The organism is Thermus tenuipuniceus, from assembly GCF_002964845.1.
Classification (GTDB): domain Bacteria; phylum Deinococcota; class Deinococci; order Deinococcales; family Thermaceae; genus Thermus; species Thermus tenuipuniceus.
The window spans coordinates 1-56,045 of sequence record NZ_KZ672959.1 but is presented as its reverse complement, the minus strand read 5'-3'; the positions used below and the strand labels follow the sequence as shown (position 1 = coordinate 56,045).

General features: G+C 65.4%; 51 protein-coding genes, 1 tRNA gene, 1 rRNA gene, 1 pseudogene and 1 CRISPR repeat array (1 of these 55 running past the window's edge). Of the genes and pseudogenes, 34 read left to right on the top strand and 20 right to left on the bottom strand.

Going from position 1 to position 56,045, the window contains the following annotated elements; translation table 11 throughout:
- Window positions 1-78: the end of an SMC-Scp complex subunit ScpB gene (gene scpB / locus C2847_RS01940; protein ID WP_105316807.1), read on the top strand. Its footprint begins 444 nt before the window's first position; only the last 78 of its 522 coding nucleotides appear in the window; its start codon lies off the left edge, out of view; the stop codon is at window positions 76-78.
- Here the strand turns inward: scpB and C2847_RS01935 are convergent.
- Window positions 25-1,104: a PIG-L deacetylase family protein gene (locus tag C2847_RS01935; RefSeq protein WP_105316823.1), complete on the bottom strand. Its 1,080-nt coding sequence runs from the start codon at window positions 1,102-1,104 to the stop codon at window positions 25-27. The genes scpB and C2847_RS01935 overlap by 54 nt on opposite strands.
- Before the next feature lie 36 nt (window positions 1,105-1,140).
- Here C2847_RS01935 and C2847_RS01930 point away from each other — a divergent pair, with 36 nt between their 5' ends.
- The 6 genes from C2847_RS01930 to C2847_RS01905 are packed head-to-tail and all read left to right on the top strand — an operon-like array spanning window position 1,141 to window position 9,880.
- Window positions 1,141-1,755, top strand: a complete 615-nt coding sequence (locus C2847_RS01930; RefSeq protein WP_208619922.1) for a GNAT family N-acetyltransferase — start codon at window positions 1,141-1,143, stop codon at window positions 1,753-1,755.
- A 19-nt stretch (window positions 1,756-1,774) separates the two neighbouring features.
- The gene (locus C2847_RS01925; protein WP_105316805.1) at window positions 1,775-3,976 is read left to right on the top strand and encodes a DEAD/DEAH box helicase; all 2,202 of its coding nucleotides are present in this window, start codon (window positions 1,775-1,777) and stop codon (window positions 3,974-3,976) included.
- 9 nt (window positions 3,977-3,985) lie between these two features.
- A complete protein-coding gene (locus tag C2847_RS01920) occupies window positions 3,986-4,438 on the top strand; it encodes a hypothetical protein (protein ID WP_105316804.1) in 453 nt (150 codons plus the stop codon).
- A gap of 1 nt (window position 4,439) precedes the next feature.
- Window positions 4,440-7,136: an AAA family ATPase gene (locus C2847_RS01915; RefSeq protein ID WP_105316803.1), complete on the top strand. Its 2,697-nt coding sequence runs from the start codon at window positions 4,440-4,442 to the stop codon at window positions 7,134-7,136.
- Window positions 7,106-8,857, top strand: a complete 1,752-nt coding sequence (dnaG, locus tag C2847_RS01910) for a DNA primase (RefSeq protein ID WP_105316802.1) — start codon at window positions 7,106-7,108, stop codon at window positions 8,855-8,857. Before C2847_RS01915 ends, dnaG begins: the two co-directional genes overlap by 31 nt.
- A gap of 39 nt (window positions 8,858-8,896) precedes the next feature.
- The gene (locus C2847_RS01905) at window positions 8,897-9,880 is read left to right on the top strand and encodes a malate dehydrogenase (protein ID WP_105316801.1); all 984 of its coding nucleotides are present in this window, start codon (window positions 8,897-8,899) and stop codon (window positions 9,878-9,880) included.
- 12 nt (window positions 9,881-9,892) lie between these two features.
- Here the strand turns inward: C2847_RS01905 and C2847_RS01900 are convergent, their stop codons facing one another.
- Window positions 9,893-10,357, bottom strand: a complete 465-nt coding sequence (locus C2847_RS01900; RefSeq protein ID WP_105316800.1) for a phosphoribosyltransferase — start codon at window positions 10,355-10,357, stop codon at window positions 9,893-9,895.
- Entirely contained in the window at window positions 10,357-11,574 is a 1,218-nt protein-coding gene (locus C2847_RS01895; protein ID WP_105316799.1) for an aspartate kinase, read from the bottom strand. Before C2847_RS01895 ends, C2847_RS01900 begins: the two co-directional genes overlap by 1 nt.
- A gap of 92 nt (window positions 11,575-11,666) precedes the next feature.
- Between C2847_RS01895 and C2847_RS01890 the strand changes: the two genes are divergently transcribed.
- Both C2847_RS01890 and rpoD read left to right on the top strand, forming a co-directional pair.
- The gene (locus C2847_RS01890; RefSeq protein ID WP_425275071.1) at window positions 11,667-12,788 is read left to right on the top strand and encodes a class I SAM-dependent methyltransferase; all 1,122 of its coding nucleotides are present in this window, start codon (window positions 11,667-11,669) and stop codon (window positions 12,786-12,788) included.
- Between the two features lie 24 nt (window positions 12,789-12,812).
- Window positions 12,813-14,315: an RNA polymerase sigma factor RpoD gene (rpoD, locus tag C2847_RS01885; protein WP_105316797.1), complete on the top strand. Its 1,503-nt coding sequence runs from the start codon at window positions 12,813-12,815 to the stop codon at window positions 14,313-14,315.
- Here rpoD and C2847_RS01880 read toward each other — a convergent pair.
- Window positions 14,312-14,824: a 2'-5' RNA ligase family protein gene (locus tag C2847_RS01880; protein WP_105316796.1), complete on the bottom strand. Its 513-nt coding sequence runs from the start codon at window positions 14,822-14,824 to the stop codon at window positions 14,312-14,314. The genes rpoD and C2847_RS01880 overlap by 4 nt on opposite strands.
- A 145-nt stretch (window positions 14,825-14,969) precedes the next feature.
- On the opposite strand from C2847_RS01880, the gene C2847_RS01875 reads away from it, so the two are divergent.
- The 10 genes from C2847_RS01875 to C2847_RS01830 all read left to right on the top strand — a co-directional run bounded on the left by C2847_RS01875 (window position 14,970) and on the right by C2847_RS01830 (window position 23,896).
- A complete protein-coding gene (locus tag C2847_RS01875) occupies window positions 14,970-16,085 on the top strand; it encodes a hypothetical protein (protein WP_105316795.1) in 1,116 nt (371 codons plus the stop codon).
- Window positions 16,086-16,142: 57 nt separating this feature from the next.
- Window positions 16,143-16,631, top strand: coding sequence for an NUDIX domain-containing protein (locus C2847_RS01870; RefSeq protein WP_105316794.1), 489 nt, complete (start codon window positions 16,143-16,145; stop codon window positions 16,629-16,631).
- Window positions 16,609-17,493, top strand: coding sequence for a riboflavin biosynthesis protein RibF (ribF, locus tag C2847_RS01865; protein ID WP_105316793.1), 885 nt, complete (start codon window positions 16,609-16,611; stop codon window positions 17,491-17,493). Before C2847_RS01870 ends, ribF begins: the two co-directional genes overlap by 23 nt.
- Before the next feature lie 61 nt (window positions 17,494-17,554).
- The gene (locus C2847_RS01860) at window positions 17,555-18,520 is read left to right on the top strand and encodes a sensor histidine kinase (RefSeq protein WP_105316792.1); all 966 of its coding nucleotides are present in this window, start codon (window positions 17,555-17,557) and stop codon (window positions 18,518-18,520) included.
- The gene (locus C2847_RS01855) at window positions 18,517-19,113 is read left to right on the top strand and encodes a response regulator (RefSeq protein ID WP_105316791.1); all 597 of its coding nucleotides are present in this window, start codon (window positions 18,517-18,519) and stop codon (window positions 19,111-19,113) included. The genes C2847_RS01860 and C2847_RS01855 overlap by 4 nt, the downstream gene beginning before the upstream one ends.
- 165 nt (window positions 19,114-19,278) lie before the next feature.
- A complete protein-coding gene (locus C2847_RS01850) occupies window positions 19,279-19,806 on the top strand; it encodes a TorD/DmsD family molecular chaperone (protein WP_105316790.1) in 528 nt (175 codons plus the stop codon).
- Window positions 19,778-22,075 (top strand): molybdopterin-dependent oxidoreductase, encoded by a 2,298-nt coding sequence (locus C2847_RS01845; protein ID WP_105316789.1) that lies wholly within the window; start codon window positions 19,778-19,780, stop codon window positions 22,073-22,075. The genes C2847_RS01850 and C2847_RS01845 overlap by 29 nt, the downstream gene beginning before the upstream one ends.
- Window positions 22,075-22,662, top strand: a complete 588-nt coding sequence (locus tag C2847_RS01840) for a 4Fe-4S dicluster domain-containing protein (protein WP_105316788.1) — start codon at window positions 22,075-22,077, stop codon at window positions 22,660-22,662. The genes C2847_RS01845 and C2847_RS01840 overlap by 1 nt, the downstream gene beginning before the upstream one ends.
- A complete protein-coding gene (locus C2847_RS01835; RefSeq protein WP_105316787.1) occupies window positions 22,655-23,416 on the top strand; it encodes a polysulfide reductase NrfD family protein in 762 nt (253 codons plus the stop codon). The genes C2847_RS01840 and C2847_RS01835 overlap by 8 nt, the downstream gene beginning before the upstream one ends.
- A gap of 36 nt (window positions 23,417-23,452) precedes the next feature.
- On the top strand, window positions 23,453-23,896 hold the full coding sequence (locus tag C2847_RS01830) for a rhodanese-like domain-containing protein (protein WP_105316786.1): 444 nt from the start codon (window positions 23,453-23,455) through the stop codon (window positions 23,894-23,896).
- Between the two features lie 153 nt (window positions 23,897-24,049).
- On the opposite strand, the gene gcvPB is transcribed toward C2847_RS01830, so the two are convergent.
- The 7 genes from gcvPB to C2847_RS01795 form a co-directional block, all read right to left on the bottom strand.
- Entirely contained in the window at window positions 24,050-25,483 is a 1,434-nt protein-coding gene (gene gcvPB / locus C2847_RS01825; protein ID WP_105316785.1) for an aminomethyl-transferring glycine dehydrogenase subunit GcvPB, read from the bottom strand.
- Complete coding sequence (gene gcvPA / locus C2847_RS01820) at window positions 25,480-26,796, bottom strand: aminomethyl-transferring glycine dehydrogenase subunit GcvPA (protein WP_105316784.1); 1,317 nt, start codon at window positions 26,794-26,796, stop codon at window positions 25,480-25,482. The genes gcvPB and gcvPA overlap by 4 nt, the downstream gene beginning before the upstream one ends.
- A gap of 117 nt (window positions 26,797-26,913) precedes the next feature.
- Window positions 26,914-27,300, bottom strand: a complete 387-nt coding sequence (gene gcvH / locus C2847_RS01815; RefSeq protein WP_105316783.1) for a glycine cleavage system protein GcvH — start codon at window positions 27,298-27,300, stop codon at window positions 26,914-26,916.
- 18 nt (window positions 27,301-27,318) lie between these two features.
- On the bottom strand, window positions 27,319-28,368 hold the full coding sequence (gene gcvT / locus C2847_RS01810; RefSeq protein WP_105316782.1) for a glycine cleavage system aminomethyltransferase GcvT: 1,050 nt from the start codon (window positions 28,366-28,368) through the stop codon (window positions 27,319-27,321).
- Between the two features lie 15 nt (window positions 28,369-28,383).
- Window positions 28,384-30,117 (bottom strand): ATP-binding protein, encoded by a 1,734-nt coding sequence (locus C2847_RS01805; RefSeq protein ID WP_105316781.1) that lies wholly within the window; start codon window positions 30,115-30,117, stop codon window positions 28,384-28,386.
- Window positions 30,117-31,055, bottom strand: coding sequence for a DNA double-strand break repair nuclease NurA (locus C2847_RS01800; protein WP_105316780.1), 939 nt, complete (start codon window positions 31,053-31,055; stop codon window positions 30,117-30,119). Before C2847_RS01800 ends, C2847_RS01805 begins: the two co-directional genes overlap by 1 nt.
- A gap of 4 nt (window positions 31,056-31,059) precedes the next feature.
- Window positions 31,060-32,790 carry an NAD-dependent malic enzyme gene (locus C2847_RS01795; RefSeq protein ID WP_105316779.1) on the bottom strand — a complete coding sequence of 577 codons (1,731 nt, stop codon included), beginning with the start codon at window positions 32,788-32,790 and terminating at the stop codon, window positions 31,060-31,062.
- A gap of 334 nt (window positions 32,791-33,124) precedes the next feature.
- Here C2847_RS01795 and cas10 point away from each other — a divergent pair, with 334 nt between their 5' ends.
- From cas10 to C2847_RS01765, 6 genes are read left to right on the top strand one after another with little or no spacing between them, the layout of a single operon-like run.
- Complete coding sequence (cas10, locus tag C2847_RS01790; protein ID WP_105316778.1) at window positions 33,125-35,593, top strand: type III-A CRISPR-associated protein Cas10/Csm1; 2,469 nt, start codon at window positions 33,125-33,127, stop codon at window positions 35,591-35,593.
- On the top strand, window positions 35,594-35,998 hold the full coding sequence (gene csm2 / locus C2847_RS01785; protein ID WP_105316777.1) for a type III-A CRISPR-associated protein Csm2: 405 nt from the start codon (window positions 35,594-35,596) through the stop codon (window positions 35,996-35,998).
- Window positions 35,999-36,001: 3 nt separating this feature from the next.
- Window positions 36,002-36,736, top strand: coding sequence for a type III-A CRISPR-associated RAMP protein Csm3 (csm3, locus tag C2847_RS01780; protein ID WP_105316776.1), 735 nt, complete (start codon window positions 36,002-36,004; stop codon window positions 36,734-36,736).
- Entirely contained in the window at window positions 36,733-37,620 is an 888-nt protein-coding gene (gene csm4 / locus C2847_RS01775) for a type III-A CRISPR-associated RAMP protein Csm4 (protein ID WP_105316775.1), read from the top strand. Before csm3 ends, csm4 begins: the two co-directional genes overlap by 4 nt.
- Window positions 37,617-38,756: a type III-A CRISPR-associated RAMP protein Csm5 gene (gene csm5 / locus C2847_RS01770; protein ID WP_105316774.1), complete on the top strand. Its 1,140-nt coding sequence runs from the start codon at window positions 37,617-37,619 to the stop codon at window positions 38,754-38,756. The genes csm4 and csm5 overlap by 4 nt, the downstream gene beginning before the upstream one ends.
- A gap of 3 nt (window positions 38,757-38,759) precedes the next feature.
- The gene (locus C2847_RS01765; RefSeq protein ID WP_105316773.1) at window positions 38,760-39,932 is read left to right on the top strand and encodes a TM1812 family CRISPR-associated protein; all 1,173 of its coding nucleotides are present in this window, start codon (window positions 38,760-38,762) and stop codon (window positions 39,930-39,932) included.
- 157 nt (window positions 39,933-40,089) lie between these two features.
- Here the strand turns inward: C2847_RS01765 and cas2 are convergent, their stop codons facing one another.
- The 5 genes and pseudogenes from cas2 to C2847_RS01740 form a co-directional block, all read right to left on the bottom strand.
- Window positions 40,090-40,359 carry a CRISPR-associated endonuclease Cas2 gene (cas2, locus tag C2847_RS01760; RefSeq protein WP_105316822.1) on the bottom strand — a complete coding sequence of 90 codons (270 nt, stop codon included), beginning with the start codon at window positions 40,357-40,359 and terminating at the stop codon, window positions 40,090-40,092.
- A gap of 30 nt (window positions 40,360-40,389) precedes the next feature.
- Window positions 40,390-42,691: direct repeats of the CRISPR family, unit length 36 nt; unit sequence GTCGCAATCCCCTTACGGGGAAGCATCTCTTGCAAC.
- A 371-nt stretch (window positions 42,692-43,062) separates the two neighbouring features.
- Window positions 43,063-44,009, bottom strand: a pseudogene (gene cas1, locus C2847_RS01755) (CRISPR-associated endonuclease Cas1).
- The gene (locus tag C2847_RS01750; RefSeq protein WP_105316772.1) at window positions 44,009-45,214 is read right to left on the bottom strand and encodes a TIGR02710 family CRISPR-associated CARF protein; all 1,206 of its coding nucleotides are present in this window, start codon (window positions 45,212-45,214) and stop codon (window positions 44,009-44,011) included. Before C2847_RS01750 ends, cas1 begins: the two are co-directional and overlap by 1 nt.
- A 38-nt stretch (window positions 45,215-45,252) precedes the next feature.
- Window positions 45,253-45,987, bottom strand: coding sequence for a CRISPR-associated endoribonuclease Cas6 (cas6, locus tag C2847_RS01745; protein WP_105316771.1), 735 nt, complete (start codon window positions 45,985-45,987; stop codon window positions 45,253-45,255).
- A 123-nt stretch (window positions 45,988-46,110) separates the two neighbouring features.
- A tRNA-Val gene (locus tag C2847_RS01740) sits at window positions 46,111-46,185 on the bottom strand.
- A 91-nt stretch (window positions 46,186-46,276) separates the two neighbouring features.
- Between C2847_RS01740 and C2847_RS01735 the strand changes: the two genes are divergently transcribed.
- The 4 genes from C2847_RS01735 (at window position 46,277) to C2847_RS01720 (ending at window position 48,991) form a co-directional block, all read left to right on the top strand.
- The gene (locus C2847_RS01735; RefSeq protein WP_105316770.1) at window positions 46,277-46,996 is read left to right on the top strand and encodes a response regulator transcription factor; all 720 of its coding nucleotides are present in this window, start codon (window positions 46,277-46,279) and stop codon (window positions 46,994-46,996) included.
- Window positions 46,993-47,886, top strand: coding sequence for a sensor histidine kinase (locus C2847_RS01730; RefSeq protein WP_105316769.1), 894 nt, complete (start codon window positions 46,993-46,995; stop codon window positions 47,884-47,886). The genes C2847_RS01735 and C2847_RS01730 overlap by 4 nt, the downstream gene beginning before the upstream one ends.
- Before the next feature lie 14 nt (window positions 47,887-47,900).
- The gene (gene phoU, locus C2847_RS01725; RefSeq protein WP_105316768.1) at window positions 47,901-48,563 is read left to right on the top strand and encodes a phosphate signaling complex protein PhoU; all 663 of its coding nucleotides are present in this window, start codon (window positions 47,901-47,903) and stop codon (window positions 48,561-48,563) included.
- A 38-nt stretch (window positions 48,564-48,601) separates the two neighbouring features.
- Complete coding sequence (locus C2847_RS01720; RefSeq protein ID WP_105316767.1) at window positions 48,602-48,991, top strand: iron chaperone; 390 nt, start codon at window positions 48,602-48,604, stop codon at window positions 48,989-48,991.
- On the opposite strand, the gene prfB is transcribed toward C2847_RS01720, so the two are convergent.
- Window positions 48,988-50,086 (bottom strand): peptide chain release factor 2 gene (gene prfB / locus C2847_RS01715; RefSeq protein ID WP_208619921.1). Its coding sequence is split into 2 segments (ribosomal slippage): window positions 48,988-50,034 and window positions 50,036-50,086, totalling 1,098 coding nucleotides; the frame shifts between segments, so codons are not numbered across the junction. The two genes, C2847_RS01720 and prfB, sit on opposite strands and share 4 nt — an antisense overlap.
- Window positions 50,087-50,178: 92 nt before the next feature.
- On the opposite strand from prfB, the gene C2847_RS01710 reads away from it, so the two are divergent.
- A complete protein-coding gene (locus C2847_RS01710; RefSeq protein WP_105316765.1) occupies window positions 50,179-50,625 on the top strand; it encodes a hypothetical protein in 447 nt (148 codons plus the stop codon).
- 18 nt (window positions 50,626-50,643) lie between these two features.
- On the opposite strand, the gene murA is transcribed toward C2847_RS01710, so the two are convergent.
- Window positions 50,644-51,939 carry a UDP-N-acetylglucosamine 1-carboxyvinyltransferase gene (murA, locus tag C2847_RS01705; RefSeq protein WP_105316764.1) on the bottom strand — a complete coding sequence of 432 codons (1,296 nt, stop codon included), beginning with the start codon at window positions 51,937-51,939 and terminating at the stop codon, window positions 50,644-50,646.
- A 95-nt stretch (window positions 51,940-52,034) separates the two neighbouring features.
- On the opposite strand from murA, the gene C2847_RS01700 reads away from it, so the two are divergent.
- From C2847_RS01700 to meaB, 4 genes are read left to right on the top strand one after another with little or no spacing between them, the layout of a single operon-like run.
- Window positions 52,035-52,247, top strand: coding sequence for a hypothetical protein (locus C2847_RS01700; protein ID WP_015716565.1), 213 nt, complete (start codon window positions 52,035-52,037; stop codon window positions 52,245-52,247).
- Between the two features lies 1 nt (window position 52,248).
- Window positions 52,249-54,066, top strand: a complete 1,818-nt coding sequence (locus C2847_RS01695) for a protein kinase domain-containing protein (RefSeq protein ID WP_105316763.1) — start codon at window positions 52,249-52,251, stop codon at window positions 54,064-54,066.
- Window positions 54,067-54,070: 4 nt separating this feature from the next.
- Window positions 54,071-54,445 carry a RidA family protein gene (locus C2847_RS01690; RefSeq protein WP_105316762.1) on the top strand — a complete coding sequence of 125 codons (375 nt, stop codon included), beginning with the start codon at window positions 54,071-54,073 and terminating at the stop codon, window positions 54,443-54,445.
- A gap of 32 nt (window positions 54,446-54,477) precedes the next feature.
- Window positions 54,478-55,422, top strand: coding sequence for a methylmalonyl Co-A mutase-associated GTPase MeaB (meaB, locus tag C2847_RS01685; protein ID WP_105316761.1), 945 nt, complete (start codon window positions 54,478-54,480; stop codon window positions 55,420-55,422).
- On the opposite strand, the gene C2847_RS01680 is transcribed toward meaB, so the two are convergent.
- Window positions 55,419-55,901 carry an NUDIX hydrolase gene (locus C2847_RS01680; protein WP_105316760.1) on the bottom strand — a complete coding sequence of 161 codons (483 nt, stop codon included), beginning with the start codon at window positions 55,899-55,901 and terminating at the stop codon, window positions 55,419-55,421. The two genes, meaB and C2847_RS01680, sit on opposite strands and share 4 nt — an antisense overlap.
- Before the next feature lie 91 nt (window positions 55,902-55,992).
- A 16S ribosomal RNA gene (locus C2847_RS01675) occupies window positions 55,993-56,045 on the bottom strand; the annotation flags it as partial.

Genomic DNA, 56,045 nt, shown 5'->3' with positions numbered 1-56,045 from the left:
CTGGAGGTGTTCGGCCTGGAGAGCCTAGAGGACCTCCCGCCCCTCGAGGACGGCCCACCCCTCCTCCTCCGGGGCTAAGGCCTCCCGGGTGGGGATGGGAAGGGGGCTATAGAGCTCGTTCTGCCGCACGAAGGCCAAAAGAAACCGGCCGAGAAGGCGCATCTGGCTTTTATGGGCCCGAATGGCCTTTTCCTTTAGCCTAACCTCCTCCTCGGTCAGGGGAAAGCGCCGCCAGGGAAGCCCTCTACCCCGGGGGGGTGGGTACAGGGGAAGCCGGGGATGGAGGCCTTTGGGCAAGGGGTACTGGTAGCCTCCGTGGATGAGGTAGTACTCCAGCCTGTCCTCCATGCCCAAGGAGGCCGCCGCCTGCATGCCGAAATACCCCGTGGCCTGGTGGTCCCGGTGGGCGTCCAAGGGGCTCGGCAGGAGGATGCGGCTTGGCCTTAAGGCCTGGAGAAGCTCCACCAGGGTGGCCTCCAAAGCCTTGCCCGTGTAGGGAAGCCCCAGGCGGTGGCAGCCTGGGTAGGCCACCGCCTTAAGCCCCGTGTAGGGGCTTTCGTAGGGCAGGTAGTAGTGGGTGGTGAAGAGAGCGAAAAGCCCCTGGTCGGGGAAACCGAGGAAATAGGCGCTATCCCGGGGAAGGCCCAGGGCCTCAAGGCCCCGCCAAGCCTCCACCATGCGCCTTAAGGCCAGGCGGCGCATGGCCTCCTTGGAGGGCAGGGGGCTTCCCGCGGCCAGGTCAAAGGCATCCCCCGAGGTAAGGTAGACCACGCTCACCCGCCCACCCCGGGCCAGGGTGCGGCGCATCAGGCCCGCCGCCGCCAGCACCTCGTCATCGGGATGGGGGGCCAGGACCAAAAGGTGTTCCCCTGGCCCCGGCCCCGGGGCCAAGGGTAGCCTTCGCACCCGCAAGGAAGTGGCGAGGGCGTGGTAGTAGGCGAAGATGAAGCGCCCGTTGACGAAGGCCCAGATCCCCAAGGCCGCCAGGATAAGCCCCACCCGCTCCGCCCAGAGGAGGCCCAGCCAAAGCCTAAGGGCCTCCGCCAGAAGCAGGTAGAGAGCCAAAAGGAGGAGAAGCCACTGCCAGGGGGCCAGGCGGCGCACAAGGGGCATTGTACGGTCTAAAGTGGTTCCGTGGTCCTGCGCCCCGCCGAGGAAAAGGACCTCTCCGCCATCACCCGGCTTTCCCACGGCACCCTCCTCCTAGGCCGGGCAGGGCCCTTGGTCTTTCCCAGCCGGGAGCTTTGGGGGGAACTCTTCGTGGCCCCCTACCTGCGGCGGGGGTGCTGCAACAGGGTAGCCGAGGAGGAAGGAGAGATCCTGGGCTACATCCTGGGGGCCTGCTCGGACCTTCCCCTTACCCTCTACCTCCTTCCCCAAGTGCCCTTCCTCCTCCTGAAACTCCTCCTCGGCCGCTATGGCCCGCCCTTACCCCACCTCCGGTACCTCCTCAGGCTCCTCCTGTACCGGAGCCCCAAGGCCCCGAAGAGGCTTTACCCCGCCCACCTGCACATCGCCGTGGACCCCAAAGCCCAGGGCAAGGGAATAGGTAAAGCCCTGCTGGCCGAATTCCTGGAATGCCTCAAAGAAAAAGGGGTATGGGGCGTGCAGCTTTCCACCACCCGGGCCAACGCCGCCGCCAGGAAGCTTTACCAGAGCCTGGGCTTCCGCCTCTACGCCAAGCGGGCCAGCCCCTTCTGGGCTCCCTACCACGGCCACCCCGTGGTCCACGAGGTCTGGGTCAAGGAACTTTAGAGAAGGCCATAATGAAAGGGTGCTGCCCGAGGCCCTAAGGGGATGGGAAAGCTACCGGGACTGGCTGGAGGCCAACCCGGAGTTCCGGGGGCGGATCGTCTTCGCCCGCCTGCTTCCCCAGATCCCCCCCAAGACCGTTCCCTACCAGGGGGTCTTCGCCGGGGTCCTCGAGGCCTTGGGCCTGAAGCCCTTCGCCCACCAGAAGGAAGCCCTCCTTCGCGTGGAGGAAGGGAACAACGTGGTCATGGCCTACTCCACCGCCGCCGGAAAGAGCCTGGTCTTCCAGGCGCCGGTGCTCAAGGCGGCCCTGGAGGGGGAAACCAGCCTCCTCCTCTTCCCCACCAAGGCCCTGGCCCACGACCAACTACGGCGCCTTAAGGCCATGGCCGAGGCCCTAGGGGTCAAGGGGGTCTACCCCTACGACGGGGACACCCAGGGAGAGGTCCGGCGGAAGGCGAAACAAGAGGGCCTGATCCTTCTCAGCAACCCCGACATGCTCCACTTTGGCCTCCTACCCCGGCATGGGGAGTTCGCCTCCTTCCTCTCCCGGCTCCGCTACCTGGTCCTGGACGAGCTCCACGCCTACCGGGGGGTCTTCGGCACCCACGTGGCCCTGATCCTCTTCCGCCTATTGCGCCTGGCCCGCCACTATGGGGCGAACCCCCAGGTGATCGCCGCCAGCGCCACCATCGGCAACGCCAAGGAGCACGCGGAAGGCCTCACCGGCCTTCCCTTTGTGGAGTTAAGGGAGGAGGTAGCCCGCTCGGAGCGGGAGCTTCTGGTGCTTCTTCCCAAGCCCTTAGACGCCAAAGGAGAAAGGCGGCGAAGCCCCCTCCTGGAGGCCGCCTACCTGGCCCGGGCCTTGGCGGAGGGGGGCCTGAGGGGCCTCATCTTTACCAACGCCCGGAAAAGCGCCGAGCTCATCGCCCGCTACGCCGCCCACCCCGGGGTGCGCCCGTATCGGGCGGGCTACACCGCCAAAGAAAGGCGCCGACTGGAAGAGGCCCTGAAGTCCGGAGAGGTGCGGGTCCTGGTCTCCACCAGCGCCCTGGAGCTAGGGGTGGACATCGGGGAGCTGGACGCGGTGGCCCTGGTGGGCTACCCGGGCTCCGTGTCCGCCTTCTGGCAGCGGGCAGGCCGGGCAGGCAGGGGAAGGCGAAGGGCCCTGGTGGTCTACATCCCCAGGGAGGATCCCTTGGACGAATACTTCCTCCATCGGCCCGAGCTTCTCCTGAGAACTCCCCCGGAGGCGGCGGTGGCCGACCCCAAGAACCCCGTCCTCTGCCCTTTGCACCTGCATGCCGCCGCCTGGGAAAAACCCCTTTCACGGGAGGAGGTGATCTGCCCGGAGGCCCTGGCCGAGCTCAAGGAAAAGGACGGCCGCTACTACACCCCGAAGCGCCGCCCCCACCGGGAGCTAAGCCTCCGGGGCCTGGGGACCACCTTCACCCTGCGGGGGCCGGAGGGGGAGGTCCTGGGCTACTTGGACGAGCGCCAGGCCTACTGGGAGGCCCACCCCGGGGCAGTCTACCTGCACGGGGGGGAAAGCTACCTGGTGCGGAACATCGACCACGGAAAGCGCGAGATCTGGCTTCTTCCGGCCCTCGAGGACTACTACACCGAGCCCCGGGTGGAAACCGATCTGGAGGTTCTCTCGGGGGAGAGCCTGGGCCATGGGGTCTGGGTGGGCAAGGTGGTGCTGAGGGAAAGGGTGGTGGCCTACGCCAAGAAGCGCTTCTACACAGGCAGCGTCCTGGAGGAAATCCCCTTAGAGCTTCCCGGGATCTCCTTCCCCACCGAGGCCCTTTGGTTCCATCCTCCCCTGGTGGTCCCCCCCCACCGGATCCCCGGGGGCATCCATGCCCTGGAGCACGCCATGATCGGCCTCCTCCCCCTCTTCGTCCTGGCCGAAAGGCAGGACATCGGAGGCCTCTCCTACCCCTTCTACCCAAGGCCCCTGCCCTCGGGAAGCGGGCCCACCATCTTCATCTACGACGGCTACCCGGGGGGTGTGGGCTACGTCCGGCAGGCGGCCCGTCGCTTCCCCGAGTGGGTCCGGTCCGCCCTGGAACTCCTCAAGGGTTGCCCCTGCGAGGAGGGTTGCCCCCGTTGCGTCCTCTCCCCCAAGTGCGGGAACGGCAACCAGCACCTGGATAAAGGGGCGGCCCTTATCCTGGCGGCAAACCTCACCCTCTCCCTTCCCCAAAGAACTCTGCATTAAACTCTTCCCATGGTCCCCAAGGACCCCCCGACTCCGGTGCCGCATTCCCTGGGCCAGCCGAAAGGCCCCGTTATCGAGGAAAGCCCCGAAACCTTCTTCGCCCGTTTCCGGGCCTATGCCGTGGAGGCCCACCTTTTCCCGGAGCCTTGGGGAAGCCCGGTGCTGGAGGCCATGGTCCAGGGCCAGATCCTCTACGCCTTCGACCGCGGGGCACCCCCGGCGCCCACAGGGATGGTGACCGTGCTGTTACACGGGGTGGTGCGCCAGGCTAAGCCCCTGGAGGGAGCGGCCTTCCTGGAACGGGAAGGGGCCAGCTACCGCCTGGGAGGCAGAACCACCCCCTTGGGGGAAGGATTCTACCTTCTCCAGTCCATCGTGCCCGTGGTGGTCTATGCGGAAATCCCCTTGCCCGAGGAGGCGGAGGTCCTCCTCTGGCCCCCCCTGATGCTCTTCCGGGAGTGAGATGCGCTGCGAGTGCGGGCAGAAGAACCCCCCTGAGGCCCGATTCTGCATGGCCTGCGGCCGGGCCCTGTGGGCCCTCCTGCCCGAGGAAAGGCGGTATGTGAGCGTCCTCTTCTACGATTTGGTGGATTCCAGCCAGCACTTTCAGGCCGGCCTGGAAACCGCCTACCATCACCTGCAGAGGGCCTTGGAGGAAGCCGCCCGCGTGGCTCGGGCCAAGGGAGGGTTTGTCCACCGCTTCCTGGGGGACGGGATCCTGGTCCTCTTCGGGGCCCCAAGGGCTCGAGGCAAAGAGCCCTGGCGGGCCCTGGAGGCCGCCTTGGAGATGGTGCGCACCTCCCGCCTACCCGCCCGCGCCGGGGTGTCCAGCGGGGAGGTGCTTTGGGCTCCCTTGGGAAATGGCCAGGCGGGGGAGCCTACCGCGGTGGGCCCCCCGGTGGTCTTGGCCGAGCGGCTTAGCAAGATGGCCCCCCCTGGGGAGGTGCTCACCGAGCCCCAAACCCTGGCCCTGGCCCCAGGGGTGGAAGCGGAACGCCTGGGCTTCCGGGAGGCCAAGGGGCTAGGGGCGGTGGAAGTCTTTCGGGTTAGGACGGTCCGGGTGGACCTCGGCCCGGAAGGCCAGAACCTCCTTCGCCTTCTCCAGGAAACCTTTTCCCACCCTCCCGCCCGCCTGAACCTGGTGGGCCCGCCGGGAAGCGGCAAGACCCTTCTTCTGGATAAGTTTTTGGAAGCGTCCCCTCACCCCGTGGTGGTCCTGGAACGCATGGGGCCGGAAACCCCCCTGCGCACCACCCTGCGCCAGGCGGTGGAGCAAGCCTTCGGCCACCCGGAAGCCCTGCTGGGCCTGGTGGACCTTTCCCCCGAACTTTCCCTGGCCCTCCGCTACAGCCTGGGCCTCGAGGAAAAGGGCCCCGCAGGGGCTAGGTTGGCTAGGGTGGCCCGCCCCCCCTGGGACAGGGAAGCCCTGGAGGCGGCCATCCAGGAAGCCTGGAAAAGGGTTTTGGAAAACCTGCCCCACCCCCTCCTCCTGGTGGCCAAAAACCTCCACGCCCCGGACCGCATCCTGCGGGCCCTTCTTCGGCATTCCTTCCCCAACCTCTCGGTCCTGGTGGAAAGCCGGAGGCCCCTATTTCACCCCATCCTGGAGGTCCAGGGCCTCAAGGCCCCTCCCCTATTGGCCCTGCAACCCGCCTTGGACGCCCTCCCCCCGGGGGAACGGCAGGCCCTTTTGATCCTGGGGGTAATGGAGGAAGCCCTGGCCAGCCTCCCCGGGGAGGAACGGCGCGAGGAGCACCTTAGGGAACTCCTGGGGGAACTGGCGGGGACCTTCTCCGCCAAGCGCCTGGAGGAGGAGGGCCTCACGCAAGGGGGTAGGCCCCTGCCTGAGATGGTCCAGGTGGCCCGGGCCCTGGTGCCTGAGGAGCAGGCCAAGGCCTGGCACCGGACGGCCGCCCGGTTTTACCGGGAAAAGGGAGCCTTCTGGCCCATGGCCCTCCACCTAAGAGAGGCCATGCAGGAGCGGGAAGCCGCCCAGGCCTTCCGGCTTCTCGCCCAGGAAGCCTGGCGGCAAGGCCAGCCGGAACGGGCCATACCCCTTTACCAAAAGGCCCTCGAGGTTGCCCCTCCCCCTTGGCGGGAAGCCCTTGAAAAGGAGCTCCAGGACGCCCAGGCCTCCTTGGGCTTGGCTGGGGAAGCCCCTGGAGGTCCCAGGTCCCAAGACCCTATCCTGCAAGACTTTCGGCAGGCCCGAAACTCCCTCGCCCTCCTCCCCCTGCTCCCGGGCCTCAAGCCCTACCCCTTGGAGGAAGCCCAGGCCCGCCTCCAGGTGGCGGGGGCCTTGTGGCGGGCCTTCCAGCCCCGGCAGGCCCTCGAGGTCCTCAGCGAGTTCCATCCCTTGGTGCCCGCCTCCTTGAGGCTCCACGGGCAAAGCCTGAGGGCGGGCCTTCTCATGGACCTGGGCCGCTATCTGGAGGCGGAATCCCTCCTCCCGGCAGAACCCCATCCCCCGCCCGCCTACCGAGAAGCGGACCTGGAGGCCAGGACCCGCTACCACGCCACCCGGATCCGCCTCCTCCTGGAAACCGGCCGCCTAAAGGAGGCCCTGGAGGAGGGCGAGGCCGCCTACCGCCAGATGCCCCACCCCTGGCTGGCTGCCGCCCTCCTTTCCGCCTGGATCCTCCGGGGGCGTTTCCGGGAGGATCTCTTCCAGATGGCCCTGCACCACCCCGACGGCAAGGCCCTTGGGGTACTGGCCCTGGCCCACCACCGCTGGCAAAAGGGCCAGGATCCCACGCCCCTCCTCAAGGAAGCCCTGCGGGAAGGCCGCAGGCTTTCCAACCCCTACGTCTACCACCTGGCCCTGACCTCCCTGGCCCTCTACCTTTGGCCCAAGGCCCCAAGGAGGGCCCAGACCCTCTCCCAGTACCTCCTCTACCAGACCCACCGCACGGGGTTTGCGGTGCACCTGGAGGTGGCGAGGCTCCTCCGGGCCCAGCTCCTTCTGGAGGAAGGGGAAAGGGTGGAACACCTCCTAAGCTTCACCCCCTCCGTGCCCCTAACCCAAGTCTGGCAGGCCTTTCTGGCGGGGAGCGAGCCGGAAGACCCCCTCCGCGGTTACGGTATCCTGGGAAGGTGGGTCCTAGGGCTTTGGCGTAGGCGGGGGGTAGGATGGAAAGGGCTCAAGCGGTTGAGGCCATAAAGCGCCGCCTCTCCCTAAAGGAGGTGGTTTCCCGGTACGTGGCTTTAAAGCCTGCAGGCCGCGGCCGCTGGAAAGGCCTCTGCCCCTTCCACCAGGAGAAGACCCCCTCCTTTTACGTGGACGAGGAGAATGGGCTTTTCCACTGCTTCGGGTGCAAAGCGGGAGGCGACCTCTTCGCCTTTGTGGAAAGGATAGAGGGCCTGGACTTCATGGGGGCCCTGGAGCGCCTGGCGGAGGAGGCGGGGGTGGAGATCCCCCAAGCGGGCGCCCCCGCCAAGCGCCGGGAGCTTTTGGACGTCCTCAAGCTCTCCCAGGAGTACTTCCTGGAGGGGCTCAAGGCTTCCCTCGAGGCCCAGGAGTACCTGCAAAGGCGGGGGCTTTCCCCGGAAAGCCTCGCCCGCTTCGGCCTGGGCTACGCCCCGGCCAGGGGAGACGGCCTCCTCACCTACCTGAGCCGGCACGGCATCAGCCCGGAGGAGGGCCTTAAGGCCGGGGTCCTGGCGGAAAAGGACGGGCGCTTTTACGACCGCTTTAGGAACCGCATCACCTTCCCCATCAAGGACCACCTGGGCAGGATCGTGGCCTTCACGGGAAGGGCCTTGGGGGAGGAAACCCCCAAGTACCTAAACTCCCCGGAAACCCCCCTCTTCCGCAAACGGGAGGTGCTCTTCGCCTACCCCGAGGCCAAGGCCAAGCTGCGGGAAGGAAGGGCCATCGTGGTGGAGGGGCTTTTTGACGCCATCGCCCTGCACCAGATGGGCTTCGCCGAGGCGGTGGCGGTCTTGGGCTCGGGGCTTTCCGAGGAGCAAGCCCGCCTTCTCGAGATGCAGGAGGTGCGGGAGGTCTACCTGGCCTTTGATGCCGACGAGGCTGGGCAAAAGGCCACCTTGCAGAGCCTGGACTTGGCCCTAGCTCGGAGGTTCCTCTTCTATGCGGTGCGCCTGCCCAGCAAGGACCCGGGCGACCTCCTTCTTCTGCCCGAGGGCCCGGCCCTATTCCAGAAAGCCTTAGAAGAAGCCCTTCCCGAGGTGGAGTTCCGCTTCCAGGAGGCCACCCGGAACCTGGACCTGACCCGCCCCGAGCACAAGCGGAAAGTCCTGGAAGCCCTCACCCCCAGGATGCTCTCCCCTGAGCCCTTTGACCCGGTGGCCGACCGCCTTAAGGCCCTGGTGGTGGAGCGGTTGGGCCTTTCCCCGCGCCAGCTGGAGGACTACCTGGCCAGCCTCAAGCGGGGCCGGCGCCCACCCCCCCAACCCCCTAAGGCCGAGCCCCAAAACCGGGTGCTCCTACTGGAGCTGGACGTGATGGCCCTCCTCCTTTCCCTGCCGGAGGAACGCTTGGCCGAGTGGGTGCACCACACGGCCCTTCACGTCTGGCCCCCGGAAGGCTCCTTGCTTTCCGAGTTCCTGGAGCTGGCCGGCCGCGGTCAGCCACAAGGCTACCTTGGATCCCGCCGCGACTACCTGCGCCAGGTGCTAAGCCGCAAGGAGGCGGGGGGCATCCTTCTGGAAAGGTTGATGCTGGTCCCCTCTGTGGACGAGCCCAGGTTCCCAGAACTCCTGGAAAAAACCCTGGCCCGCTTGCGGGAGGCTTACTACCTGGAGCGCCGGGCCAAACTGAAGGAGGAGCTGAACCGCAACCCCAGCATGGAGATCTTGCGGGAAATCCAGGAACTGGACCAGGCCATAGAGGCGGAACGGCGCATCTACCGGAAGCTTTAAGGTAAAATCCTTTCGGGCTTAGGCCCAAGGAGGTAAAGGATGAAAAGCCCCGTTCGTGTGGCGGTCACCGGCGCTGCCGGCCAGATCGGTTACAGCCTTCTTTTCCGCATCGCCGCAGGCGAGATGCTGGAAAAGGACCAGCCCGTGATCCTCCAGCTCCTGGAGATTCCCCAGGCCCTGAGAGCCCTGGAGGGCGTCATCATGGAGCTCGAGGACTGCGCCTTCCCCCTTTTGGCGGGGATCGTGGCCACGGACGACCCCAGGGTAGCCTTTAAAGATGCAGACTATGCCCTTCTGGTGGGGGCGGCCCCCAGGAAGGCGGGCATGGAGCGCCGCGACCTCCTGGAGATGAACGGCAAGATCTTCACCGAACAGGGCCGGGCCCTGGCCGAGGTGGCCAAGCGGGACGTCAAGGTCCTGGTGGTGGGCAACCCCGCAAACACCAACGCCCTCATCGCCTACAAAAACGCAGAGGGCCTTGACCCCAAAAACTTCACCGCCATGACCCGGCTGGACCACAACCGGGCCAAGGCCCAGCTTTCCAAGAAGACGGGGGTTCCCGTGGACCGGATCCGCCGCATTGCCGTGTGGGGTAACCACTCCTCCACCATGTTCCCCGACCTCTTCCATGCGGAGGTGGACGGGAAATCCGCCCTGGAGCTGGTGGACATGGACTGGTACGAGAAGGAGTTCATCCCCACCGTGGCCCAAAGGGGAGCGGCCATCATCCAGGCCCGGGGCGCCTCCAGCGCCGCCAGCGCCGCCAACGCCGCCATCGAGCACATCCGCGATTGGGCCCTGGGCACCCCCGAGGGGGACTGGGTTTCCATGGCCATTCCTTCGGATGGTTCCTACGGGGTTCCCGAGGGCATCGTCTACTCCTTCCCCGTCACCGCCAGGGACGGGAAGTACGAGATCGTCCAGGGCCTGGAGATCAACGAGTTCGCCAGGAAGCGGATGGAGATCACCGCAAAGGAGCTGCTGGACGAGATGGAACAGGTGAAGGCCCTAGGGCTTATCTAGGGCTTAGTGGGGTTAGGTTTTTAGCCAGGCCTCGGGGGCCCAAGGGTAGACCACCCAGGCCTCCGTGGCCTCGGCGTACACGTCGGGTTCGTCCGGCACCTGGTTCCGGCTGGGCTTAAAGTGCAGGGTGGCCACCAGGGGAAACCCTCCCGCCTGGCGGACCCGGGCCTTCACCGCCAGGGCCGTCCGCCCCGAGTCCCACACGTCATCCACCACCAAAACCCGCTTGCCGAAAAGCAGGGGGTCTGGGGGGAACTGCAAAAAGACGGGCTCAGGAAGGGTTTCCTCCCCCTCGTAGAACATCACCGCCGCCGTGAGGATGTCCCGTGCGCCCAGGGCCTGGGCCAGAAGGGCGGTGGGGATGAGCCCACCCCGGGCGATGCCCAGGATGAGGTCAAACTCCTCCCCCTGAAGCCTGCTGGCCAGGTGGCGCACCAGGCGAAGGAGCCCCTCCCAGGACAGGAAGAGCCTTTCCATCAGGGTTTATCCAGCTCAAAGGCCTGGTGCACCGCCCTTAAGGCGGCCTCCGCGTACTGGGCGGGGATGATGACGGAGATGCGCACCTCGCTGGTGGCGATCATCTCGATGTTGGCCCCGGTGGAGGCCACCGCCTGGAACATCCTGGCGGGGATCTCCGGGGCCGAGGCCAGCCCCACCCCCACGATGGAGACCTTGGCGATGTCAGGGCGGAGAAGGGCCTCTCCCCCGATTTCCGCCAGGACGGGTTCTAGGGCCTCGAGGGCCTCCTGGGCGAAATCCTTCTTCACGGTGAAGGCCATCTGCTGCCGGGAGGGATCGTGCCCGGGAACCCCCTGGATGATCATGTCCACGGCGATGCCCCGCTCGGCCAGGGCCTGGAAGACCTTGGCGGCGATCCCCGGCTGGTCGGGGATCCCGATAAGCCCGATCTGGGCGTGGTCCAGATCCAAGGCCGCACCCGTCACCACCTTGCCCATTTCCATGTTGACCTCCTTCACCAGGGTACCGGGGTTGTAGGAAAAGCTGGAGCGCACGTGGAGCACCACCCCGTAATGCTTGGCATAGTACACCGCCCTGGGGTGGAGGACCCTGGCCCCCAGGGCAGCCATCTCCAGCATCTGGTCGTAGCCGATCACCTCAAGCTTCCGGGCCTCGGGAATTAGGTGGGGGTCCGTGGTGTAAACCCCTTCCGTGTCCGTGTAGATCTCGCACTCCTTAGCCCCCAAGGCGGCGGCGATGGCCACGGCGGTGGTGTCCGACCCCCCCCGGCCCAAGGTGGTGATCTCCCCTTCCCTGGTGGTGCCCATGAAGCCGGCGATCACCGCCACATACCCCTGGTCCAGGGCCTCTTGGATGCGGTTTGGGTTCACCTCCAGGATCCTGGCATCGCCGTAGCGGCCATCCGTGAGGAGGCCAATCTGGTGCTGCACAAAACCCCTGGCCGGGATGCCCATGGCCCAGAGCTGCATGGAAAGGAGGGCCACGGAAACCTGCTCCCCGGTGGTGGTGAGGAGGTCCAGCTCCCGGAAGGGGGGTCTCGGATTCACCCGCTTGGCCAGGGCAATGAGCTCATCGGTGGTGTGGCCCATGGCCGAGACCACCACCGCCAGCCTATGCCCCTTCTCCCGGTAATGGGCGATGCGCTGGGCCACCTTGTGGATGCGCTCCAGGTCGCCCACGGAGGTGCCGCCATATTTTTGCACGACCAGGGACACGCTTGCCTCCTTTCCGCCCAAGGGGCGGCTTGAAAAGGAATGTTATCACATTTGCCCCTTCCCCCCAAGCCCCGTATCCTTGGCGTGTGGGCATGACCCTAGCCGCGTACCACCGCCTCACCCCTCTGCCCCGGCCCGGGGGGATGCTTTACGTGAAGCAGGGGGCCCGGGGGTACCGGGACCCGGTCTACGAACTCCTGCAAAGCACCGTGGCCCCCTTTGGTGAAAGGGCCCTGGACCCCAACCCCGGGGTGGGTCTGGGAAGCCTTCCCCTGGAGGGCCGGATGGAGGTGGAGAGGCTGGAAACCTCCAGGGCCGCCTTCCGTTGCCTCCAGGCCAGCGGCCTGAAAGCCCGCCTGGCCCCTCCTTGGGAAGCGGAGGAAAACGCCTACGACCTGGTGGTCCTGGCCCTGCCCGCAGGCCGGGGCACCGCCTACGTAGAGGCCTCCTTGGTGGCCGCCGCCCGGGCCTTGAGGATGGGGGGCCGGGTCTACCTGGCCGGGGATAAGAACAAGGGCTTTGAGCGCTACTTCAAGGAAGCCCGGGCCCTTCTGGGCTACGGCATGGTCCTCAAGCGGGAAGGCCCGGTGCGGGTGGCCCTTCTGGAAAAGGAAAGGGAAGCCCCACCCCTACCCTCCCTCTGGCACCCCTTCCAGGCAAGGCTTCTGGGGGAGGCCTTCACCTTCGTTCACCTGCCAGGGGTCTTTTCCGCTGGTAAGGTGGACAAGGCCTCGGTGCTTCTCCTCGAGGCCCTGGCAGGGGAGTTAGGGAAGGACCTAACGGGGAAAAGCATCCTGGACCTGGGAGCCGGCTACGGAGCCCCCACCCTGTCCCTGGCCCGCCTGGGGGGGGAGGTGACCGCCCTCGAGGACGACCTGGTCTCGGTCCTTTCCTTGAAAAGGAGCCTGGCGGAAAACCGCCTTACCGCCCGGGTGCTCCACTCCGATGTGGACGAGGCCTTGACAGAAGGCGAGGTATTTGACATCATAGTTACGAATCCCCCCTTTCACGTGGGGGGAGCGGTTATCCTGGATGTGGCCCAGGCCTTCGTGGAAGCGGCGGCGGCCCGGCTAAGGCCGGGCGGTGGGTTTTTTCTGGTGGCAAACCCCTTTCTCAAGTACGAGCCCCTACTGGAAGAGCGCTTTGGCGCTTTTAGGACGCTTCTGGTGAGGGAGTACAAGGTGCTCTTCGCCCAGAAGACCAAAGGGGGATAAAAACCCCAAGGAGGGAGGTCCACGTTGAAGAAGACCAAGACCAAGGCGAAACCGGTTACCGCTGGGGAAGAGGAAAGGATGACCGTCCAAACCCAAGAATCCATAAACGCCATGGAGAAATCCCCTGAGGCCTCCTCGGCCAAAGCCGGCTCCGGAGGAGCCACCTCGAAACACCGGAAGAAGGCCCCACCGGCCCCCCTGGAGGTAAAAGAGGAAATCCCTCACGAGGAGGAAATGGCACCCGAGGCCAAGGATCCCCTCCAAGGAAGCTACCTGGAGGAGGCTCCGGAAGAACCCCACCTCGAGGCGGAGGAGCCCGAACTCGCCCCCGAGATCTTCCTGGACGAGCCCCTGGATCCCATGGCGGACGAGAGCTACCTGGAAGCCGACGACCTCCTTCTTCCCGAGGAAGGCCCTTCCCCGGACTACCTGGGCGAGGAGCTCTTCGAGGAAGAGGAGGAGCTGGCCCTGCCCAAGGTTTCCACCTCCGATCCCGTGCGCCAGTACTTGCACGAGATCGGCCAGGTCCCCCTCCTCACCCTGGAGGAGGAGATCGAGCTGGCCCGCAAGGTGGAGGAGGGCATGGAGGCCATTAAAAAGCTCTCCGAGGCCACGGGGCTGGACCAGGATTTAATCCGCGAGGTGGTGCGGGCCAAGATCCTGGGAACAGCCCGCATCAGCCAGATCCCCGGCCTAAGGGAGAAACTGGACCCCAAGACGGTGGAGGAGATTGACCAAAAGCTCAAAAGCCTTCCCAAGGAGCTTAAGCGCTACCTGCACCTCGCCCGCGAGGGGGAGGCCGCCAGGCAGCACCTCATAGAGGCCAACCTGAGGCTGGTGGTCTCCATCGCCAAGAAATACACCGGCCGCGGGCTTTCCTTCCTGGATCTGATCCAGGAGGGCAACCAGGGCCTCATCCGGGCCGTGGAGAAGTTCGAGTACAAACGGCGCTTCAAGTTCTCCACCTACGCCACCTGGTGGATCCGCCAGGCCATCAACCGGGCCATCGCCGACCAGGCCCGCACCATCCGCATCCCCGTCCACATGGTGGAGACCATCAACAAGCTCTCCCGCACCGCCCGTTCCCTCCAACAGGAGCTGGGCCGCGAGCCCACCTACGAGGAGATCGCTGAGGCCATGGGCCCGGGCTGGGACGCCAAGCGGGTGGAGGAAACCCTCAAGATCGCCCAGGAACCGGTTTCCCTGGAGACCCCCATCGGGGACGAAAAGGACAGCTTCTACGGGGATTTCATCCCCGACGAGAACCTTCCCTCCCCTGTAGACGCCGCCGCCCAGAGCCTCCTGGCCGAGGAACTGGAAAAGGCCCTCTCCAAGCTTTCCGAGCGCGAGGCCATGGTGCTGAAACTCCGCAAAGGGCTGATTGACGGGCGGGAGCACACCCTCGAGGAGGTGGGGGCCTACTTCGGGGTCACCCGGGAGCGCATCCGCCAGATTGAGAACAAGGCCTTAAGGAAGCTCAAGTACCACGAGTCCCGCACCCGGAAGCTCAGGGACTTCCTGGATTAGCCAAGACCCCGCCCCACACCAAGGGGGAAACGGGCCACCTCCTGGAGGTGGCCCTCGTCTTCATCCCGCACCAAGGCCACTTCCTTCACCAAGAAGGAGCGCCTTTGGGGAGCGGGAAGCTCCTGCGCCAGCCTCCTTGCCTCCTCCTCGGATAGCCCTAGGGCCAGGGTGATGTGGGGCAGGTAGCTGGGCCCTTCGATCTCCTTCAGGGGCGGGGCCAAGGGTTCCAGGGCGTGGTAGAGGCGCCGGAAGGGGGTACCCCCATAGGCCCTCAGGTAGACCACCCCCTGGGGGAAATACCCCCACCCCCCGAGGCGCAGGCGAAAGGGCGCGTGCCCCCGAAGGATGCCCGCAAGGGCGATCTTTAAAGCCTCCTCTTCATAGGGCCAGTCAAAGGGCTGGCGCAGGTTAAGGTGCGGGGGGCCGAAGCCCCTGATCCCGTGAAGGGCCTGAAGCTCCTCCAGGAAGCGCCTCAGGTCCTCCGGGGGCCACACCAACACCCCGTACACGCCGCCAGTATACCCGCTGGGCCTACCCAAGCCCTTTTCGGGTTGACTCGAGGAAACCCTCCGTCAACCCCGCTCCCCGGGACATATTACCCTTGACTTAGGTGTTAACAGGGGTGTGAACTCTCCTCGTAAGGAGGTGGCGTTTATGAAAAGAGCCCTACTGGCCCTGCTGGCCCTTGGTTTGATGGTGGCCCTGTCCAACAAGGAGGCCATCCAAAAGGAGTGGGAGCAGAGCGCCCACAACAACGGGCTGATGGGGGCCAAAACCCTGAGCGTGGCCACGGTGGAAGCCCGGGCCGAGGGTGCCGCCCACTGCGCCCGCTGCCACAGCGAGCAGGGCTTCCTCGCCTGGCTGGACCAGCTCAAGAAGGGCAACCCCGGGAACCTGGTGGGCCCAGACGGCAAGCCGGCCACCGTGGACTACCTCAAGTCCTTGGGCCTGACCCAGGACCAGGTCAAGCCCGTCACCTGCAAGGCCTGCCACGACGAGGACGGGGATCTGCGCCTGGCCAACGACACCCCCATGCTTCCCTCGGGGTTTAAGGCCACGGCCGTGGGCAACGCTGCTTTGTGCATCGCCTGTCACAACACCCGAAACGGCCGCATCACCTGGAACGCCGAGGACCCGGGCCGCTACACCCCTCCTCACGCCTCGAGCCAAGGGGACGTGATCCTGGGCAAGAACGCCTTCTTCGTGGACGACACCAAGGAGTGGCCCAACCCCCACGCCTTCTTCACGGGGAACGCCTGCTCCACCTGCCACATGAGCCTGGCGGGGACCGGGGAGTACTCCAGCCATACCTTCAAGACCCCGGAAAACCTCTGCGCTTCCTGCCACGGCACCAAGTACACCAAGGAAATGGTCCAGGAAAATACCGCCCACCTCCTCTCCCTCCTGCGCAGCAAGGTGAACGCCCGGGTGCTGGCGGTAAGGGACCGCATCAAGACCGTGCGGGCCTACAACCCCGAAACCGGCCAGTTCACCCCCAACACCCCCGTCAAGGCTCCGGTTTACCGGGTGGAGATCACCTCCATTGCTGGGCAGATCGCCTTCAAGATGACCCTCACCGACGGCGCCGTGCTCTACAGCCAGCTTGGGGACATCCGGGACGAGAAGGGCCAGCCGGTCTTCGCCACCAAGGACCCCATCGTCCGGGCCAGCTGGAACTACCTCCTCCTGGAAAACGACGGCTCCAAGGGCGTGCATAACCCCACCTACACCCGGGCCGTCCTCCTGGCCACCCTGAACGCCCTTCAGTGATCCCCATACGATCGCCCCGGGGAACACCCCCGGGGCTTTTGGCCTTAACATGGGAACGTGAGCCGCACCTACCTCTACCGGGGCCGCATCCTGAGCCTGGCCCTGGAAGGCCGTTACGAGATCGTGGAGCACAAGCCCGCGGTGGCCATTGTGGCCGTGCGGGAGGGAAGGATGCTCTTCGTGCGCCAGCACCGTCCGGCGGTGGGCCTGGCCCCCCTGGAGATCCCCGCGGGGCTTATAGAGCCCGGGGAGGACCCCCTGGAGGCCGCCCGCCGGGAGCTGGCCGAGGAAACTGGGCTTGCGGGGGACCTTGCGCCCCTTTTCAGCTACTACGTGTCCCCGGGCTTCACCGACGAAAAGACCCACGTCTTTTTGGCCAGCAACCTGCGGGAAACCCAGGCCGCGCCGGACGAAGACGAGGAGATCGAGGTGGTCTGGCTGGAACCGGAAAGGGCCTTAGAGATGCACCAGAAGGGCGAGGTGGAGTTTTCCGCCACCGGCCTGGTGGGCGTGCTTTACTACCATGCTTTTCTCCGAGGTCGCTGACGTTCCCAAGGGAGCCAAGGTGGTGGCGGTGGGCTCCTTCGACGGGGTACACCTGGGCCACCAGTACCTGCTCCACCAGGCCCTGGCCGAGGCCAAGAGCCTCCACCAGCCCCTTCTGGTCTACACCTTTGACCCCCCCACCAAGGTCTTCACCCGGGGCGAGGGGTTCCTGATGGACCTTACGGAGAAGGTGGAGGCCTTAAGGGCCCTGGGGGTGGAGCTGATCCTGGCGGTGGCCTTCAACGAAACCTTCGCCCAGAGGGAGGCAGGGGAGTTCCTGGAGGACCTAAGGCGGCTTGGAGCCAGCCGCATCTATGTGGGGGAAGACTTCCGTTTTGGCAAGGGCCGGGGCGGGGGCCCGGAGGATCTGGCCCAGGTGGCCCCGGTGCGCATCGTTCCCCTTTTAGCCCTGGGAGGGGAATCGGTGAAAAGCAGCCGCATCCGCACCCTTCTGCAAGAGGGCCGGGTGGAGGAGGCGCGCCACCTCCTGGGCCGGCCCTACGGGGCCTACGGGGTGGTGGTGGAAGGGGAAAAGCTGGGAAGGAAGCTGGGCTTTCCCACCGCCAACCTGGCCGTTCACCCCCAGAAGATCCTCCCCCCAGGTGTGTTCGCCGTGGAGGCCCAGGGATCCTTTGGCCGCTACAAGGGTGTGGCCAACGTGGGCACTAGGCCCACGGTAAACGGTAGGGAAAGAAGGCTCGAGGTGCATCTTCTGGGTTTTGCCGGGGAGCTTTACGGGGAGGAGATGCGCCTGTCCTTCCTCAAGCGCCTGCGGGAGGAGAAACGTTTCGATAGCCTCGAGGAGCTCAAGGCCCAGATCGCCCAGGATGTGGCCTCGGCCCGCGCGTACTTTGGCCTCTAGGTAGCCCATAAGACCCCTTCGGGGGACATCCTTCCCGGTGGGGCCCGGATAGGCTGGAGTTGTGGACTGCGCAGGCTTGGCCGAGGCCTTGGTGGGCGCCCGGGGGAGGCAGGAGGTCTTCCGCCGCGCCCTGGCGGCCCTGGAGGAGGCGGGGATCATCCGCTGCGGCGAGGCCTACTGGGTGGGCGAAGGCCTCTCCCTTTTCCAGATGCAGGCCTGCCGGACCACCTGTCCCCTGGTGGCCCGCTCCCGTCCCCTGGCCGAGGAAGCCCTAAGGCGGGGAGGGGCGGTGAAGGAGGGATCCTTCGTGGCCATTCCGGTGAAGCAGGGGGAAAAGACCCTGGCGGTGGTGGTGTTGAGCCTCCACGAAGGCCGAGAAGCCCCTGAGGCCCTCCCTTCCCTCCTCCTCCTGGCCCTGAAGCGCCCGGGGCTGGAGCTGGCGGGGAGGCTCCTGGCCACCCAGGAGGAGGAAAGGCGCCGGGTGGGCCGGGAACTTCACGACGGGGTGGGAAGCCTCCTCACCGCCGCCCTCCTTACCTTGAAGGTGGCGGAAAAGCACCCCGAGAAGCTCCCCGAGGCCCGCAAACGGGTGGCGGAGGCCCTCGAGGAGGTCCGGCGGCTTTCCCGGGAACTCCGCATGCCCTTCCTGGACGATCTAGGGCTTAAGGAAGCCCTGTCCCGCTACCTGGAGGAATACCGCCAACATGGCCTTCAGGTGGTGGCTGAGCTGGACCTACCCCACCTGCCCAAGGAGAAGGAAGTGGCCCTCTTCCGCGTGGTGCAGGAGGCCCTGACCAATGTCCTGCGCCATGCCCAAGCCCGGCGGGTATCCGTGCGCCTCTGGCAAGAGGGGGATCGCCTCTTCGGCATGGTGAAGGATGACGGCCGGGGGTTTGACCCCGAAACAACCCCTCCTTCCGTAGGGCTTTTGGGCATGCAGGAACGCATCCAAAGCCTGGGGGGAAGCTTCGCCTTGCGTAGCAAGCCCGGCCAGGGCACGGAGGTGGAGTTCGGGGTGCCCCTATGAGGGTGGTCTTGGTGGAGGACCACCACCTGGTGCGCAAGGGCCTTCGCCTTCTCCTGGAGGAAGGTGGCCACCAGGTGGCGGCGGAGTTCGCCCGGGCGGAGGAGGCCCTGGCCGCACCCTGGGAGGCCGAGCTGGTCTTTTTGGACCTGAACCTGCCGGGCATGGGGGGCCTCGAGGCCCTCCCCCTCCTGGCCAAAAGGGCCAAGGTCCTGGTGGTTTCCATGCACGACGAGCCCGCCTACGTGGCCCGGGCCTTCGCCCTGGGGGCCAAGGGATACCTGCCCAAACATGCCCTGGACCAGGATCTTCTGGAGGCTCTGGAGCGCCTGGGAAGGGGCCTCCGCTACCTCCACCCCAGCCTGACCGAGGCGCTTCTGGAGGGGCAGGCGGAACCGGGACCCGAGGTTCTTTCGGACAGGGAGCGGGCGGTGGTGGCCCTTCTGGCCCAGGGCTACACCCTCTCCCAGGTGGCCGAGCGCCTGGGGATTTCCGTGAAGACCGCCTCCACCTACAAGGGGCGGGCCCTGAACAAGCTGGGGCTCATGGACACCCCCGACCTGGTGCGCTGGGCCCGGGAGCAGGGCCTAGCCTAAGTGCTCACGNCGCGGGGGTACTTAGGGCAGCCCCAAGCCCCTGACCCCGCTTGGGACATTCTTCCCAAGGACATTTGCCCTAGGAAATCTTCCGACAGACACAGGTAAAACCCTCTGTCTTGTGAAAGAGAGGGCAAGCCCTATCTTAAGCCCAGGAGGTGAGGCATGGAACTCTTGGGCTGGGTCACGGCAAGCTTCTTCTCCCCACCGGGAGAGGCCCTCTTCCGGGAGCTCTATGCGGGCACCCTGGAGGAAGCCCTGGAGGAACTTACCGGCCACCCCGTGGCCCTGCCCAAGGTGGCGCCCCGGGAACTCCAGGCCGCCTACACCGCCCTCTTTGTCACCCACCCCGAGGGGCTTCCCGCCCCGCCCTATGCGGGCTATGCCCTGGATGGGGAGCTCTTCGGCCCCTCCTTCCACCGCCTCCAGGAGCTTTACCGGGAAGGAGGCCTCGAGGTGCAGGCCACCTGGCGGGACCTGCCCGACCACATCGCCGCCATTGGGGAGGCCATCGCCCTCCTGGCGGACAAAAACCCCCATCTGGCAAAGAGGCTTGCCCTGGAGTTCCTCAAGCCCTGGCTGGACCGCTTTGCTCCCCAGGTGAAGGCCCACGACCCCACGGGCTTCTACGCCACCTTGGTGGACCTCTTACAGGAGGGTATCCATGCAAAGACGGGATTTTCTCAAGCTTAGCACCCTGGCCGCAGGCGCTTTGGCCCTTCGGGGAAGCGGCCCTGCCAAGGCCATAAAGACCCCTTGGTACCGGCAGGGGGTACGAAGCGTCTACCAGATCTGCGAGGGATGCTTCTGGCGGTGCGGCATCGTAGCCCATGCGGTGGGGAACCGGGTGTACAAGGTGGAGGGTTACGAGGCCAACCCCAAAAGCCGGGGCCGGCTCTGCCCCCGGGGCCAGGGCGCGCCCCAGACCACCTACGACCCCGACCGCCTGAAGCGGCCCCTGATCCGTGTGGAAGGGAGCCAGCGTGGGGAGGGCAAGTACCGGGTGGCCACGTGGGAGGAAGCCTTGGACTACGTGGCCCAAAAGATGCTGGCGATCAAGGAGAAGTACGGCTCCGAAGCCATCGCCTTCTTCGGCCACGGCACCGGGGACTCCTGGTTCGTGGACTTCCTGCCCGCCGCCTGGGGCAGCCCCAACGCCGCCAAGCCCTCGGTGGCCATCTGCACCGCCCCCCGGGAGGTGGCCTCCCAGTGGGTCTTCGGCCGGCCCATCGGCGGCCACGAGCCCGTGGACTGGGAAAACGCCCGCTACATCGTCCTCATCGGCCACCACATCGGCGAGGACACCCACAACACCCAGCTCCAGGACTTCTCCCTGGCCATGAAGCGGGGGGCCAAGCTGGTGGTGGTGGACCCCCGCTTCTCCACCGCCGCCGCCAAGGCCCACCTGTGGCTTCCCATCAAGCCCGGCACCGACACCGCCCTCCTCCTGGCCTGGATCCACGTGCTCATCTACGAGGATCTCTACGACAAGGCGTACGTGGAGAAGTACACCACGGGCTTTGAGGAACTCAAAGCCCACGTGAAGGACTTCACCCCCGAGTGGGCCGAAAAGCACACGGAAATCCCCGCAGCAACCATCCGCCAGGTGGCCCGGGAGATGGCGGCCCATAAGCCCCAGGCGGTCCTGCCCCCCACCCGGCACAACACCTGGTACGGGGACGACACCTACCGGGTGATGGCCCTCCTTTACGTGAACGTCCTTCTGGGGAACTATGGGCGCAAGGGCGGTTTCTACATCGCCCAAAGCCCCTTCCTGCCCAAGTACCCTACGCCGCCGCTTCCCCTCGAGCCCGCCGCCGGAGGGTGCGCGGGTCCGGCCGCCGCGGACACCGAACCGGAGGGCTTCCGTCCCAGGGCGGACAAAGGCAAGTTCTTCGCCCGCACCACCGCCATCCAGGAGCTGATCGAGCCCATGCTCACGGGGAAGCCCTACCCCATCCGGGGGCTCATCGCCTACGGTATCAACCTCTTCCACTCCATCCCCAGCGTCCCCCGTACCAAGGAAGCCCTGAAGGGGCTGGACCTTTACGTGGCCATCGACGTCCTGCCCCAGGAGCACGTGATGTGGGCGGACGTGATCCTGCCCGAGGCCACCTACCTGGAGCGCTACGACGACCTGGTGGCCGTGGCCCATAAGACCCCCTTCATCCAGCTCCGGGTGCCCGCCCACGAACCCCTCTTTGACACCAAGCCCGGGTGGTGGATTGTCCGGGAGCTGGGCCACCGCTTGGGCCTCGGGGAGTTCTTCCCCTGGCAGACCATTGAGGAGTACCTGAACACCCGCCTCCAGAGCATCGGCTTCGACTTGGAAACCCTGAAGACCATGGGCACCCTGGTGCAGAGAGGCAAGCCCTGGTTGGAGGACTGGGAAAAGGAGGGCCGCCTCCCCTTCGGCACCCCCTCGGGCAAGATCGAACTTTACTGCCAGAGGTTTAAAGAGGCGGGACACTCGCCTCTCCCCATCTACACCCCTCCAGAGGAGCCACCTCAGGGTTACTATCGCCTCCTCTACGGCAGGAGCCCGGTGCACACCTTCGCCCGCACCCAGAACAACTGGGTCCTCATGGAGATGGATCCGGAAAACGAGGTCTGGATCCATCGGGAGGAAGCGCAAAAGCTGGGGCTCAAGAACGGGGACTACGCGACCCTGGTGAACCAGGACGGGGTCAAGGAGGGCCCGGTGCGGGTGAAGGCCACGGAAAGGATCCGAAAGGACTGCGTCTACATCGTCCACGGCTTCGGCCACAAGGCCCCCCTCATGAAGATCGCCAACGGGCGGGGGGCCTCGGATGCCTACCTGCAGACCCGTTACAAGTTGGACCCCATCTCCGGCGGGGCAGGCCTGCGGGTGAACTTTGTGCGGCTTGAGAAGGCCGAGAAGCCCAAGCTTCCCACCCTGAACACGCTGGCCAAACGGCCCTTTGACGAAAGGAGGATGTGATGCCCCGCTACGCCATGGCCATAGACCTCTCCCTCTGTGTGGGCTGCGCTGCCTGCGCGGTGGCCTGCAAGATGGAAAACCAGGTACCCCCAGGGGTTTTCAATCTCTGGATCCGGGAGCGGGAGGTGGGGGCCTACCCAGGCCTCCTGGTGGAGTTCCGTCCCGAGCAGTGCCTGCACTGCGCAAACCCCCCTTGTGTGCCCGTGTGCCCCACGGGGGCCAGCTACCAAAGGGAGGACGGGTTGGTGCTGGTGGACCCAAAGAAGTGCATCGCCTGTGGGGCCTGCATCGCCGCCTGCCCCTACGATGCCCGCTACCTGCACCCCGCGGGCTACGTGAGCAAGTGCACCTTCTGCGCCCACCGGCTGGAAAGGGGCCGCGTCCCCGCCTGCGTGGAAACCTGCCCCACGCACTGCCGCACCTTCGGGGACCTGGACGACCCGGAAAGCCCCGTGTCCAAGGCCCTGAGGGAGGCGGGCCGGGTGGACGTGCTCAGGCCCGAACAGGGTACGAGGCCCAAGCTCTTCTACCTGAACGCCCCCTCCAAGAAGGGGCTCACCCGGGAAAGCGAGGTGCGCCATGACTGAGTTCTACGGCCTCCCCAACGCCGGAGAGTTCTGGCACTGGACCAACGCCCTGCACTTCGTCTTGGTGGGGCTGGCGGGGGGAATGGCCTTTCTGGCTGCTCTCCTCCAACTAAGGGGGCACGAGGAGGCCCGGCGCTACACCCTTCTTGCCCTGGCCTTCATCGCCTTGGACCTCTTCGTCCTCTGGGCCGAGTCTCCCGCCCGCTTCCGCTTCGCCCACATCTGGCTTTTCCTCTCTGTGCATCCAGGCAGTCCCATCTGGTGGGGAGCCTGGGGGCTTGGCTTGGCCTTCCTTTCCGCAGGGCTCCTTTACCTGGGCAAGGGGCCAAAGAAGGTCTTGAGCTGGGCTCTCCTGGCCTTTAGCCTGGTGGCCCTCGCTTACCCCGGTATGGCCTTGGCGGTAAACGCAAACCGGCCTCTCTGGAATGCCCTTCTGGCCGGTCTTTTCCCCCTCACCGCCGTGGTTTTGGCCCTAGGGGTGGCGGCGCTTCTGAAAAGCCCGTGGGCCTTTTACCCGTTGCGCCTTCTGGTGGGGGCCTCCCTGCTCCTCGCCCTCCTCTATCCCCTCACCCTGGGCACGGAGGCCAGAGGGCACCTCTGGGAGGAAGCAGGCTTGGTCTACGGCCTCTTCCTCCTCTTGGGTCTGGGGACCTTCTGGGGGAAGCGGCTTTCCCCCTGGGCGGGACTCCTGGCGGCTGCCGGTCTTCGGGCACTCCTGGTCTTCGCTGGCCAGTGGCAAGGTCTTGGCCTTTAGGGGTGATACCCCTAGGGAATGCATAGGAGGTACACGATGAAAGGCATGAAGAAGCTCGGTTGGTTGGGTCTCCTTCTGGTTCTTCCGGTTCTGGCACAGGCCACCACGGCCACCTTCTCCGCCCTTACGGTGCGGGAGGTGGGCAACTTCCTCTCCAACCTCCCCGCGGGGAACTGGTACATGCTCCTGCCGGCAGCGGCCAAGCAGCAGATGGACGCCATGGACGTGTTCATCCTGGACGTGCGGGAGCCCAACGAGTTCCAGGCGGAGCGCATCCAGGGTGCGGTGAACATCCCCATCCGTGACCTGCCGAAGCGGGTAGGCGAGCTACCCAAGGGCAAGCCCATCATCGTCTACTGCGGTGGCGGACACCGGGGCGCCATGGCCTTGGTCTTCCTCCGGGGGCAAGGTTACAACGTCGTCAACATCAACGGCGGCATCAAGGGCTGGAAGGACGCGGGGCTTCCCGTGGTGAAGTAGGCGGGTAAGCCCAGGGGGGCAGGGCTTAGGCCCTGCCCCCTTTTTGCCCCCCTAAGTACCCCGTCGTGGCGCAAGCCACGACGGGGACCCCAAAAAGGCTACGGTCAAGCCGCTTCTGCTTTTGCCAATGGAGCACCCTTCGTGCACGGGCACTTAGGGCATCCCCAGCTCGTCAAAGTAGGTGAGTTTGGGGTATTTGTTGGCCCGAAGCTCGTCCAGGCGGCGCACAGGCGTGGAGTAGGGGGCGCCCTCGAGCCACGCCTTGGGCTTTTGCAGAAGGGCCCCCATGGCTTCGGCGAAAGCCTCGAGGGTCTCCTTGCCCTCGGTCTCCGTGGGCTCGATCATCAGGGCCTCCTTGACGATCAGGGGGAAGTAGACCGTGGGCGGGTGGAAGCCCAGCTCCAAAAGCCCCTTGGCCAGGTCCAGGGTGCGGAAGCCCTGGGGGGGCTGGGCCACGAACTCGTGCATGCAAGGGCCGTCGTAGGGTACCTTGTACCCCTTCTCCTTGAGGAGTTCCTTGAGGTAACGGGCGTTGAGCACGGAAAGGGCGGCCGCCTTCTTGAGGCCCTTTAGCCCCAGGGTGCGGATATACGCCCAGGCCCGCACCAAGGCCAGGAAATTCCCGTAAAAGCTCCGCACCCGGCCGATGCTCTTGGGAAGGTCAAAGTTCAGGTAGAAGCCTTCCTCGCCCCTCTCCACCGTGGGCACGGGAAGGTAGGGAGCCAGGTGGGCCTTCACCCCCACGGGCCCCGAGCCCGGCCCGCCCCCCCCGTGGGGCACGGTGAAGGTCTTGTGCAGGTTCAGGTGGACCACGTCAAAGCCCATGTCCCCCGGCCGGGCCCAGCCCATGATGGCGTTCAGGTTGGCCCCGTCGTAGTAAAGCTGCACCCCGGCCTCCTTGCTGATGCGGGAAATCTCCAGGATGCGCCGCTCAAAAAGGCCCAGGGTATTGGGGTTGGTGAGCATGATGGCAGCCACATGGGGACCCACCTCCCGCTTCAGGGCCTCGAGGTCCACCTCCCCATCCGGCCCCGAGGGAACCTCCTTCACCTGGTAGCCCGCCATGCTGGCGGTGGCGGGGTTGGAACCGTGGGCAGAATCCGGCACCAGAACCAGCCGCCTCTCTTTCCCCTCCCCCCGGTCCTCGTGGTAGGCGCGGATGATGAGGATTCCGGTCAGCTCCCCGTGGGCTCCGGCGGCAGGCTCCAGGGTAATGGCGTCCATGCCCGTGAGGGCCTTCAAGTACTCCGAAAGCTGCCACATGAGCTCCAAGGCTCCTTGGACGGTCCCCGGGTCCTGGTAGGGGTGCAGGTCGGCGAAAAGCCGCACCGCCTCCTCGTGGAGCTTGGGGTTGTACTTCATGGTGCAGCTGCCCAGGGGGTAGAAGGTGGTGTCCACCCCCACCTGGCGGCGGGAAAGCCCCGTGTAATGGCGCACCAGGGTGAGCTCATCCACCTCGGGAAGCCGGGGTGGGGCCTTGCGCAAGAACTTCTCCGGGATGTAGCGGGTGGCCTCAGGCGTCTCCTCCACCAGCCTCAGGCCCCGCCTTCCCGGGCGGCTTCGCTCAAAGATCAAGGGATAGCTCATGCCAACACCTCCTGCATGGCCTCCTTAAGGGCCAAAAGGTCCTCCTCTCGGTGCAGCTCCGTGGCGGCGAAGAGGGCGAGGTTCTCCCCGTACTCCCTCGGCACCGGGGTGGCGGCGTGGAAGCCCCTTGCCGCCAAGGCCTCCCGCACCGCCTGGGGTTCCTTAGGAAACCTGAGAACAAACTCGTTGAAAAAGGGCTTTGGGGTGAAGGGCTCCACCCCCGGGATCTCCAAAAGAAGCTCCCAGAGGCGGTGGGCCATGGCCACGCTTTTCAGGGCCACCTCCTTAAGCCCCAAAGGCCCCAAGGCCGCCAGATACATGGCCCCCATAAGGGCGGTGAGCTGGGCGTTGGTGGTGATGTTGCTCTTGGCCTTGGCCCGGCGGATGTACTGCTCCCGGGCCTGGAGGGTGAGGATGTAGCCCCGCTTCCCCTCGGCGTCCACGGTTTCCGAGACCAACCGTCCAGGCATCTGGCGCACGAAGGCCTTCCGGGTGGCCAGGTACCCGAAGTGGGGCCCGCCAAACCCCATGGGCAGGCCCAGGGTCTGGCCATCCCCCACGGCGATATCCGCCCCATAAGCCCCCGGGGGCTCCAGAACCCCCAGGGAAAGGGGGTCGGCCACCGCCACGAAAAGCGCTCCCACCCCATGGGCCCTCTCCGCCAAGGGGGCGAGATCCTCCAAGGCCCCCAGGTAGTTGGGGTTTTGCGCCACCACGGCTCCCGTACCCTCGGGCACCTCCCCCAAAGGGGTGCGGCCCTCCTCCAGGGGCAGGGTGATGAGCTCCGCCCCCACCGCCTCCAAATAGCTCCTGAGCACCTCCCGGTACTCCGGGTGCACCCCCTGGGAAACCAGGACCCGCATCCTTCCCGTTTCCCTCAAGGCCAGAAGGACCCCCTCCGCCAGGGCAGTGGCCCCGTCGTACATGGAGGCGTTGGCCACCTCGAGGCCCGCAAGCTCCGCCACCATGGTCTGGTACTCAAAGGTGGCCTGCAAAACCCCCTGGCTCACCTCCGGCTGGTAAGGGGTATAGGCGGTCAGGAACTCCCCCCGGCTCGCCAGGGCCTGGACCACGGGCGGGGTGTGATGGCTTCGTATCCCCCCTCCCAAAAAGGCTTTGAAGGCGGGCTTGTTCCTTCCCGCAAGCCGTTTGAGCTCCTCCAGCACCGCCCACTCGGGTAAGGGCTCGGGCAGGGAAATCTCGGGGTTTAAAACCTCCTTTGGCAGGTGCCGGTAGAGGTCCTCGAGGCTTCCGGCCCCCACCCGTTCCAGCATGGCCCGGATCTCTTCCTCGGTATGGGGCGTATAGTCCATAGGATCATCCTTAAACAAAACCCCCGGGCCATTTGACCCGGGGCCACAAAAGGGCTCTGCCGCCCGGCTAAGGACATCCGGGCACTCCAAAGCCCAGAGCTCGCCATACCGGCCGCCTTACCCTTCGCTCTCCAAGACCTCCTGGTAGCCGGCGGCATCCAGCAGGTCATCCAGGTGCCCTATGTCCAAGGGACGGATGCGGAAGATCCAGCCCTCCCCATAAGGGTCCTGGTTGATGAGCTCCGGGGTCTTCTCCAAAGCGGTGTTCACCTCCACCACCTCACCCGATACCGGGGCGTAGATGTCGGAGGCGGTCTTCACGCTCTCCACCACGGCCACCGCCTCCCCCTTCTCCACCTTGCGCCCCACCTCGGGGAGCTCCACGTACACCACATCCCCAAGCGCATCCTGGGCGTAGTCGGTGATGCCCACTAAGACCGTATCCCCTTCGGGTAGGGCCCACTCGTGGGTCTTGGTGTAAAAGCGGTCCTTGGGTATATCCATAGCGCCTCCTAACCCCCGCTATTTTAGCGGCACAAAGGGCAAGGGGCTAAGGGAAGCTCCCGCCTTGCGCCCCCGAACCTCCACGAAGAAGGGTTCCTGCGCCTCCTTCTCCACATAGGCCAGGGCGATGCCCCTTTCCAAAAGGGGAGAATAACCCCCGCTGGTCACCCGGCCCACCGCCCGGTCGCCGGAGTACACCCTATACCCCTCCCGGGGAATCCCCACCTCCAGCACCAGGCCGATGAGCCTCTCGGCGCACGGCGTGGCCAGCATCGCCTCCTTGCCGTGGAAATCCTTCTCCTTCTTCACCACCCAGGCCCAGGGGGTGCACAGGGGGTTGGTGTCGTCGGTAAGCTCGTGGCCGTAAAGGGGAAACCCAGCCTCCAGCCTCAGGGTGTCCCGGGCTCCCAGGCCCGCCGGGGTCGCTCCCGCCTCCAAAAGGGCTTCAAAGACGGCCTCGGCATCCTCGGGAGCCAGAAAGAGCTCAAAGCCATCCTCCCCCGTGTACCCGGTGCGGGCCAGGCGGGCAGAACGGCCCGCCACCCGGGCGCTGAACACGTCGTTCTTTTTCCTTTGGGAAAGGTCGGCGTCGGTCAAACCCTGGAGGAGGGAAGCCGCCTTGGGACCCTGCAGGGCCAGGAGGGCGGTTTCCTCGGAAAGGTCGGTGAGCTCCACGGCAAAGCCCCGGGAGAGCTCCTTCAGGTGAGCGAAGTCCTTGGCGATGTTGGCGGCGTTCACCACCATGAGGTACTCCTCTTCGGCAAGCCGGTACAGGTAGATGTCGTCCACCACCCCCCCTCGGGCGTTGGGGAGCATGGAGTACTGGGCCCGGCCCACCTTTAGCTTGGCGGCATCGTTGGCCGTGGCCCACTGGAGGAAGGCCAGGGCCTCCCTGCCCCGGATGAGGAACTCCCCCATGTGGCTCACGTCGAAAAGCCCAGCCCCCCGGCGCACCGCCAGGTGCTCCTCCACAATGGAGGTGTACTGTAGGGGGAGGGCATGGCCGGCAAACTCCACCATGCGCCCCCCGTGGCGCAGGTGGGCTTGGTAAAGCAGGGTCTTCTTCATGGCAGCCCCATCCTACTAGAAGAACTCCCGCCTGAGGGCCTCGGCGGAGTTGTCCTCGAGGACCTCCTCCCGCTTGGTGGCCCAGGCGGGAAAGGGGAAGCGCACGAGGAGGGGTACGGGGATCTCCGGCTGGTGCAGGATCATCATCCCTTGGGGCAGGATCAGAGCCCGTTGGCGGAAGGAGGTGGGGAGGTAGCGGTACTCGGGCCGCTCGGCCTCGGCGGCATCCAGGCGGCCCACCACCCGGATGGCGGCGTTTCCCACCACCCTTCGCTCCACCTCGCTGGCGGTCTGCTGGGCTCCGATCAGGATCACCCCCAGGGAGCGGCCGCGCTCGGCGATGTCCAGGAGCACGTCCTTGATGGGGCTTTCCTCGTCCCGGGGGGCGTACTTGTTAAGCTCGTCCAGCACCACGAAAACCCGGCCTCGGTACTGGCCCCGCTCCTTTTTGGCGAAGAGGTCGGAAAGAAGGCTCCCCACCACGAACATCTGGCCCTGGGGGGAGAGTTTGGCCAGGTCCACCACGTGGACCTGTTCCCCTCCTTCCAGGGGGTCCGGGGGGTTGCCCTTGCGGTCTCCCCGGACCAGGTGGGCCACGTTCTCCACGCTTGCGCGGAGGCGCCGCACGAAGGCCTCGAGGGTCCCCCGGGCCTGGCGGGCGGTCCAGGTCCGGTCCCCCTCCCCCTCTCCCGTTTCGGGGCCCAAAAGCTTGTACTCCAGGTAGCGCACCAGGTCGGAAAAGCTTTTCAACCGCACCCTGCCCAGGTCGTCAAAGGTGATCCCCTCGGGAAGCTCCCCTCCGAGCCAGTCCGCCACCAGGAGGTGGGGCCCCTTCTGCCCCTCCGCAAGCCGCCTCAGCTTCTCCGTCACGTGGGCCACCAGGAAGCCCAGGTTGGTGAGGGCCCCCTTGTCGGTGAAGAGGAAGGGCAAAAGCCCCTTCTGGGCAAACTGCACCAGGTCCCAGTGGTAGGCCTTCACCCCCTCCAGGCGGGTTTCCACATCGGGGAGAATCCCCTCCCCTCCCTTCCTGGGCGGGGCCAGGAAGCGCACGCTCCCAAAGGGGGTAGGGGGAAGGCCCAGGCGGCGGTACTCCTCCTTGGCCTCCTCGGAAAGCCTTAGGTTCGGCTTGTCCAGGAAGAGGAGGTCCTCCCCCTTCACGTTGAAGAGGAGTACCCTGGCCTGGTGGGCCTCCTCGAGGACCCCGCTTTCCAAAAGGCTCTTCAGGAGGAAGGTGGCGTAGCTGGTCTTGGCCGCCACCCCGCTGATGCCGGAGATGTTCACGTGGCCCCCCTTCACCCCGCTCAAAAACTCCAGGTTCAGGTAGGCCACCTCCCCGTTTTTCAAAAACCCCGCGGGAAGCTTGGTGCTCCCCCTCTGGTTTTTCATGGCGTCGTAGTAGAGGGCCAGCTCCAGGTCCTCCCCTTGGGCCAGGTAGACGTCAGAGCCTGGGTCTGGGGGGAAAAACTCCTCGGGCACGATGCGGGTCACGCTCACGTGGGCCACGTAGGCCAGGGAAACGGGGATTTTGCCCTCCGCGGCCAAAAAGATGTCCGTGTCAAAGCTTTCCCCCTCGTGAACCTTGGCCACGTGGTCCACCATGCCGAAGTACCGCACCTTGCCCACCTTGGGATGGAACCCTTCCACCACCACCAGGTCGTCCAGGCGCAGAAGACCCTCCCCCTCCACCCCCACCCAGAACTCCAGGGGAGTGGCCTCCCGGCTACCCAATACCACCCCGATGCGCTCCATCAACCACCTCCCAGATACCGTGCCAGGAGGCGGCCCACCACCTCCCGGCTTCCCATCCTGCGGGAAAGCTCCCGCTCAAGCCCCCCCACGGGCAGGAGGTTCTGCGGGGCCCTGGGGTCCTTCACCGGGTGGGAGGCTAGGGCGGGAAAGAGGCTTAAGGATAGGTCCGCCAAGGCGCCGAAATCCCCCTGTAGCGGGGTTTCCACCCGCAGAAGCCCGCTTTCCGGCGGGCGCACTCCCTCGGGGGGCAGGGGCAGGCGCAGGTACCAGCTGGCCAGTTCCTGCCCCTTCCGGCGCACCCTAAACATGGGGGTGCGCTCCCCGGGCTTCAGGGTGGAGAGGAGGGCCTCCCTGTCCTCGGGGAGGTAACGGGCCCAGTGGGTCTTGATGTACCCCAAAACCGGGCCCTGCCGCCTTAAGCGCACGGGACCGTCCACCACGAGAAGGCCTCCTGCGAGGGCTTCGGCCAGCTGCTCCTCCAAGAGGGTCCTGGCCTTCCGCAAACCCTCCTGAAGGGCCGTAAGGACGTCCCCCGGGTTCGGAGGGCCCTCGAGGGGCAGGGGTTCGTACACCAGCTTCCCCAGGCGCAAGGCCTCCTCCAACCCCACCCCTACCCGGCGCACCCTGGTTTCCAGCAGGCGCATATTCCCTCGCTGATAAACCACGGCACCGGCGGCCACGCACCCCAAGAGGGCAAGCCTCCTCCCGTCGGAAAGCACCGCCTCCGCCCGCTCCCGGCCGTCCACGAAGTAAAGGGGCTCGGGCCAGGGGAGGGGATGGGCCCTTCTGGCCTCCCAGGGTTCCTCCAGGGGGTAGAAGCTGGCCAGGTAACCCTCCTGGGCGCCCGGCGTCCCATCCCAGACCCCAGGCGAGGCCTCCACCCCTTCCGCGGGGCCCTCGAGGCGGGAAAGATCCAGGGCGTAAAGCCGCCAGGCCATGCCCCTAGATTACCGGGGCCGGGCGGTAGGGGAGGTACTCGGGCTCCCAGAAGCGGCTACGCACGAACTCCATAAGCCCCTTGAAGGAAAGGCCCTTCACCCGTTCCTCCTCGGCCACGCCCTCCTCGAGGGCCTTTTGCATCACCCGGGCCGCCACGTAGGGGGAAACCTCCCGCAAGCGGGCCACGGGAGGGTAAAGGAGGTCTGGGAAATGGGCCTTGGTGTAGTCGTAAAGGGCGTAGGCCGCCTCCAGCACCATCCCGTCCGTCACCTCCCGGGCCCGGGAAAGCACCGCCCCAAGGCCTAGGCCGGGAAAGATGAAGGCGTTGTTCCCCTGGCCGATGGGAATGGTCCGCCCCATGTAGCCCACCGGGGGAAAGGGGCTACCCGCCGCCACCAGGGCCTTCCCCTCCGTCCAGTAAATGAGGTCATCGGGTAGGGCCTCGGAGGCCGAGGTGGGGTTGGAAAGGGGAAAGATCACCGGGCGGGGGGTGTTTTCCATCATGACCCGCGCCACCGGCTCGGTAAAGCTTCCCCCCTGGCCGGAAAGGCCCAAAAGCACGGTGGCCCGGGCGTTGCGGATGGTCTCCAAGAGGTTGGGGTAGGAACCCGCAAACTCCCACCCGGCGATGCGCTCCCGCCGTTGCGCGTAGGGTTGCTTGTAAGCCTCCATGCTCCGGCCTTCCACCAGGAGGCCCTTGGAATCCAGCACCAGAACCCGGGCCCGGGCCTCCTCCTCGGAAAGGCCCTCCCGCTTCATGCCCTCCCTTAGGGCCCAGGCCACGCCGATACCCCCGGCCCCAGCCCCGTAGATGACGATGGTCTGCTCCGAAAGCTTCTCCCCCTTCAGGCGGCAGGCGGAGAGCACCCCTGCCAAAGCCACCGCCCCTGTGCCCTGGATGTCGTCGTTGAAGGAGGGCACCACCTTGCGGTACCGCTCCAGCACGTTAAAGGCCGTTTCCTTAGCGAAGTCCTCCCACTGTATGAGGGCCTTGGGGTAACGCTTCCGCACCGCCTCCACGAAGCGGTCCAGGAAGCGGTAGTACTCCTCCCCCCTAAGGCGCTTATGCCGCACCCCCAGGTAAAGGGGGTCCGTGAGGAGGTCCTCCCGGTCCGTGCCCACGTCCAGCTCCACGGGAAGGGTTTTATCGGGTCCCACACCACCCACGGCGGTGTAAAGGGTGAGCTTCCCAATGGAGATGGCCATGCCCCCGTACCCTTGGTCCCCGATGCCCAGGATGGCGGAGGAGTCCGTGGCCACGATAAGGCGGACCTCCTCCAGGGGCACGTTGGCCAGGGCCTCCTCAACGCGGTCGATGTTTTTGGTGCTGGCGGTAAAGCCCCGGGGGTAGCGGTAGATGTGGGAGAACTCCCGCACCGCCTCCCCCACCGTAGGGGTGTAGAGGATGGGAAGCATCTCCTCCAGGTGGCCCACCAAAAGGGCATAAAAGAGCACCTCGTTGCGGTCCTGAAGGTGGCGGAGGTAGATGTGTTTCTCCAAAGGGCTCTGGATGAGGCGGTAGCGGCGGTAGACCCTCTCCTTCTGCTCCTCGAGGGTGTTCACATGGGGGGGAAGGAGGCCCTCGAGGCCCAAGGCTCTCCGCTCCTCCTCGGTGAAGGCCGTGCCCTTGTTGAGGAGGGGAAGCCTAAGGAGAAGAAAACCGGAAACATAGGGCTCCAGGTACCGCTCGCCTCGTTCGTCCCGTTTGACATCGTAATAGCGGCTAACCGGCATAGCCCTATTCTTCCACCGCCAAGGCGGCAAGGCTAGGGTAGAAACGTCCGGATACTAGTTCCCATATTGGCCAGCTTCATCCGGCGGTTATCATCGGGGATGTCGTAGGCAACGGTATAAAGGCGCTTCGTGGGCGCATGGTAGCCGGTAGCCTTGGCCACGCCGCAACCGCCCTGAGGGGGGAAGCGGTGCGAAGGGATGTTTTGGGCATGGCAGGCACGTGGGGACAAAGACCCCTAAAACCACCTCCCCCACGCTGCCCGGCCCACCCCATACGGGGTCATGTTCATGGGTCACAGCCAAGGTCGCACCCCGTTTTATAATCACCATCGACATGTCCGCTGGTATAAAGCTCGCCCTTGCGGGCCTTCTCCACGACATCGGCAAGCTTCTCCAGCGGGCGCGGTGGGGGGAAGGAGGCCGGGAACCCCACCCCGCCTACAGCGCCCGTTTTGTGGAGGAGTATGCGCCCATCTTTCAGGCGGCGGGAGTGGATCCCGAGTGGCTAAAACGCACCGTCCAACGTCACCATGAAGGCTGGAGAGACCTTCCCCAGTACCAGCCAAAGACTCCAGAGGAGTGGTGCGTGGCCCTGGCCGACACGTATGCCTCCAAGGAGAGGGAGGAGGCCGGTACCCGGGGGGGTCCTACGGTAACGGAGACACCCCTTGTTTCCCCCTTTTCCCAAATCTGCCTCCAGACGGCTACCCAGGAGGAAAAGAGGGGAGACCCCTGGGGTTACAGTCCCGTCCACGCCCAGGGTGAGGGCCTAAAGCCCGGGGCCCCTTACCCGGAGAAGACGCCCAACATCAGGAAGGATGTGTATGTCCGCCTCAAGGAGCTCCTCGACAAGAGGATGCAGGCCTTGGAGCAAACCCCCCCCTCAAGCCCTCAAGCCCTCCTCCTTTCCCTGGCGGCAGCCCTACAGGAGTGCGCCTCCTTGATCCCCGCCGACACCACTTCGGAGCCGGACGTCTCCCTCTACGACCACCTACGGCTCACCGCCGCCATCGCCCATGCCCTTTGGCTCTACCACGGGGAGAACCCCTCCGTGGAGGACCTGCGCCGCGACAAGAAGAAAAAGTTCCTCTTGATGATGGGAGACCTCGGGGGCATACAGGGGCACATCTACCGCGTGGCAGGGGCGGAAACCGGCGTGGGGGGTATCGCCAAGCGGCTTAGGGCCCGGAGCCTCGAGGTCAGCCTGGCAGCGGAGGCCATGGCCCTAGGTCTTTTGGAGAAACTGGGCCTTACGCCCCTTAACCGCATTATGAGCGCTGGGGGAAAGTTCTACCTGCTCCTGCCCAACACCCCCGAGGCGAAGGCGAACCTCAAAGCCCACCTCGAGGCCTGGGAGAAATGGGCCTTTAAAAACGGGGCTAGCCTCCTCCCCCACCTGGCCTGGACCCCCTTTACCGGGGAGGAGTTCAAGGATTTTGACCAGGTTTTCCGTAGAGTGCACCAGGCCCTCGCCGAAGCAAAGCTTCGGCCTTTGTGCTTTCTCCAATCCACCTCCGCCACCCTTCGCCCTGACCTTAGGCCGTGTGCGGCTTGCGGCCTGAGGCCAGCCCTCCAGGACGAACCCGGGGCCCTTTGCCGGGAATGCGAGCGGGAGCGGGAAGTGGGTGGCCGCCTTCCCCGGGCCCAGGGGGTGACCTTCCACTTGAAGGGGGCTCCTCCGCCCTACTTTGACTTTCCCAGCCTGCAGGTGTCCCTTTGGGACGGAACCGGTCCTGTCGGGAGTTCTTTCCATGTGCAGCGGGGAAGGCCAAACTTTGAGCCGGATGGCCTTGCCTTTGAGGTGAAACCCCTCTTGGGGCACCTGCCCACGGTGGAGGATGCCCTGAGAGCCGAGAGAAAGAGCCTGGAGGAGTACCGGACCTGGGTGGTCCAGGAGGGCCTTTTTGAGGAGGAAGAGGAGGTAACCCCCGAACGCCCCCTCACCTTCAGCGAGCTGGCAGCCCTTTCGCAAGGGGTTCCGTACCTGGGTGGACTCCTCCTAGACGCCGACCGCATGGGCGAGATGTTCGCCCGGGGGTTGCGGTGCCAAGGGGGTAAGCGGGAGCTGGCCACCCCAAGCCGCATCGCTACCCTCTCCCGCTTCCTGGAATGGTTCTTCACCGTGGAGGTGTTGGAGCTCATCCGCAACCCCAAAACGTACGCCAAGCGCCTGGGCTGGAGCGACCTTGAGGCCGAGGAAAAGGCCCGGCGCTACCCCCTCCTCTACAGCGTCTACTCGGGGGGGGACGACCTCTTCCTCCTGGGCCCTTGGGACGCTCTCCTGGACTTCGCCCTGGACCTGGAAAGGCTCTACCGGCTCTACGTGCGCCACGAGGCCCTGACCCTCTCCGGGAGCTTCCAGCTCTTCGGCGGCAAAACCCCGGTCCCCTCCATGGCCCAAGCCCTACAGGAGGCGGAGGCCTCCGCAAAGGAAGCAGGGCGGGGCCGGCTCTTCCTGTTTGGCCGGGCGGTGCCTTGGGACACCCTAAGAGACTTGCGCCAAAACTGGATGGAACGCCTCCGGGAAGACTTGAAAGGGGACCGGGTGAGCAAGGCCCAGGTCTACCGGTGGCTAAGCCTGTGGCGGCAGTTTTGGAGCACCTTCCGGCCCCAGGACCCCAACGAGGACTTAGGGGAAAGGATGCGCTACAAGCCCCTTTTGGCCTACGCCCTGAGGCGGGTAAAGGAGAAGGATGCCAACACCTGGAAATGGTACTGCGAACTCCTGAATCACCAAAAACCGGCTTGGCACCACTTGCCCGTTTGGGCACAATGGGCGCTATACAGGGAAAGGGGGGACTAGATGGCAGAGTTGGTGTTTTTTCAGGACAGGACAAAGGAGCTCTTAGACCCGAGGGTATTCGCAAGGGCGGAACAGTTGGCCAAGGAGATCGCCCAGGAGGGCAAGGTGAAGTCCAACCAGTTCCGCAACTACTTCGCTGAGCTTCGGGCCCTGGAGAACCGCTTTCTTAAGGAAAGGCGCCAGGACCCGGACAAGGCCTTCCGGAGGCTGGTGCCGGAGCTGGAGCTCCTCAAGGCCAAACTGGCCTACAACACCCGCAACAACGGCCCGCTAAAGGGGGCCACCACCTTCGTTAACTTTCTCAACGAGGCCATAGACGCCGGCAAAAGGAGCCCTGAGGACTTCCTAGCCATGATGAAGTACGTGGAGGCAGTGCTGGCGTACTTCTATGCCCATGGGAGGTGAGGTATGAAGCTCAGAGCTATCAAGCGCATCCGGGCCATTCTCCTGGCCAAAACCGGTTTAAGGATTGGCATGAGCCGGGACCAGATGGCCATCGGGGACCTGGACAACCCGGTAATCCGCAACCCCCTCACGGACGAGCCCTATATCCCCGGTTCCAGCCTGAAGGGCAAGCTCCGCTACCTCCTGGAGTGGAGCCTGGGCGGGGACTATATCCTCAAGGCCAAGGACAAACACGTGTTCGCCTCCGATGACCCTGAAGACCCCGTGGCCCGCATCTTCGGCCTGGCGCCGGAAAACGACGAAAAGGCCCTCAAGGTGGCCAGGAAACGGGGGCCCACCCGGCTTCTGGTGCGGGACGCCTACCTGACCCCAGACTCCAAGGAGGAGCTGGAGCGCACCGTGGCCCGGGGTGGGTACCTCACGGAGATCAAGCAGGAGGTGTTCATCCCCAGGCTCGGGGGAAACGCCAACCCCCGGACCACGGAGAGGGTGCCGGCGGGAAGCCGGTTTGCCGTGTCCATGACCTACCGGATCCTGGACGACAAGGATGAGGATTATTTCCAAAGGTACCTGATGCGGGCCCTCGAGCTTTTGGAGTTGGACGGGCTTGGGGGGCACATCAGCCGGGGGTATGGCCAGGTCTTCTTTTTGCACCCGCAAAAGCCCCTCGAGGAGCAGGAGGGACTTCCCATTAAAGAGCGCCTGGAGATCGAAACCCTATCCTTTGATTCCCTATGAGGGCTAAGGCTTTTTACCTTCGCTTCAAAGGGGGCTTGCGAAGCCTCCCCCGGGCCCCAACCCTCATGGGCCACCTGTTCTGGTGGTACCGTTACACCCACGGCCGCGAGGCCTTGGAAGAACTTTTGGAAAGGTACCGGAAAGGCCAGGTTTCCTTCCGGCTCTCCAGCGCCTTTCCTAGAGGTTGGCTTCCCCGCCCCCGCCTTTCCCCTCTGTTGGTGGAGGAGACCAGGCTGCGCAAAAACCTGAAATCCCTCCAGTTACTATCCCTGGAAACCTTCGCCAAGGTGGTGGAAAACGGAGAGGAGGCCCTCCTCCACGCTCCAGAGGTGGCCAACGACCCAAAGGACAGGCTAACCCCCCCGCTCCCCAAGCGGCTTCGGCGGGTAAGGGTGGGGGTGGACCGGGGCACGGGCGGGGCGCGGCAGGGGATTCTCTTTGCCCAAGACCTCCTCTTCCCCCAAGGGGAGTACGCCGTGTACACCCTGGGCGAAGCCCCCTTTCCCGTGCGGGAAGGACTGGAGTTTGTGGGGGAAATGGGCTATGGAGGGCTCGCCAGCGTGGGCCTGGGGGTTTTCCAGGTGGTAGGGGAGGAGGACGTGGAGCTTCCCGAGGCCCCTGGGGCCAATGCCTTCGTCACCTTGGCCCCGGGTCCCTTGGAGGGAGCCCTTTACTACGACCTCGAGGCCTACTGGGGCCGCCTGGGAGGGGGGTATGTGGGGGCCAAACCCTTCAAGAAGTCCTACCTGCGCACCAAGGAGGGGAGCGTGTACCGGGAAGACCCTGGGCCCAGGCTTTTGGACCTCACCCCTGACCCTCCTCCAGAGGCTGGGGCGAAGGTGTATGAGGTTCTCCAGGTTTTCCCCTTGGGGGTGAGGGTATGAGCTTCCTGGAAAGCTACCGCTTGGAGTTGGAGCTTTTAAGCCCGGTCCACGTGGGGACGGGGGAAGCGTTCCCCGCCTACGCCTACGTCCCAGATGCCTCCACCAAAACCGTACACATCCTGGACCCCTCCCTCCTCCTCCTGCACCTTTCCCCCGAGAGACGGCGGGCCTTCCTGACCAAGGTGGCCGAGGGGCCCAAGGGAGCCCAGGAGGTGCTCCGGTACCTCCACCTGCAGGGGCAGATCCCCAAGGAGGCCATCCTCCGGAGCCTGCCCGCCAGCAAGGCCTTCCTGGACACCGTTTTGGGGGCCCATCAGGAGGCGCTTCTGGAGTTCCGTCCCCTTCCCTACTCTCCTCTGGGCGCCTACCTTCCCGGCTCCAGCGTGAAAGGTGCCTTGCGCACCGCCTGGCTCTTCTGGAAGTTGGCGCAACGGGGAGAGGACCTGATCTTTGACAAGGGGCAGTGGGTATTCAGGAAGACCCGGGAGGAGCCTCGCATCCGGCCCCCAGAGAGCCCTAAGTTGGAACACAATCAGGATTTTGAGGGGGTGGCCCTGGGCTACGCCGACTGGGATAGGAACAAGCGCCGGTACAAACGGGACCTCTACCGCGACCCCTTCCGCGCGGTGCGGCTCACGGACTCGAGGCCTGGGGAAGGCTTCCTGAACCGAATCGGGGTATTTCACCCCAATGGCCAGATGGCGGGCATGCCCATCCTGGCGGAAACCTTCCGGCGCGGAAGCCGCTTTAGCTTCCTCTTCCGCTACCAGAAGGGCCTTGCCCAGCACCAAGGCGTGGCGGGGGCGGTGCCGCCCGAAGAGCTCAAGAAGGCCCTTCGGAAATATTACGGGGCGGTGGCGGAGTGGGAGCGGGGCTACGCCGAGGATCATGGGCTTGGGCGGGCCCTCGAGGTCTACCGGGAGCTGGAGGAGAGGTTAAAGGATGAGGAAGTCTTCCCCATCCGGGTGGGCTTTGGCTCGGGGCGGCTCAGCCTCCGCCTCGCCCTCCTCCTCCCCGAGGACTACCCGGAAGGCCAGGAGCCCAAAACCCGCAAGACCGCAGGGACCAAGGACCCCAAGGACGGCTACCCCTTGGGCTGGGCGGTGGGGCGGCTCGTGCCCCTAAGAAGGGAGTAAAGCGTGGAGAAAGTCGTTCTTTCCTTTCTCGGTACCGGCAACTACCAGGAGGTGCCCTACCGGCTGGACGGAGAGGTCTACACCACCCCCTACACCCAAGAGGCCCTGGCCCGGCACTACCCGGACCACACCCTAAAGGTCCTCCTCACGCAAAAGGCCAAAGAGAGGCACGGGGAGGCCCTGAGGGCCCGGGTGGCCTACGAGGAGGTACCCATCCCCGACGGGCGCACGGTGGAGGAGCTTTGGGGCATCTTCAACGCCATGGCCGAGGGGGTGCCCGAGGGGGCTCACCTGGTGCTGGACGTTTCCCACGGCTTTCGCTCCCAGCCCATCTTGGGCCTAGCAGTGGCCCACTTCCTGGAAGTGGCCAAAAGGGTGAGGGTAGAGCGCATCGTGTACGGCATCTTACTGGAGGAGGAGGCACGGGGGGAGTTCCTTGACCTCACCCCCTTCTTGGAGCTCCTCTCCTGGACAGAGGCCGCCAGGGACCTGGCCCGCTACGGTTTCGGCAGGCCCTTAGGACAGCTTCTCAAGAAGCTGCACCGCCAGAGCTGGCTCGAGAAGGAAGCCCAGGTACGAACCCTGGGCACCATGGGCAACACCCTAGACCAGCTGAGCCTTTCCCTGGAGCTTCTCCGGGTGAAGGAGGTGGGAAAACACGCCCGAAGACTCCTCGAGGCCCTGGGACGGGTAGAGGAAGACCTGGCCCGCCTTCCCCGGTCCCGGCCCCTGGGCCTCCTCCTCCGCCTATTGGAAACGCGCTACCGCCCCCTAACTGTTGAAGACCCCTTCTCCATAGAGGGCCTTCAAGCCCAAGCGGCCATGGTGGACCTCCTCTTGGAAACGGGAAGCCTAGCCCAGGCGGTGGCCCTCATGCGGGAGCTAGTGGTGAGCGTTGTATGCTTGGAGCGGGGCTTTGACCTCCTGGGGGAACGGGAAGCCGCCGAGGGGCTTCTGGGGTCTTGGAGCAAGAAGGCTAAGGCTGGAGCCAAGGGCCACCCTGGCGAGTTGGGGCAGCTTTGGGGCGAGCTCACCGACATCCGCAACGACACCCTCCACGCCAGCATGCGCCAAAACCCTACCCCGGCAGGGAGCCTCGAGGACCGCATCCGGCAGATTTGGCCTAAGATACGGGCTCTAGTGGGGGCGGCTAGCCTGGAAGCCGAAGGAACGTGAGGCCAGGGAAGCGCCCAAAATCCTCGTCAAAGCGCACTGGGGGCCCTTGCCGTAGCGAGGACCGACGGGCAGGCGCCAGGCCAGACATGGGTCGGAAAGCCAGGGCTCTGTTTTAGGGGCCTCGTCGTGGCGCAGGCCCCGGTAGGGTACCTGGCCCTCACACCACGTCAAAGCCTGGCTCCTCGTACACCGGTCCCACCCCCAGCACCTGCACCTCCCCCCAGACCCCGTAGATGCGCAGGGCGTCCTGGGAGAAGTCTAGAAGCCTTCTGGCCCGGAGCTTGAGGTCTTCCAAAAGCTTCTCGTCTAGGTAGCACTCAAACACGGAAAGCTGCACACGCTCCCCATAGCTTTTCAACAGGTTGGCCATCTTGACCCTGCGGTTGTCATCGGGGATGTCGTAAGCAATGGCATAGAGGCGCTTCATAAAAACAAAATACCCAGGCTGGTGGCCTGGGTCGCAATCCCCTTACGGGGAAGCATCTCTTGCAACTCGTGGACGGTCGTGTCACCGTCTTCGGGGACGCGACCGAGTCGCAATCCCCTTACGGGGAAGCATCTCTTGCAACGGGATGCCCTAGACACCGAGGCCGTGACCACGACGGAAAGGTCGCAATCCCCTTACGGGGAAGCATCTCTTGCAACGCCTAGCGCCCGGCAGGTGGACTGGGCCCTCGGGTGGCTCCGGTCGCAATCCCCTTACGGGGAAGCATCTCTTGCAACAGGTGGAGGTGGGGCAGGTGGTGGGCTTTCGCACCGCCGTGTCGCAATCCCCTTACGGGGAAGCATCTCTTGCAACCAACTAGCCACGTGGGAAGCCGCGGTTGAGAGGCTCGCGGGGGGTCGCAATCCCCTTACGGGGAAGCATCTCTTGCAACGCCATTGAAAGGCTCGCGGGGGAGGCTCCTCGCGAGGTAATGTCGCAATCCCCTTACGGGGAAGCATCTCTTGCAACCAGAGAGGAGGGTGCGGGACGCGGTGCTGCACCCTGAGGTCGTCGCAATCCCCTTACGGGGAAGCATCTCTTGCAACCCCTCGTGCGGGAGTTGGCCGGGGAGCTCAAGCTCCCCGTGTCGCAATCCCCTTACGGGGAAGCATCTCTTGCACTCTAGCGTTGCCGACCTAGACCAGGTGGAGGCGGATATTGTCGCAATCCCCTTACGGGGAAGCATCTCTTGCACTCATCGTGGAGGAGGGGGCGGACGAGCGGGAGCTTCGCCGCGTCGCAATCCCCTTACGGGGAAGCATCTCTTGCACTCGGGGATGAACGATAAGGTGAAGGCCGTCTGGGCCGACGCTGTCGCAATCCCCTTACGGGGAAGCATCTCTTGCACGCGGATATTCTGGGTCCTTTCTCCCGGGGGCGCGGCCCCGTCGCAATCCCCTTACGGGGAAGCATCTCTTGCACTGGTGGAACTTTCAGAAGAGGCTAATAGCCTCTATCTTGGTCGCAATCCCCTTACGGGGAAGCATCTCTTGCACCACTACCCTGTTGGGTCAGGGTTATGTCCCTGATCCCGGTCGCAATCCCCTTACGGGGAAGCATCTCTTGCAACAAGCCAATCCGTGAGCGGGCTCTGGACTTATGTCCCCCGTCGCAATCCCCTTACGGGGAAGCATCTCTTGCAACCTCCCGGAGAAGGGGGGTGAGTCATGATAAACCTTGAGGTCGCAATCCCCTTACGGGGAAGCATCTCTTGCAACGATAGCGTCTCTGCCATTCCCCCTCGGCGATGACCATGTCGCAATCCCCTTACGGGGAAGCATCTCTTGCAACCGCTGTTCGAGGAGGAGGAGGACCTGGGGGCGGCCACCTGGTCGCAATCCCCTTACGGGGAAGCATCTCTTGCAACTTACCGCTACCTGAGGTAGCGGTAGCGGTCCGCAAGGGCTCAGTCGCAATCCCCTTACGGGGAAGCATCTCTTGCAACAGGAACTGCTGGGCGGCGTTACCGCGTCCACGGACGTAGGTCGCAATCCCCTTACGGGGAAGCATCTCTTGCAACCAGGCTCAGCCCGCCAAGCGGCGTAAAGGGCCGCGCGTTGAGCCGTCGCAATCCCCTTACGGGGAAGCATCTCTTGCAACGGGTTTACCGGCCTCGCCTGGAGGTGAGGCGATGATCAGTCGCAATCCCCTTACGGGGAAGCATCTCTTGCAACGGGGACTCCATCAGGGTCCCCTCCCGCACCTACATGCGGGGTCGCAATCCCCTTACGGGGAAGCATCTCTTGCAACCGGGGGAGGTAGAAGATGGAGCTTAAGCGAGAGAAAGTCGCAATCCCCTTACGGGGAAGCATCTCTTGCAACCGGCTGGCCTCGCTCTTGGGACCCATCGCCACGCACGGGTGTCGCAATCCCCTTACGGGGAAGCATCTCTTGCAACTCTGCTCCTCTACCCGGGCCACCCTCTTGCCGGGGAAGAGTCGCAATCCCCTTACGGGGAAGCATCTCTTGCAACTCCTGGGGGGCCTCTGCCCCCCTCACCGGTGGCTACCTCATTCGTCGCAATCCCCTTACGGGGAAGCATCTCTTGCAACAGATAGTCAAGGCTCTGTCCTCCAGGCCGGATTTGCCGGTCGCAATCCCCTTACGGGGAAGCATCTCTTGCAACCGAAGAGTCCCGTCAAGAAGCGCAGGCCCTTGCTGAGGTCGCAATCCCCTTACGGGGAAGCATCTCTTGCAACTTGAGGAGGTCGGCGTGATGTTGCAGCACAAGGGCATCGTCGCAATCCCCTTACGGGGAAGCATCTCTTGCAACTGTACCCCCCTAAGAACACCGTCCCAGACAATGCTCCCAGAAGGGGGGTTTGTGAGAAGTATGAAGCTTGGAATATACACATGGCGAATAAGGGGGGTTTCGCAAGGTTTAGCCTCTTGCAAAGCCACTGGAGGAAGGGACGATAAGAAGGCGCAAATGCATATTGCCCTTGGGCAAGAGGAAAACAGGCTTTCAAGATCCCCGTCCGGCTAACCGGACACCCGGATTATACCACTTCTCTGCGATGGTGGAGTGAGTCAAAGCCATACCAAATAAATACCGTGCAGCACGCACGCTCCAATACTTACGGATTCCGCAGTATCCTTAGCAGCGCAACAAGGCAGATAAGTACAGTATTGGGCCCCACCCACCTAACCCCGAAGGAAAAAGGGGGTGTAGGGCTCCCCCTTAAGGATGGCGGCCTTCAGCCTGGCAGCCTGCACCTCCAGGAGCTCCCCGTAGGTTTTACGGAAACCCAGCGGATGCGTGGCCTCCTGCAGGAAGCGCTCTTCCAGAAGGGAGATAAGGATTCGCTTCCCCGCCTCCGAAAGGTAGACCCCGCCTTCCCGCATCTCCGCGTGCTCCAGACCAAGCCTTCCCCGCCTGAGGGCGCTCAGCACCACCTGGTCCACCACCGGGATGCGAAACTCCTCCATGAGGTCCAGGGCTAGGGCAGGGTTTCGCCGGCCTTCCGCATGGAGAAAGCCCACCTCCGGGTGCAGACCCGCAAGACGCACGGCCAGAAGAGCCCTCCCCAATAGGACCGCATAGCCGTAGGAAAGAGCAGCGTTCACCAAGTCCCGTGGGGGCCTTCGGTTCCGGCCCTGGAAACCCCATGGCCGGAGGAGCTGGGTGAGCCCCATGAAGTAGGCCCGGCTGCCAAACCCTTCCGCACCCCGCAGGGCCTCCAGATGGGGAGCCTCCTGCGCCTGAGCCAGGGCCTCGGCAAGCGCCTCCCCTCCTGGCAGGCCGTGGCGCTCCAGCACCGCCTTGGCGGTGCGCAGCTTGCCCACCACGAAAGCCCGGGCCAGGGGCAAGGGTTCTTGGGCCAGCTGGGCCCGCAGGTGGTGGGGGGGAGCTCAGAAAAGGAGGCGGCAAGCCCGTAGAGGAAGCCATCCTGGGAGAGGAAGTGCACGGGCGCCCCTTGCCTAAGCAGAAAGGCCAGGGCCGGGGTGGAGAGGCGCACGTTCCCCCAGACCACCACCTGCCGCACCTGGCGGGCGGGAAAAGAGCTCAAGACCATGCCTTCCCGCTCCACCAGGAACCTCCCTTGTCGCAGCCGCAAGGTGGCTCCTTGGTGAAGGAGGTGGAGGACCATCAGAACTTGGGCCAGGGAGGGAGGGGCCTGAGGCGGTCGTCCAAATCCCCGAGGAAATCACGAAGGCGCTGGTAGTCGGCCTCTTCCACAGGCCGGGTGCCGTGGGCCAGGATGCTCTCGTGCCGGCGGGCAAGAAGGGCCTGGAGACGGTTTTTCTGGCCGTAGAGCCGCTGCGCCAAGGTGCCCTGCTGGCTAAAGGCCAGGTCCAGCTCAAAGGCCGCCTCCAATAGCTCCATCAGTCCCCGTGGCCTGAGGATGCGTTCCCTAAGGGTTTCGGGAAAACCCTCGGGCCAGGTCCTAGGGTCCTTTAGGAGAAAGCCCAGGCGTTCGTGGATATCCGCCTCCGCCGCCAGCTCGAGGGCCCGGTACAGCCGGGCCAGGGCGTCGTCGTACCGCCCCAGGGCCGCCCTCCTCTCGGCGTTGGCCAGGAGGTCCTGGAGAAGGGGGAAGGTGGGCTTGGTGCCGGCCTCCACGATGGCCTCGAGGGCCCCCATCCCCTCCTCCAGCCCCTTGAGCACCCGCACCTTGGCCCCATGCCCCCAGGCCTCCGCCACCGCCAGGGCCACGGGGAGGTGCTTCTTGAGGAGGCCCAGGGCCTCCCGGTGCCGGAACCGGTCCCACTCCATGAGGGCCTCCACCACCCCCCGCAGGGCCCGGTAGAACCTTCCCTCTGAGGGGGATAGGGGCTTTTGCAAAAGAGCGTTCAGCTCCGCCAGGGCCACACCCAGGTTGAGGGCGTTCCAGGCCCGCACGAAGGCCCCCCACTCCCTGAGGCCAAACCGGCTGGTGGGATCTTCCAGGAGGCGAAGCTGCTCCTCCCCCGGCAACACCCGCCCCGTTTCCGGGTCCCGCCTGGCCCCGCCCACGTAGCTGAAGACCACGCCCCGGCCCGTGAGGGCCAGGACCAGGCCGGCCGCCATGGGCTTCGTGCCCCCGGTGAGGTCGGCCACGATGGCGCTTGCCTCCCATTCCAGGGCCTTCTTCAGGACCTTCACGGCCACCTGATAGGCCTCGAGGAGGCTCTCCGCATCCTCCATCAATAGGGTGTGGTGGCGGAAAGAGCCCCCGTAGTCCCGGATGAGCTCGGCGGCCACGGGGTACGTCTGCTGGCTGGCCACGAAGATGACCCCGCCCGGAGCGTGGTGGGTGAGGGCTTCCTCGAGGGGAGCCCGGGTGGTGCCCACGCTAAGGATGAGGACCTTCATGGACCCATTATCCGACCGGTCCTAGGGTGAGGAAAGCCTCACCCCTCCTCCTTCCTGGGCGAAAAGAGCTTTACCCGCCCGAGGCCCAAGGAGGTCTTGGCCCCCACCCCCGCATAAAACGCAAACCGGCCCAGGGCCCAGAGCCAAGACAGCTCCTCCTCCGTGGCCTTGGGGAGGTGGTAGACCACCCGGCCCACGAAGCCCACCGCCTCCACGTCTGCCTCTGCCCGCACCGTCTTCCCCTCGAACCAACGCACCCCCGTCCTCTCCAGGAGGGCCTCCCGCACCCCCTCAGGGGCAGGCAGGGAGGCCACGCCCTCCAGGCGCCTCAGGAGGCTTTCCAGGACCAGCCGGGGTTCGGGCAGGGGGTAGTGCACCCCCTTGCGCCGGAAGAGGGTGGGGCTAAAGAACCGTAGGGGCAGGTCGGGCCCCCCGGGGGCCTGGAAGAGGCGGGGGTAAGTGGTGAGGCCTGCCCAGGGATGCCCCTCCTGGAGCACCGCCCTTACCCGGAAGGGCTTGCCCAGGCGGATGGTCTGGCCCTCGAGGGCAAAGAGCCTGGGGGAAAGCCTCCCATAAAGCTCCTCCCGCAACAGGCTGATCCGGGCCCAGTACCCCCTCTCCCCTCCCCCAACCCCCAGGCTGAAGGGGTTTTCCCCCTGGTCGTGCACCTGGGGGGCGAGTTCTCGCAGGAGGCCGTAGAAGAATCCCCTGAGCCCCGCGGGCTTTGGGGGAGCGTCCCCCTCCAAAACCAAAACCAAGGAGGCCAGCAACATGCCCACGTTTTACCCATTTCGCGTCCCCTTGCCTAGCCTGGACCAAGCCAAGGGCCAAACCGGCGTATTGGGGTGAACAACGGAAAACCCGGGGTAACCCCCGGGTTTTCTCCCTTCCCATCCTGGTGGGCGGCGTAGGACTTGAACCTACGACCTCTCGCGTGTGAGGCGAGCGCTCTTCCGCTGAGCTAGCCGCCCCCAAGCCTTTTGCAGGGTAGCATGGGCCAAGGAGGCCTGTCAAGCAAGGATCCTGACCTTCCCCTGACAAGGCTCGGGCTAGACTAAGGTCGTGGCCACGGTCCTTGTGGTGGAGGACGAGCCAGCGGTGCGGCTTGGGGTGCGGCTGGCCTTGGAGAAAGCCGGACACAGGGTGCTGGAAGCGGTCACCGCCCAGGAAGCCTGGCCAAGATTGCGGGAGGCTGAAGCCGTGGTCCTGGACTGGATGCTTCCCGATGAACCCGGCACCCGGCTTCTGGAGCGTATGCGCCAAGGAGCCTACCCCGAGGTTCCCGTTCTCATGCTCACCGCCCGGGCCGAGGTGCGGGATCGAGTGGAGGGGCTTTCCCGCGGGGCCGACGACTACCTGGTCAAGCCCTTCGCCGTCGAGGAGCTTTTGGCCCGCCTCGAGGCCCTTCTGCGACGCTCGGGCAAGCGGAGGGTGCTCCGGCGCGGACCCCTGCTTTTGGACCTGGAGCGCAAGGAGGCCAGCCTGGAAGGCCAGCCCCTATCCCTCACCCGCCGGGAGTTTGAGCTCTTGGCTTTCCTGGCCCAGCGCCCGGGCCGGGTCTACTCCCGGGAGGAACTTCTGGAAGCGGTCTGGGGCCAGGACTACCTGGGTACCCCAAGGACGGTGGATCAGCACGTGCTCCAGCTCCGGGAGAAGCTGGGCGAAGACCCCAAGGCCCCTCGCTTTCTGGAAACCGTGCGGGGCATGGGGTACCGCTTCAAGGTGGTCCCAGAGGAGGTGAACCGGGCCCCCGGACCGGGGCTTCCTGAGGAGGAGGGGTGAGGGAGCTTCTGGCCGAGGCCTGGGAGGAGGCCTTGGAGGGCCTGGTCCTGCACCGGGACAGGCAGGTCCTCTACCTGAACCCCAAGGCAGAGGAGCTTTTGGGGGTGAGCCGGGAAAAGGTGGTGGGCCGCCCCCTTCTTTTGGCCCTTCGCGACCACCGCCTCGAGGCCCTGGCCCTCCACGGGGGCGAGCGCACCCTGGAGGTAAGGGGCCGCACCCTGCGGGCCAAGGCCCTTCCCGGCAGGCTCTACCTCCTGGACGAAACGGAGCTAAACCGGCGCCTGGAGGCCCTGGAGGAAGCCACCCAGGCCCTGGCCCACGAGCTCCGCACCCCCCTGGCGGGGATGGGGCCCCTCCTCGAGGCCCTCACCCCCAGGACCCCCCAGGAAAGGGAGGTGCTGGACCTGCTCAAGGCGGAGGTGGCCCGCCTTTCCCGGTTGGTGCGGGATCTTTCCCTTACCCAACCGGGCCCCCGGCGCACCTTCCTTCTGGAGGAGCTCTGGCCCCGTCTGGCAAAGCTCCTGGGGGAACGGCTAAAGGGGCGGCAGGTGGAGGTGAACCTCCCCCACACCCTCCACACCAACCCCGAGGCCCTCTTCCAGATCCTCCTCAACCTCCTGGACAACGCCCTCAAGTACGGCCGGGACCCCATCCGCCTCCTCTCCCGGGAGGAAGAAGGCCGCCTTTTTGTGGAGGTGCGCGACCAGGGGCCCGAGCTTCCCAACTACCAAGCCCTTTTCCTTCCCCGTCACCGGGGGTTCCAGGGGGGCGCCGGGCAGGGCCTGGGGCTCTATCTGGTGCGCCGCATCGCCCAGGGCCTGGGTGGGGAGGCCTATGCCCAAAGGGAGGGAGCCGAGAACGTTTTCGGCGTCAGCCTTCCCCTAAACTGAGGCAAGGAGGCAGCATGCGTGAGGTACTGGACAAGGCCTTGAACGAGTTGGTGGAGGAAACCCTGAGGATGCTTTCCCTGGTTCGGCAGATGACCCAGGAGGCCACCGAGGCCCTGGTGGAGGGGAATAAGGCCAAAGCGGAAGAGGTCATCGCCAGGGACCAGGAGGTGGATGCCCTGGAGCTGAAGATCGAAAACCAGGCCATTACCATCATCGCCCGGCACCAGCCCGTGGCCTCGGACCTTCGGCTGATCTTCACCATCATCAAGGCCCTCACCGACCTGGAACGGGCCGGGGACTACGCCATGCACGTGGCCGAGGACGCCCTCCTCTTGGCGCAGGAACCCCCCCTTAAGCGTTACGTCACCCTCCCCGAGATGGGCAAGAGGCTTTTGGAAATGATGGATACTCTGGGCAAGGCGGTGGCCGAGCAGGACCCCGGCCTTGCCCGCAAGGTGGTGGAGATGGACGACCAGGTGGATGGCCTCTACGAGGAGGTGACCCGGGAGCTCATCACCTACATGCTGGAAGACCCCCGCACCATCACCAAGGCCCTCACCCTCATGCGGGTGGCCCGCAGCTACGAGCGCCTGGGGGACCACCTGGAAAACGTGGGGGAAAGGGTGATCTACTGGCTTACCGGCGAGGGCTACAAGACCCCTGAGGACGTCTACTAAGTGCTCACGNCGGGGGGGGGGGTACTTAAGAGGGGCCCGTGGCGCGCGAGAAGCCCGGGTTAACCCCCGAGGAGCAGGCAGCCCTCACCGAGGCCGGGGTCCTGCGCACCATAGAAGCCTTCCCGGAACCCGACCGCACCCTGGCCCTGAGGCTCCATGCCCTCATCCAACGCTGGGCCCCAGGGCTTTCCCCAAGATTGGGGTACGGCATGCCCGCCTATGCCTGGAAGGGCAAGGTTTTGTGCTTCTTCCAGCCCGCCCACAAGTTCAAGACCCTCTACGCCACCTTGGGCTTCACCGATCTGGCCAAGCTGGACAAGGGTACCTTCTGGCCCGTGGCCTTCGCCTTGAAGGCCCTCGGCCAGGAGGAGGAAAAGGTTCGGGAACTCCTGCGCAAGGCCCTGGGAGAGGGCCTCGAGGAGGCCTAGTCGGCCTCCACCTCCTCCACCGCCTGGCGGCGGCCCGCCTTCCACTCCAGCCCCGCCCAGATGAAATCCAGAAGGTCCCCATCCAGGACGTTCTGGGGGTCAAAGCGCATGAGGCCCGTGCGGTGGTCCTTCACGTACTGCTTATCCAGGACGTAGCTCCGGATCTGGCTCCCCCACTCGATGGGCCGCACCTCGCCCCGGAGCTTCCTGAGCTCCTCCTGCTTCTTCCTCCACTCCAGCTCGTAAAGCCGGGAGCGGAGCACCTTCATGGCCAGCTCCTTGTTCTTGATCTGGCTCCGGGTGGTCTGGCAGGTGACGGTGATCCCCGTGGGCAGGTGAACGATGCGCACGGCGCTATCGGTGGTGTTCACCCCCTGGCCCCCGTGCCCCTGGGAGCGGAACACGTCGATGCGCAGGTCCTCGGGCCGGATCACCACCTCCACGGCGTCGTCCACCTCGGGCATCACCTCCACCCCGGCGAAGGAGGTGTGGCGGCGCCCCGAGGCGTCAAAGGGGGAGGGACGGACCAGGCGGTGAACCCCCGCCTCCGGGGCGAGAAGGCCATAGGCGTTCTCCCCCCGGACGATGATCTGAGCGTAGTCAATGCCCGCCTCCGCCCCAGGGGTCACGTCCACCACCTCCACCTGGAACCCCTGGCGCTCGGCGAAACGGGTGTACATCCGCAAAAGCATCTCCGCCCAGTCGCAGGCCTCCGTACCCCCAGCTCCCGGCTGGATGGTGAGGATGGCGTTCTTCTCCGCATGGGGGAAGGAAAGAAGCGTCTCGTGGTAAAGGCTTTCCAGCTTCTTGGCCGCCTCTAAAAGCTCAGGCCTAAGCGCCTCCCGCTCCTCTGCGGGAAACTCCTGCCACAGCTCCAGAAGGCCCTCGAGGTCGCTCTCCAGGGAGCGGAAGGTATCCACCGTACGCCGCAGGCGGGCGGCCTCCTGGCTTATCCGCCTAGCCTCCTCCGGGTTCTGCCAGAGAGCCGGGTCTTCCAGGCGTTTCTCCAACTCCTTTAAACGGGCTTCCTTACCGGGGATGTCAAAGATACCCCCGAAGGCTTTCCAAGCGGGTGGCGAGAAGGTCCAGGTCCATACCTTCTCCAGTATAGGGGATTCAGCAGGGAATCACAAGGACACTTTACATTATCACGCGCATATTTTATGCTAGCTAAAAGGGGGTAGGTTATGGAACTGAAGCGGCTGGTGGAGGAACTCCGTGCCCGCTTCCCTAAGGGCTTGGACGGGGAACGGGAGGGTTTGGTGCGCGCCCTGGCGGAAAAAGGAACCTCCCCCACCGAGGCCGAGAGGCTTGCCGAGGCCCTCGAGGCCCAAAGCTACGCCCACTACCTTCCAGGGGAAAAAGGCCGGTGGGTCTTCCTCTCCAAGCCCCTAGACCTCACCGCCCTCATGCGAACCCTGGACCAGGAGTACCGGGAGTTCGTGGGGGAAGGGGATGAGGAAGAGGAGGTCTTGGCCTTTCTTACCGCAAAGCTGGAAGGGGATCGGGCCGTGGCCCAGGAGGTTCTAGAGGCCCTACGACTGGCGGGCTACGTGGAAAAAGGATACAGCCCCGAGCTGGAGCGGGACCGTCTCATCTTCCACTTCCCGGAAGCCTTGCGCCTCCTTTCCTGAAGCATAGGGCCTAATCCCCTAGTCCGCCGCCAGGGCCAAGGGTACCTCCGCCAGGTTCACCCTGGCCCCTAAGGCCTTCAGGCGCTCCTCCAGGTGCTCATACCCCCGTTCCATAAAGTAGACCCCTTCGATCTCGGAAACCCCCTCGGCGCTCAGGGCGGCCACCACCAGCCCGCCCCCGGCGCGAATATCCAGGGCCTTCACCTGGGCCCCGTGCAACCGCTTCCCGTTCACCAGGAGGGTACGGTCCCGAAGGTAAAGCTCGGCCCCCATCCGGGCCAGCTCCCCCACATGGGTGAAGCGGTCCGGGTAAACCCGGTCCGTGATGGCGCTCTGCCCGGGAACCGTGGCCAGATAGGCGGTAACGATGGGCTGAAGATCCGTGGGGAAGCCGGGGTACTCCCGGGCCTCCACGAAGAAGGGCTTGGGATCCGGTACGGCCCAGAACCGCACCCAGTCCTTCCCCACCTCCACCCGGTGCCCGGACTGCTGAAGCTTATCCAAAAGGGCATCCAGGTGGTCGGGGCACACCTCCCTTAGGGTGATGGACCCCCGGGTGGCCGCCGCCGCCAGGAGGTAGGTGCCGGCCTCTATGCGATCGGGAATGATGCGGTAAGTACCCCCGCCAAGCTGCCTGGCACCCCGGATGTGCAAAATGGGGCTACCCAGGCCATGGACCTCCACCCCCAGCATCCGCAAGAAGTGGCCCAGGTCCTCCACCTCCGGTTCCATGGCCGCCTGCACCACGGTGGCCTCACCCCCAAGGGCCACCGCCAGCATGGCCTGCTCGGTTCCGCCCACCGTGGGCAGGTCGAAGACCACCCTCCCCGCCAGGGGACGGGTCCTGCGGGCGTAGAAGGTGTTCTCCTCCTCCACCACCTCGGCCCCCAGGGCCCGCAAGGCCTTCACGTGCTGGTCCACGGGCCTGGCCCCAAAGGCGCAGCCCCCCGGCAGGGAGATCCGCCCCTCCCCCACCCGGGCAAGGAGGGCCCCCCAGACGATGAAGCTGGCCCGCATCTGCCCCACCAGCTCATAGGGGGCATGGGTGTTCCGGATCTCCGGGGTGTGCAGGTGGAGGGTGCGTCCTTCCCACTGGTAACGGGTGCCCAGGTGGGAAAGAAGCTCCAGCATCACCTCCACGTCCCTCAGCCTGGGCACCTCCAGGAGGGTGATGGGCTCGGGGGTGAGAAGGCTGGCCGCCAGGATGGGCAAGGCAGCGTTTTTAGCCGGATAAATGCGCAACTCGCCGGAAAGGGGCTGGCCTCCCTCAATCCGCAAGATCCTGCTGCCCCGCCGAGAGTCCTTGAGCATCATACACACCTTACTCAAGGTGAGGATAAAAGGGACCATCCACATTGTCAAGATTGTCAAGGGCATGCGCTCTTTGCTACACTTTTTCAAGGGAAGGTATGCCCAAGAAGGAGAAGAAGCGGCTGCAGGTGGTCATCTCCGAGGAACAGGACGCCCTCCTCACCCGGGCGGCCTACGCCCTTTCCAGCCCCGAAAGGCTGGTTTCCAAGTCGGAGGTGGTGCGCCTGGCCATCGCCAAGATCGTGCAGGAGCTGGAGGGCAACAAGGAGGAGCTGGCCGAACTCCTGAAGCAGCTGGAGCCCGAGGAATAAAATGACGGGCATGGTCCTAGGCGGGCGGTACCGCCTCGAGGCCTCCTTGGGTTCTGGAGGCATGGCCGAGGTGTGGCGGGCGGTGGACGAGCGCCTGGGGCGCAAGGTGGCGGTGAAGCTCCTCCACCCCCGAGCCCTTCCCCCCGAGAGGGAGCGGTTTCTCCTGGAGGTGCGGGCCCTTTCCCGCCTCTTCCATCCGGGCATCGTCCAGGTGCTGGACCTGGGAGAGGTGGAGGGGCGCCCCTACTTCGTGATGGAGTTGGTGGAGGGGGGTACCTTTGACCGCCTCGGCCCCTTTGAGGAGGGCCCGGAAGGGGAAAGGATCCTAAAGGCGGCCATCCAGGTGATGGAAGCCCTGGCCCACCTCCACGCCCAGGGCATCCTTCACCGGGACCTCACCCCCAAGAACATCCTCCTCACCAAGGAGGGGCATCCCAAGGTCATGGACTTTGGCCTGGCCTACCTCTTGCAGGAAAGCCGCCACCTGACCCGCACCGGGTACACCCTGGGCACCCCCACCTACATGGCCCCGGAACAGGCCAAGGGCCTGCCCCTTACCCCCCGGGCTGACCTCTACAGCCTGGGGGCGGTCCTCTACCGCACCCTCACCGGCAAACCCCCCTTCGAGGGGGAAAATGATCAGGCGATCCTCTTCCAGCACGTCTACGAGCCCCCTAAGCCTCCCCAAACTTTGAACCCCACCATCCCTTCTGGGGTGGCGGAGGCGGTGCTTTCCCTTTTGGCCAAGCACCCGGAGGAAAGACCCTCCCACCCCAGCCTCTTCAAGAGCCCCCTGCAGGAGTTCCAGGCCCTTCGCCTTGCCACCCCCCGGGCCGGGTCCAGCCGCTCGGGCCACTACCCCCTGGCCCCTGACCCCCGCAGGCTTTCCCTGAAGGGGAAGGTGGACCTGGGAGGGGAGGCCGCCTGGCCCGGGGAGATGGTCTACGCCCACGGCCGGGTCTACCTGGGGGCAGGGCGGGGCTTGGTGGAGGTGGACCTCCTCTCGGGAACGGTACGCCGGGAAAACCTTCCCGAGGAGGTCACCGCTCCCCCGGTGGTGCGGGGTGGGGTATACGTGGCCGCCTGGGACGGCCGGGTGCGCCGCTTCAAGGCCCAGGCCCTGGAGTGGAGCGCTGACACGGGGGCAGAGATCACCGCCGCCCCCCTGGTCCTGGGGGAGCGGGTCTTCGTGGCCAGCCGGGACGGAAGCCTTTACGCCTTCGAACGGGGCCGCCTCCTCTACCGCTTCCAGGCGGGGGGGCACCTTTCCGCAAGCCCCACCTTCCACCGGGGCCTCCTCTTCCTGGCCTCGGAGGACGGGTTCCTCTACGCCCTGGACCCGGACACGGGCGCCTTGCGCTACAAGGTGAAAACCAGCCCTGTGCACGCCCCCGTGGCCGCCTACCGGGGGGTGCTCTTCATCCCCACCTGGGAGGGGGAGATCTACGCCTTTGACCCCTTGAGCCGGGAAACCCTCTGGAACACCGCCATGGAGGGCGAGATCTGGGGCGGGCTAGCCCTGGACGAGGAACGGGTCTATGTGGCCCCCTGGGACGGGGTCTTAAGGGCCCTGGACCAGGCCACGGGGGAGGAGGTGTGGAGCCTCGAGGTGGGCAAGGTGACGGCCGGCCTTTCCTATGCTGCCGGGCACGTATACGTGGCCACAGAGGAGGGGCGTTTCCTGGCGGTGGACCAAAGGGGCCAGGTGGTCTTTGAGGCCACGGGCCTGGGGGCGGTGCAGGTACCGCCTCTGCCCCTGGCCCAGGAGATCCTGGTGGCCAACCTGGCGGGGAAGCTCTTCCGCTTTGGCGTAGGATAGGAGCATGGAAGCGGTGAGCACGGACAAAGCCCCCCAGGCCATCGGCCCCTACTCCCAGGCGGTGCGGGCCGGGGGGTTGGTCTTCGTCTCCGGCCAGATCCCCTTAAGGCCCGACGGCGCCTTGGTGGAGGGGGATATCCGCACCCAAACGGAGCAGGTCATGGAGAACCTAAAGGCCATCCTCGAGGCCGCAGGCTCCAGCCTTTCCCGGGTGGTTCAAACCACCTGCTTCCTTTCGGACATGGAGGACTTTCCCCTTTTTAACGAGGTCTACGCCCGCTATTTCTCGCCCCCCTACCCGGCCCGGGCCACGGTGGCGGTGAAGGCCTTGCCCAGGGGGGTCCGGGTGGAGGTGGCCTGCGTGGCCCTGGCGGATTAAGGCACGAGGGCAAAAAAGCGTACAATATCGTTATGACGGTCCAGGAAGGCCACGCGGAAGAGCTTCTCCATCGCTTCCGCCAAGGGGATGTGCGGGCCCTGGCCCGGGCCCTCACTCTGGTGGAATCGGGACACCCCTTGGGCCAGGAGCTCCTCAAGCGCCTGCGGGGACAGGCCCGGGCCAAGGTGGTGGGCATCACGGGAAGCCCGGGAGCCGGCAAGAGCACCCTCACCGACCGACTGATCCTGGAGGCCAGGAAGCGGGGGGAGCGGGTGGGGGTCTTGGCCGTGGACCCCTCCAGCCCCTTCACCGGGGGGGCCATCCTGGGGGACCGGATCCGCATGATGCGCCACCATCAGGACCCTGGGGTCTACATCCGCTCCCTGGCTTCCAGAGGAGCCCTGGGGGGCCTGGCGGGGGCCACGGTGGCCGCCTTGGCCCTTCTGGAGGCCTTCGGCTTTGACCGCATCTTCGTGGAAACCGTGGGGGTGGGGCAAAGCGAGGTGGACATCGCCCGGGTGGCAGATACCACCCTTCTCGTCCTCACCCCAGCGGCGGGGGATGCGGTGCAGGCCTTCAAGGCTGGGGTCATGGAGATCGCCGACCTCTTCGCCGTGAACAAGTTTGACCTACCCGGCGGGGAGAGGATCATCCAGGAGCTGAAAAGCGCCCTGGAGCTGGCCCCTCCCCGGCCTGGGGGATGGCACCCTCCCATCTACCCCACGGTGGCGGCCACCGGGGAAGGGGTGGAGGCCCTCTTTGAGGGGCTGGAGGCCCATTACCAGCACCTCGTGGCCCACGGGCTCCTCGAGGCCCACCGCCTGGAGCGGGCCCGTTTTGAGGTGGAAAGCGTCATCCAGGAGTGGGGGCGGAAGAGGACCCAAGGCGCAGGCGACCTGGTAGCCCGGGTAGCCCGGGGGGAACTTTCCCCGGAGGAAGCCGCCTTGGCCCTTCTGGACCCGAAGACCCACCCCTAGGTCCCAGGCTCCGGGGAGGAATCCTGCCGGGAGGGACGCCAGCGGGCCAAGGCCTTTAAGAGCATCTCCCGCTCGTTGGGATAGGAAAGGCGCTCCAGGGCCTCCGAGGCAGGCAGGAAGAAGGCCTCCTCCACCTCGGTGAGCTGGGGCCTGGGTTCGCCCCCGCGATAGGCCATGAGAAAGTAGTGCACCTCCTTGCTCACCGTGACCGGTTCTCCTCCGTTCCGCACGGTGAAGTAGTAGCGCACCTTGCCCAAGGGGGAAACCACCGCCGCCTCCACCCCGGTTTCCTCCCGCACCTCCCGCACCGCCGTCTCCGGGTAACGCTCCCCGGGCTCCACCTGCCCCTTGGGAAGGGTCACCACCCGCCCTCCCTTCAGGGACACCGCCAATACCTCGGGAACCTTTCCCCGAAGGACCACGCCCCCGGCGGACACCACCCGCCTCCTGGCCACCCGGACCTGACGCTTCCTCAGCACGCTGTTCCGCCTCCTGGCAACAAAAAAGGGCGCCCGAAGGCGCCCCCAAAGGACCTCAAAAAGGGGAGAGCAGAGGCTTCATGCTCCTTAGAAAGGAGGTGATCCAGCCGCACCTTCCGGTACAGCTACCTTGTTACGACTTCG

Coding starts and splice junctions, on each gene's coding strand:
- C2847_RS01750 (WP_105316772.1), bottom strand. CDS start 45,214: ATGAAGGTCCTCATCCTTAGCGTGGGCACCACCCGGGCTCCCCTCGAG.
- C2847_RS01850 (WP_105316790.1), top strand. CDS start 19,279: ATGGAACTCTTGGGCTGGGTCACGGCAAGCTTCTTCTCCCCACCGGGA.
- C2847_RS01795 (WP_105316779.1), bottom strand. CDS start 32,790: ATGCCGGTTAGCCGCTATTACGATGTCAAACGGGACGAACGAGGCGAG.
- C2847_RS01890 (WP_425275071.1), top strand. CDS start 11,667: ATGACCCTAGCCGCGTACCACCGCCTCACCCCTCTGCCCCGGCCCGGG.
- gcvT (WP_105316782.1), bottom strand. CDS start 28,368: ATGAAGAAGACCCTGCTTTACCAAGCCCACCTGCGCCACGGGGGGCGC.
- cas10 (WP_105316778.1), top strand. CDS start 33,125: ATGTCCGCTGGTATAAAGCTCGCCCTTGCGGGCCTTCTCCACGACATC.
- C2847_RS01830 (WP_105316786.1), top strand. CDS start 23,453: ATGAAAGGCATGAAGAAGCTCGGTTGGTTGGGTCTCCTTCTGGTTCTT.
- murA (WP_105316764.1), bottom strand. CDS start 51,939: ATGATGCTCAAGGACTCTCGGCGGGGCAGCAGGATCTTGCGGATTGAG.
- gcvPB (WP_105316785.1), bottom strand. CDS start 25,483: ATGAGCTATCCCTTGATCTTTGAGCGAAGCCGCCCGGGAAGGCGGGGC.
- C2847_RS01875 (WP_105316795.1), top strand. CDS start 14,970: ATGAAAAGAGCCCTACTGGCCCTGCTGGCCCTTGGTTTGATGGTGGCC.
- C2847_RS01915 (WP_105316803.1), top strand. CDS start 4,440: ATGCGCTGCGAGTGCGGGCAGAAGAACCCCCCTGAGGCCCGATTCTGC.
- csm4 (WP_105316775.1), top strand. CDS start 36,733: ATGAGGGCTAAGGCTTTTTACCTTCGCTTCAAAGGGGGCTTGCGAAGC.
- csm2 (WP_105316777.1), top strand. CDS start 35,594: ATGGCAGAGTTGGTGTTTTTTCAGGACAGGACAAAGGAGCTCTTAGAC.
- dnaG (WP_105316802.1), top strand. CDS start 7,106: ATGGAAAGGGCTCAAGCGGTTGAGGCCATAAAGCGCCGCCTCTCCCTA.
- ribF (WP_105316793.1), top strand. CDS start 16,609: ATGCTTTTCTCCGAGGTCGCTGACGTTCCCAAGGGAGCCAAGGTGGTG.
- C2847_RS01800 (WP_105316780.1), bottom strand. CDS start 31,055: ATGGCCTGGCGGCTTTACGCCCTGGATCTTTCCCGCCTCGAGGGCCCC.
- C2847_RS01695 (WP_105316763.1), top strand. CDS start 52,249: ATGACGGGCATGGTCCTAGGCGGGCGGTACCGCCTCGAGGCCTCCTTG.
- C2847_RS01845 (WP_105316789.1), top strand. CDS start 19,778: ATGCAAAGACGGGATTTTCTCAAGCTTAGCACCCTGGCCGCAGGCGCT.
- gcvH (WP_105316783.1), bottom strand. CDS start 27,300: ATGGATATACCCAAGGACCGCTTTTACACCAAGACCCACGAGTGGGCC.
- cas6 (WP_105316771.1), bottom strand. CDS start 45,987: ATGTTGCTGGCCTCCTTGGTTTTGGTTTTGGAGGGGGACGCTCCCCCA.
- C2847_RS01840 (WP_105316788.1), top strand. CDS start 22,075: ATGCCCCGCTACGCCATGGCCATAGACCTCTCCCTCTGTGTGGGCTGC.
- C2847_RS01835 (WP_105316787.1), top strand. CDS start 22,655: ATGACTGAGTTCTACGGCCTCCCCAACGCCGGAGAGTTCTGGCACTGG.
- gcvPA (WP_105316784.1), bottom strand. CDS start 26,796: ATGGACTATACGCCCCATACCGAGGAAGAGATCCGGGCCATGCTGGAA.
- C2847_RS01900 (WP_105316800.1), bottom strand. CDS start 10,357: ATGGAAAGGCTCTTCCTGTCCTGGGAGGGGCTCCTTCGCCTGGTGCGC.
- meaB (WP_105316761.1), top strand. CDS start 54,478: ATGACGGTCCAGGAAGGCCACGCGGAAGAGCTTCTCCATCGCTTCCGC.
- C2847_RS01905 (WP_105316801.1), top strand. CDS start 8,897: ATGAAAAGCCCCGTTCGTGTGGCGGTCACCGGCGCTGCCGGCCAGATC.
- C2847_RS01805 (WP_105316781.1), bottom strand. CDS start 30,117: ATGGAGCGCATCGGGGTGGTATTGGGTAGCCGGGAGGCCACTCCCCTG.
- C2847_RS01855 (WP_105316791.1), top strand. CDS start 18,517: ATGAGGGTGGTCTTGGTGGAGGACCACCACCTGGTGCGCAAGGGCCTT.
- C2847_RS01690 (WP_105316762.1), top strand. CDS start 54,071: ATGGAAGCGGTGAGCACGGACAAAGCCCCCCAGGCCATCGGCCCCTAC.
- cas2 (WP_105316822.1), bottom strand. CDS start 40,359: ATGAAGCGCCTCTATGCCATTGCTTACGACATCCCCGATGACAACCGC.
- phoU (WP_105316768.1), top strand. CDS start 47,901: ATGCGTGAGGTACTGGACAAGGCCTTGAACGAGTTGGTGGAGGAAACC.
- C2847_RS01700 (WP_015716565.1), top strand. CDS start 52,035: ATGCCCAAGAAGGAGAAGAAGCGGCTGCAGGTGGTCATCTCCGAGGAA.
- csm3 (WP_105316776.1), top strand. CDS start 36,002: ATGAAGCTCAGAGCTATCAAGCGCATCCGGGCCATTCTCCTGGCCAAA.
- C2847_RS01920 (WP_105316804.1), top strand. CDS start 3,986: ATGGTCCCCAAGGACCCCCCGACTCCGGTGCCGCATTCCCTGGGCCAG.
- C2847_RS01710 (WP_105316765.1), top strand. CDS start 50,179: ATGGAACTGAAGCGGCTGGTGGAGGAACTCCGTGCCCGCTTCCCTAAG.
- csm5 (WP_105316774.1), top strand. CDS start 37,617: ATGAGCTTCCTGGAAAGCTACCGCTTGGAGTTGGAGCTTTTAAGCCCG.